Genomic DNA, 57,671 nt, shown 5'->3' on the forward strand with positions numbered 1-57,671 from the left:
CTTTAGGAGCTGTAGTAAGGAAGGTTGCTGCTGATTTAGGAATTCCTGTAGGCTCTATAGTGGATTCTGGAATAGGTATAACTTTAGAGGCTGAGATAAGCATTAACTGTTATCAAATGCTCTTAAGTGCTTGTAAAGAAGCGAAAAAATCAACTAAACGGATATACCTCCCGGTTATTCAGTCAGGGAAGTTGTCTATTATTGCAGCTGGTCAAGAAGTATCTAATTTCCGATTGGCAAACAAAGAAAATATTACAGATTCTACTTACTCTGAAACGATTGAAAATGTCATTAATAAAGTCCTTATTGTGGATGATAAAGGGAATCGGATTGGTCAAGTTACAGGTGAAGGACTTAATACCTGGGGGATCTTTCAGGATGTGTATGAGAAGCAAGAAGACAAAAATGCAACAACTGAAGCTAAGAAGCTCTTACACGGAATGGACCGTGAAGCTTCTCTTGAATGTCTAGGTGATGTTCGTTGTATATCAGGAAGAGCGGTACGGATTAGAGACCCATACACAGGACTGTCAGGACTCTTTTACATTGATGAAGATACACATACCTGGTCCAATGGAAACCACACCATGAGTTTAACCTTGAACTTTAAAAATGAAATGGAGGAATAAGAAATGAGTGTTCCTCGTTTAATTACCATTATGAGGGAACAAGGATCAGCTTCTATTCTAAAGAACGATTTCTTTGGTGAAGTGTTATCTACCTCTCCATTAACCATTCATACAACCGGAATTACATTGGGTTCAAACCAATTGAAGATATTGAACGATGCTACATTAACCACAGGTGACACGGTGCTGCTGTTTCGAACAGGAGCTTTTTTTATTGTGTTAGGGAAGGTGAGTAACCCTTGATATTCCCATACGTTGAGCCGATAACAGAAGAGATAACAGAGGATGTACCTCTTGCAAAAGAATGGGCATGGGACTTTGAGAAAAATGACTTTTTATTAAAAAATAACAAAATGTATCTTGTAGAAGGTCTTGAAGCTGTGAAGATATGGACTTATAAAGCCTTGTTAACTGAACGCTTTAAACATGATGTGTATAGCTGGGATTATGGCTCAGAGTTAGTAAGTTTAATTGGTTCTGGTTATTCTTCAGCAGCAGTGGAAACAGAGGCTAGGAGAATGATTGAAGAGGCACTTTCGGGAAGTCCTTACATTAACGGATTAACAGGACTTGAAGTAACTTTTGACCAAGAAACACTAACCATTGAATTCGTTCTTGATACGATCTACGGGGAAACGGAGGTGAACCTAAATGCCAACTAAGGATGAAATTATCGAACGAATGCTCAGTTCAATTTCAGATGACTACGATAAGTCAGAGGGGAGCTTTATCTATGATGCAGTAGTTGGTGTAGCTACAGCCTTAGAAGATGGATACATCGAAATGGATACCATTATTGATAAAGCTTTTGCAGAAACGGCTACGGATGAATATTTAGATAAAATCACAGCTGAATTAGGGATTACTCGAAAGCCTGCAACTTACGCTACTACAACCGTTCGAGTTTCTGGTACAAATGGAACCATTATCCCGGTAGGTACTCGTTTTTTTGTAGATACTGTGTATTTTACTTCTACAGAAGAAAAGACTATTTCCTCTGGAATTGCAAATGTTCCTGTCACTTGTGAATCTGCAGGATCTATCGGGAATGTACCAGCAAATAGTATTGTAAACTTAGAAGCCATCGAAGGAGTTACTAGTGTAACAAACCTTTCTGCTGTTATAAATGGGACCGATGAAGAAACAGATGATCAACTTAGAGAACGTTATTTTGATAAGGTTCAAACACCAGCTACCAGTGGGAATGCTCAACACTATATAAATTGGTGTAGAGAGGTTATCGGCATTGGCGATGCGAAGGTTATACCACTTTGGAATGGGAATGGAACGGTTAAATGTTTAGTCATCAACAGCAATGGTCTGGCAGCAGATTCTACACTGGTTTCAACAGTACAAAGTCATGTAGATGCCAACAAGCCAATAGGTGCTACCGTCACTGTTCAAAGTGCTACTGAACTTGTTATCAATGTTTCAGTAGACGTAGATATATTGAGTGGTTACAGTCTTGTTTCCGTCACAACAACAATTACAGAAAGCCTAAAGGAATATCTAAAGTCAATTGCTTTTAAATCGACTTTTGTGAGTTATGCCTTAGTTGGATCTAAGATATTAGAGGTTCCAGGTGTAAGTGATTATCGAAATCTTACTCTTAACAGCGGAACTGCAAATGTAACCATTGGTTCAAGTCAGGTAGCGGTGGTGGGGACAGTCAATGTTACGTGATCAAATGCCATCAATTTATTCAGATATTCAAACCATGTTAGCTGTTTTCGCTGTGGAAGATACGGAGATTCAGACTTTAAAAGATGCTGTTTCATCAGCATTGGATCAGTTCTTCGTATCAACGTCCACTGATACCATTGAGAGATGGGAGAAAGAAGCAGGTCTTTCAATGGTAGACATACCTATAGAACAGAGAAGATCCAATATCATTTCCAAGTTCAGGGGCTATGGAACAGTGACAGTAAGTCACATCAAAAACCTTTGTCAATCATTCACCAACGGGGATGTAGTTATTACTGAGAAACCTTCTACTTATGAGTTTGACATTAAGTTTGTAAGTGTTCGGGGAACTCCACCTAATTTGAATGATTTAAAGAATGTGATTGAACAAATAAAGCCAGCTCACTTGGGTGTAACTTATACCTATCTTTATACATCATGGGACCGTTTTGATTCGTTCAATTACACCTGGGATCAGATAGATGCACTTAATAAAACATGGGATCAAATCGAGGTGATATAGAATGGCCAATGAAACAACGAAATTAAAAATTCCTATGCCTATTGGGACTGATTTTTTCACTCGTGCTAATTTTATCGCGGCTCTTCAAGCAATTGAGGATAATGCTGTTCCATATACAGGAGCAACAAAGAACGTAAATTTAGGAGCATACGGTCTTTTTGCTAATACAGTAGCTCACAACGACAGTGACGGTGACGGCATCTATTTTCAATGGAATGAAGATAGCGATTCGGGAAAATTCGCTTTGAAGTCTAGAAGGGTAAGTGATAACTCTATACTTAACGGTGTTATTTATGCCACAAAAGATGGAATTGTAAACTTATCTAGACAGCCATACGTTTCAGTATCAAGAATAACAAATGCATCACTAGCAGCCGGAGTTGATACGCAAGTTGGATTTACAAATAAATATGCAGATATTCAAGGTGAATTTGCTAGTAATACTTATGTACCAAAGGAAAGCGGAGTTTACCTAGTCAATGTACACGGGCATTTATCTGCATCAATGACAGGGTTATTCGATTTTGTGCTTTACGAAAATGGAGCCGTAATGACGCGCCTATATGCGGAATATAGCGCAAGAACATTTAGTGTTACAAGAGTTCTACAATTGACCGCGGGTAATTCCTATACGTTTTATGTTCAATCAGATTCAGGCGCAACAATGGAAAATTACCATTTACAAATTAGCAAACTATCATAAAGGGGCGATACAATGAAACCTTCAATCTTAAAACGTTATCCTGAGTTATCTAAGGACGATGTTTTATTAAGGGACGATAACAATGGAAAAGGTCCATATATCGCAGTATGGAAAAGCACCAAACCAAAGCCTACAATGGATCAGGTTAAACAATGGGTGTTAGAAGATGAAGCTATTCCTAAACCATTAACTCCAGAAGAGGAACTAGAACAAGTAAAAAAACAACAAGAACTCATGCAAACTGCATTGGATGAACTCATTTTCTCTGGAGGTGCATTCTAATGGCTGCATACATGGGGCAACGAATTATCGATGGAGTTTACACCTACGATTACGTTATTTCAAAACGTCCAGACTTACAACAAGGAATTGATAATTATTTAATTTCTGAAGGAAGACAAGATTTAATAACTACTACAGAGGGCTAATCAGTCCTCTTTTTATTATGTAAAAAAGGACGGTGTGTGATGAAAAGCTATTTGGAAGTGCTTAATTTGAGCAACTTATTTACAGCTAGAACCGGAGTTATTGGAGCCATTAGCGGGACTGCTGGGTCTGTACTAAGCAAGGTTTATGGTGGCGAAATGTATATCTGGTTTGTATCAGCTCTGTTGCTAGGGATTGCCCTTGACTGGATCGGTGGTACTTCTGCTTCTAAAAAGGACGCTAGTTACGGTAGTGCTTATGGGATTCAAGGCATTATGAGAGTTGCGGTAATGTTGGCTCTTCCTGCCTTTGGTGCAGTATTAGATCACATATTAAAAACTCCAAATTTGGTTTTCTTTATGTTTTGGGGCGGTCTTATGTTCCATACCTTAGTTTCTATGTCAGCAAACTTTAAAAGAGCAGGTTGGAATGTATGGATTCCTACGTGGGCCATTGATTTTGTGGCGAGTGAAATTGAAGCAAAGATAAAACGTTCTGAAAGCCGTACACAAAATACAGTAACTAAAGGAGATGAACAGTAATGTCATTTATCAGTACCATTGCTCCTTTCGCTCAAAAGTTGTCTAAGGAATATGGTGTACTTGCTTCTCTGATAATCGCTCAAGCTTGTCATGAATCACGATACGGTGAAAGTGGACTAGCAAAAAAAGCTTTTAACCTATTCGGTATTAAAGGAACATATAACGGTCAAGCCGTACAAATGCCAACATGGGAGCACTATAACGGGAAAGATGTTACAGTCCTAGCTAACTTCCGGAAGTATCCTTCTTTCTTAGAATCAATGGAAGACCTTTGCAAATTATATGTTAAAGGTGTTTCTTGGGACCGTAACAAGTACCGGGCGGTGCTTGGACAAGAGGACTTTGAAAAGGCTGCAAGAGCTGTGGAAGCTGCAGGATATGCAACGGATCCATATGGTTATGCAAATAAACTTCTAGGAATCTACAAACAAGCGAATCTAGAACAATATGATAAAGAGGAGAATCCACCTTATTATGTTGTCATTCCTAACCTTGCGTTCTGGCAAGCAAAGGCTCTTGTTGCTGAGTATGAGAAAAAGGGGTATAAGTGCCAAGGTGTCGCTGATAAGATTTACGGTCCGAATGAAAAGCCACAGGAAAAAGATCCTTACCAGTTCTATATCCACACCGATCTAAATACAGCCAAAAAGTTTGTTATTGAGCTGAAGAAAAAAGGATATGGAAAGACTTTCGGCCGAAGCAGATAAAGCCCTCATCTGAGGGCTTTTTTATATATGGAGGTGTGTTATGAATATTGTTCAAGGTGATAACAAGTTAACGATCCCCATTAGCACAAATATGAATTTAGAAAATGCTACTGTTACAATTACAGTCAAGCGAGGGGGAGAAATCTTTACTAAAACAGCTACTATTCTTGATATAGTAACGGGAAGTTGTGAGTTTTCGTTGACTAACGAGGATTTAACTGTAGCCGGCATATATGAGTATCAATGGACAGCAGAGTTTACTGACGGGAGAGTAAAGTCTGGGAAAAAACTTGATACTTATGTTTCAGAAAAGCTAACTGGAACTATTGTGACTGTAACTATTGATGGCGGTGAATTCTAATGGCTGATTATATTATCGATAAAATCAAAATTAAACGAGGCTTAAAAGCCAATTTACCTATCCTTGAAATCGGTGAACCAGCCTATTGTACGGATACTAAAGAGTATTTTATTGGAACACAGGAAGGAAATATACTAATTAATGATCTAAGTGAAGTTACATCTTTAGTTGGTGAAAAAGCCGATAAAACGTTTGTTGATACAGAATTAGGGAAGAGGGCAACGAAGGAAGAATTGCAACAAACCAATACGCAATTAGCTGCCACAAATACGGAGCTAGGGAAGAAAGCGACGAAAGAAGAAGTAAATGCAGTTTCGTCACAGTTGGCAGATATAGTGATAAACGTTAAATCCTATGGTGCTAAAGGTGACGGTGTTACTGATGACACGACAGCGATTAAAAATGCTATCACAGCAACACCAGTTGGAGCGACATTGTATATTCCTTCATCTCTTAATTGGTATGTGATTTCTGATACTATAACAGTGAATAAAAACATTAATATTTTATTTAAAGGTAAACTCAAATTCACTGGAACAAGAGATAAAGTAGCTTTACAGTTTACTGGAATGACGATGTGTAATATTGAAATTGACCAAATCTTTGACCAAGTGGCAGTAACTAACTCGACTTTAGGTTGGCATGGTTTGGAAAACTTAGCTTATACAGGCATTGAGTTAGTTAACCTGAAACAATGTACCATTCAAGTTAATGACGTACGTGCTTTCACTACAGGAGTACGTGCAAAAGCTACTGGTGGTCAAGGTTTTTGGTTTAACCATATTTACATCAAACAGATTTCAAATGCAAGGTATTACTTGGATATAAATACAGATGGTTCAGGTAGTTGGCTAAACGGAAACTATTTCTACGACACAAGTTTCTATGCAGGAACAGGGACTGGATCAAGTTACGCAAGTTCTTCCTCAGAGAAGTATTCCATTATTCAAACCCTAACAAACGGAAACACTTATACCAGTAATGCAAACTACTTCTTTTATCAGAAATATGAAGTAAATAGCAATTATGTTGGAGGATTGTGGACTCAGGTTAAATTAGTTAAAGCCATAGGGTGGATTTTCAAAGATTACCGTGTTGAATTGAGTGGTGGAAACTATAAATTTGCTGATATTGACTTAACCTTGACAGGGTCAATGGATAACAAATTTATCCCTACAGATAGTGGCGGTTTGACGAAGTTTTCTTATGGGAGTAGCTTCAGTAATACACAGAATGTCTCATATGCCTATACGGAAATAGCCAATCTAGAAGGGGCGAAACAATATCTAATCCTTCACGAGACTAACCTACGTGGACGTTATAGAAAGTACCAAGATGCTTATAATACGATTGAAGGGTTAGTACGTAAACCACTAAGTTCAACGAGTCTTACAGAAGAGTTTGGTTATGAGTATAAAACCGATGATCTTATTGCTGAAAACGGAGTAACTATTAGTGGAAGTTCACCTGTTGTTATTTACCTAACCAATTTGACAAAAGGTGATACAATCACGATTGAAAAAATGCACCATTCAGGAACTATGTTTAGTAACTGGTATAAGCCTTTTGATTTGTCAGATGTCTTTTGTGCTGGAGGACAAATTGATGGAGGGAAGGCTTTAGGTCATAACGGTTATTTTGACGCAACTAATAACGCATTAAGACAAAATACACCGACACTAAATGATACGTTCACGGTCAACAGTTCGAACGTTAAAACAATTGCTGCCCTTATTGCAGGAACTTTAAACGGGTTCAAGATATATAGTACAAACCCTAATATAGTAGTGAAGAAAACAATGAACCCTTCTATCTTTAAACGTCAAGGGGTTTATGTCCGATCAATTCCAAGTAGAACCCTTAACGGATACTTTATGCCAGAAGAAATTGTTTATAATGAAAATACATCAACTGGTCAAGCAATTGGGTGGAAGCTAACCCTTTCAGGGGGAGTTTTAACTTGGCAGAGTATAGGAACATATTAAAAAAATATTTAACTTACTTGTAAAATAGTGTAAAATTATGGTGAATTTTATCAAAGGAGTTGGGTATTACGGATAAGAACACCATTTTTACAAGTAATAAAATATCGAAATATGTAAGCAAGAAGATTACTATACTCTCATTCTTGTACGCTTACCTAGTTGTAGTGATTCACTCTTCAAATTCAATCAACTATTTCGGAACAGATAAAAGTATAAATTTCGTTACCTATATTGAAAACATAATAGGTGAGGGAGTTGCAAGGATCGCAGTTCCAAGTTTTTTCGTAATATCAGGCATTTTGTTCTTTATAGGCTTTACTCCATCTATTAATGCTTTTCGATCCAAGTATAAATCAAGAGCAAAGTCTTTATTAGTTCCTTATCTATTGTGGAACGTTATCGGCTACGTTTACGCTTGTATCGTACCATTACTTGCTGCAAAAGTTATCAGTATTAATACTCTACCAGCAGAAATCGGACTAAAATCATTCTTAATTGCTGTAATTACTGCTCAATATACAACTTTTTGGTTTATTGGTAGTTTGATAATTTGTGTTGTCTTATCACCAGTAATTTACTTCCTAGTGAGCAAACCAATCTTTTCTGAAATTTCAATTGTTTTATTAGCAGTAATTTGGGGAGTGTTTGCTGGTAGAACAGGTATTTTGGTTGGATTGTTTTTCTTTAGTTTGGGTGCATATATAATACTAAGACTACCGAACTTGATAAACAAAAAAATGACCTTAAAACAAACTTGGGTTTTAATAGTTGCATTTATCGGTGTTCTTTTGTTAAATGCGTATTTTTACCCTACAGAGTTAGTTAAAATGGTAATTCTTTTAGGTATTCCAACAGTGTGGGTTCTTTATGATTTATTTGAAACTAAAATTAAAGTGACAGAGTTTATGAAGTATAGTTTTGTGATTTTTGCAGCACATAGTTTTGTTAATCAGATAATATTAAAAACCATATTAGTCGTATTAGGAAAAGGACAAATTCAAGCAATGTTTAATTATATAGTCACTCCGTTTTTATCTGTTGTGCTTGTAATAATTGCAGGGAGTTTGGTAAGAAAATATTTACCTAAGATTTGGTCGCTATTAAATGGTGGACGGAATGCGTAATAGACAATTGGATGAAATAGTGACACACGTCAACGAATGTAGGAGAAAAGTTTACAAGGAAATTTTTCTTTATCGAACCTTATGTGAAGACTAAGGAAACTAATCTCTTGTTATGATACTATCCTCCTATCTTAGTTACATTAGGAGGAGTCGAATTGCTAAAAGTAGATGATCTGGTTCTTTACAAAGGGAAGATGTACAAAGTATTTTTCGACTACAAGAATGGACAATATGAGATTAAGGATCCTGGTTTCATTAACTGCATCTTGGTTCGCGAAACGGATGTTTTAAAGGTGACTGAATGAAAAAGAGCCCCTTCTCAACCGAGAGGGGCTCTAATGTGGAGATCGTTTGGAATCTTATTATTTATCTCTTACTTCTGTTTTATTCAAAAAGGTAAACCTAATTGATACCATCTTTCTTTTCTCACTTCTAATACTTTCTCCGTGATATCCTCACCATCAGCCAGGATCTTATCGAGTTTCTTATCAACTCCTCGACTGACGTCTTTATCCCACCAATCCCATGCAACATCCTCTGGACGTTGACCACGTAAAGGAAATGATCCTGCACGTTCTACTCTACCGGCTGGACCTGTGTAGTGGATGACTAGAAATACTTCTTTCACAATTGATCATTCCCATTCAAAAGGATAAACAGCAATGTTTGCTTCACTAAATGTATCATTAAGGGTAATTTCATATCCAATTCGATTTTGCTCTACCTGGCTATCCTCAAACTTCATTCCAAGAGCATCCTCTATTTCTTCAATAGCAGCTGAAGTTTCAAACTGAATGCTAGCTAGCTTTCCATCGCTATAGATTGCTGTTGCATAATCAAATAATTCATTTTCACCGTAACTAATAAAATCAGCATTAACTGTTGATCCGTCTGTTAATTCAAACTTCCCATTTGGATATTGTGTCTCTTCTGGATCCTGTTTATATTTTGCTTCAAACTCTTCTTGTGTAATCTCTGTTTTTGTCGTAGATATTGGTGTATTTGATTCAGTTGCTTCTGTTTTTCCTTCCTCTTCTTTTTCTTTATTTACAACAACTTTCTTCCCGTTAGTTACTTCTTTTGGACCTTCAGCAATTCCCTCAATAAATTTAAGACCAAAAGAAATAATCATAATAGCAATAAGACCAAAAAAGACAAGTCTAACTATTAGTTTACTACTCATCATCTTCTCTCCATTCATATAGATCTTCCACAGTTACACCTAATAAACGTGACAGTTTAAAAGCTTTCTCTAAAGTTGGTTTTGCCTTGCCAGTACACCAACTAGACAATGTATTTTCAGTCACCTCCATAGCATTACGCACTTCTTCTCTAGTTAGTGGAGATAGATCAATATAAGCTCTTATCTTACTTCTCAACATATTTATCACCCTATACTACTATTCCACATATGTACAATTCTTTCCTTTCACGTTATTAGTTAAAAAAATTTAAGTGTTTTTTGGATAGACAGGCAATATCAGTGATCTATGGTCATAGGCTATTAACACGAAAGCAACATTCTAGCTAAAGAGTAGGTGAAATGAACTGTAAGTGTTCTACTTCTCTTATTGCACATTATCTACACTCTATCACTAGCACACATGTACAAGGAAAAAGACTATCTACATCAACAAACAAAAAATTTGTTAAGAGTGAGCGAAGCGGGAAGAAGGGGAGGGGGACCGGGGGAACCAAGTGTTTATTCAGAAAATTAAACAATTCGAAATTATCAAGGAGGTAGATGCAAATGATGTACACAGAACAAGAATTCAAGGAAATGGCAGAATGGCGCTTTCGTGAGTGTGACACAGTTGAAGAAGCAAAGATACTGCTTTATAAAACTTGGATTACAGGCCCATCTATTCGCTATTACAAGATCAACGAACCTAAGTTAAAAGAAATCAAAATCAACACAGCTAAAGCCATTGATGAAGTATTTACTCAGTATAATCACGTTTTACCAACACATTTGAAGGAGGCATAAACATGTTATTTACACCAACACTGTTACTAGCCGGGGGAGCCACAATCATCCTGGCTGCTATTGATAAGACTTGTGAAAGCTATGGGTTCTTTTGGATAGGAACGTTTTTAAAGATAGCATTACCTCTTATTGGTTTTGCAGCTGGCATCTACTTTATTGAAACTAACCCATTACTGGAATGGTTGAAATGAGTAAATGGAAAAAGACATTACAGGAACTTTCAGTAAGAAGAAAGATGATCAAAGCATTCAAAGCAGGTCACTTCTATTTAGGTGATATTGAAAGACCTATCTTTCCTAAAATTCATGCTGTTTCTGTTGGAGAAAACACGACAATCACCTTCACCATACCTAATGGGTTAGACCCTAAAACAATCACCAAAAACGACTATATCTTTAAACAAATATTCGGGAAGAAGATTGAGTTAGAAGGTGAAGTGAAAAAGTTTGTTCTAAGCATTTATTCAAAGGGAATACCTAAGAATTTGACATACCAAGCAAAAACCATAACACCGTTATTAGCTCCGCATCGATTAGGTATTATTTGCGGAAAAGATAAAAATGGGGAATGGATCACTTATGACTTAGCAACCAAACCACACATTCTAATTGCAGGGGAAACGGGTTCAGGAAAGTCAACTCAGCTAAGATCCATTCTTACCAGTTTGATATTAACTAAGAAACCTAGTGAGTTAGAAATATATCTAGGTGATTGTAAAAAATCAGAGTTTCACATCTTCCGAAAAGTGGAGCATGTAAAGTGTGTGTACAGTAGTGCTAGAGACATTGGGAAGATGCTTTCAAATATCAAAAAGGAGCTTGATGAACGTAGTAACTTAACAGAACTTTTTGAAGTCAGTCATGTGGATGATCTCCCTCCAGAACACAGGAGACCTTACATTTTGGTTTGTATTGATGAGTTTGTCATGCTTCGGAAAGATGAAACCATTATGGACATTTTAACCGAGATTGTAGCCATCGGAAGAACGCTTGGAGTGTTCGCTATACTCTCCATGCAACGTCCGAATGCAAAAGTATTAGACACTACTATTAGGGCGAATTTAACCACTTCTATGGGCTTTCAATTAAGGGATGCAATGGAATCAAAAATAGTAAACACTCCTGATGCTCACAAGATTGACATAGCTGGAAGATTCATTATGAATAGTGACAAACTTTATGAAATTCAAGCTCCTTATTTGGAAATGGAAGATGCTAAAAAGCTTCTAAATCCCTTCATTGTTATGAAATCACCTGTGAAAGATATAACCGAAGCACCAAAGAAACTAACCGAAGAGGATGTTTTCAATGATATTAAGAGAACGTGATCGAGCGATTATTAAAGACCTAAATAAGTTTCGTGTTATGGATAGAGATAGTATTGCTGAGATACATTTTAGTGAGAAAAAGAACCCTCAACACTCTGCAAACAATGTGTTATTAAGGTTATTACGTGATGGATTAATTCAACGATCTACAGCATTTGTACCATATGTATACTTCGGCCCAGAAACGCAAATTAAAAAGAATTCTCAGAAGATAGGTCACTTCTTGGCAATAGTCGAGACTTACAAAGAGATTAGAAAACATGGCGCTATTGAAACCTTCCTTGTAGAGCCTAAGTATGGCAACAAAGGCACGGCTGAACCAGATATCTATTTGAAGTTTAGAAATACAGGATTCTTTATTGAAGTTCAAAAGAGCATATACTCTGAAAAGCAAATGACTGAAAAGATGGAGAGATATGTGGATTTTCATAGTTCTGGTATTATGTCTGACCCATTCCCACACTTACTGATCCTTGGAGAACAAAGATATGCACTTGATGGAGATTACCCTTTTAAAATCTTTCAAGCAGAAAACTTCAATCAGTTTTTAGATAGTCTAAAACCAAAGCATCAACCAATTGTAAGAGAGACAAATGTTAAAGAAGTGAAAATAAAAATAGGTTAAGAACTAGTTAGTAACCATACTTTTTTAGTTCCTGACTAGTTAGTAACCAAAGAGGTGTACAAAATGATAGTAGGCATTGATGCAGGAAACTACCGGGTAAAGGTTTGTGGTCCACAAGGATTAGATATATTTAGTTCAACATTAGGTGAATTTCGAGAAAGGAGAATCAAGAATACTCCAGGTAAAGATGATATGATATTTGAATTTGAAGGAAGAAAAGGATTTGCTGGTAGCCTAGCTGATGCTGAATCAGAGTTTGGTGGTTCGATTATGGGAGATAGTAAAGCTCATGAGGATGCAAAGCTTAGGATCTTTCTTGCCCTCCACAGATATAGTCAGACCACTAACCAATTTCAGATTATAGTTGGCCAGCCGATCAGCAAGCATACTGAAGAGGAAAAGAAACGAATTAAGGATATGTTGAAAGGGTCTCATGAAATTACTGTAAATGATAAGACAAAGGTAATTCGTATTACTCATGTGGAAGTAGCAGCTGAGGGTGGAGCTTCCTTCTGGAGCAAACCGAAAGACGGATTAGTACGAATTATTGATGTCGGTAGTGCCACGGTTAACTGCGCATCCTTGCTAAACAAAAGGTATATAGATAAAGACTCGTTCACTTTGCCTTTTGGATTAAATACAGTCGTTTCTAGTGACTTATCAGCATTAGCTAGGGGAATAGTCACCCACACAACGAAGAAGTGGAATAACACTGATAAAGGCTATTTAGTTGGAGGCGCTGCAGAAAAGTTACTTCCTTATATACAACAGTATTATCCGAATATAGAAGTAATGAAGCCGATGTTGGAATGTGGGGATGATCCTATTTATGCAAATGCAATCGGCTTCTATAAGATAGGATGTTCCGTTTATGGCAAAGTTAATCAAAAATAAATCAGTATCGTTTAATGTGTTGGATCCTCAGCAGAAAAAGTTGTTTAATCATTGTGAGCTGTACGAAAATTTTTCTTCCTATATTAAGGGGTTAATTTTGAGGGATATGGAAAGAGAGAGTAAAACTACCTTGAAGGTAATTGAAGAATCAAAACCCTTAGAAAATGAGGATTTTATGAGTGATTTAATTTGATTGAAAACCTATCTTTTATGATGGGTTTTTTATTTGTATTTACGTTATATATACATGTCTATATCTTAATACAAAAAATCAAGTTCTCCATAAAAAAACAGTCTTTATTGGAAGCTTAAATGCTTCCATCGTTCATCCTCGCGAGGTGTACAAGGAAGCGTTAAAACGTTCTGCAGCTTCTGTCATATGTGCACACAATCACCCATCAGGAGTGCGCCTGTACAGTGCCTCATAATAGCATTCTTAAGAATTAGAACTCCTTACATGGTTCTATGGTCAGCATCTTACCTGAAAGGGAAACCTATAAAGGGAAAAAAGCATGATGTGAAAAGGGAAAGAGACGATTTGCTATCATATCGAGTCAGTTTCTCAGACCAAGTGATGTATGGTAAAGGCTAGACTGCTTGAATCCTAGACGGAGGAGCGAAGGGTACGCTGTTACTTATGATAGCTAACAGGTAACAAGGACAATATCGTAGAAGTTCTCCTGACTTTTTACGATTGTAAGGATTGTCCTTCTATACTCATTAATGAGTAAAACGTCAAAAGGGGTACCTAACCATCACGTTCTATTATGTTGCATAATTCAGGGATTGCCTAAGTGCAACTAAGGTTGTATATGGTAACGGAGTCACCGTAGTACTCAACGTTTGCCTGTAATGGGTTTAGCAAGGGGAAGGATGACAGGCTACTATTCGTCCATTTGAAAGGTGTCATGAACATGGCAATTAATCCATTTCAACAATTAGACGTTTTGAAAAAGGCTTCACAAAAAGGGAAACAAATTACTGATTGCTATCGTCTTATGTATAAGAAGGATTTATGGATAAGGACACATAAAAAATTATATGGTCTGAAAACATCAAGTGAATTTTATTTGCTAGAAATCGATGAAATCATTTTGAAACTAAAAGAGGGAAGATTTCGATTCGAAAATCATAGAGATAGGTTGCAGCCTCCATCTTATAGAGACTTATTGGTTCTAGAGGTAATCAAGGTAATTCTAACAACCATTTTTAAAAAAACTTACCATAATAGGGATGTTCTAAATCAATTTCTCAAAGAGGGTAAAAGAAATGGGAGTGAACATACCTGGTTGGTTTTTGGCGAGATAAATCAAAAGGAGTCTACTGTTTGGTATCATCTACTACTGAAATATATTGAAAATAAGGTAAGGGACCGACGTTTCTTACTCATCCTCCATAATGCAATATTCTCAGGGATCATCGATAAAAATGCTCCAAACAAAGGTGGAACTCTTAAATCCATACTTTACTCTATTTATTTTCAAGAAGTGGATTTATTTTTAAAGATGAAATTGAAGATAGGAAAAAAGGCAAATACTAGCATAGGAACGTTCAAGTATGTTCAAGAGTTTGACCATTTCTTAATGACATTTAAAGGTTCAAGAGACGAAGCAGTTCAGGTTTTTAATGAGGTTCAACTATTTTTTAGCTCAAAACTTCTATATACAAACAAAGAATATTCCTTGACTCTTTCTAATTTTAAAAAACCAGTCTTAGTATGTGGATATGAGATAAAAAGGTGTAGACAGACTAACACTCTTCTTTTCAAAATACCTGACGTTACACTAAAGAGGCTGTCCAAAAACTACGGAAACATAGAAAGGTTTCTTCCTATGCCTCGTCCTGGATTAATCAACCTCTCTGAACGAAAAATCATGCGGGTGTACCATGCTGAATTAAGAAAGATTGTTTTGGATTACAGAGGAGCAGATAATTGGCATGACTTTTCTAAACTATTCTCCTTAGCTAGAGGCAGTTTTATCAGAACGATAGCAATGAAAAGAAAGAGCTCAGTCAACAAAGTTAGTCTTGAAATGAAATCTTATCAACAAGGTGATCTTTGTATAAAAGTAAAAGCAGAAGGAAAAGTTGACCGTTTATATTCCTTTATAAAATTATCTGAGTTTTCCTTTTTGAGAATAAGGCCTTAAAGCTGGCGAGCCGTATACGCTGAAAGGTGTACGTACGGTTCTGTGGGAGGAGAGAAGAAACCAGTATCTAAGGATGGCGCTTTTCTCCTACCCAACGATCCTACTCCTAGTAAGGAGGATATTGAGGTTACGAAAAGACTAGCGGAATGTGGAAAAATATTAGGTATAGAAATTCTTGACCATTTGATTATTGGGGAAAATAAATTTGTCAGTTTAAAGGAAAAAGGCTATTTATGACACTATGAATTTATTTGACGATGCGATATAATAAGCTTTATGATTTTTTTGCAATAAAACACTAAGATGAATTCATAATAAATAGCTTTGACTAGAAAAAGTGAAATTCCATATTGGACAAACCATTAGACGGATGACTTTATTCGTACGATTTGGATGAGAAAGGGAGATACTTCATGTTTGGAATAGGGACAAGAGATCTTGGAATTGATTTAGGAACAGCAAATACACTTGTGTATGTGAAAGGAAAAGGAATTGTTGTAAGAGAGCCTTCGGTTGTTGCGCTGCAAACAGATACAAAACATATTGTAGCAGTAGGGAATGACGCGAAAAATATGATTGGCCGTACACCTGGTAATGTGGTAGCTCTTAGACCAATGAAAGATGGTGTTATTGCTGATTATGAAACAACTGCAACGATGATGAAATATTACATAAATCAAGCAAACAAAAGCAAGGGTCTTTTTTCAGGTAAACCTTATGTAATGGTATGTGTACCATCAGGTATAACAGCTGTAGAACAAAGAGCAGTGATTGATGCAACTCGTCAAGCTGGTGCTAGGGATGCCTATCCGATAGAAGAACCGTTTGCTGCTGCAATTGGGGCAAATCTTCCTGTATGGGAGCCTACTGGAAGTATGGTTGTCGATATCGGAGGCGGGACAACTGAGGTTGCTATTATCTCATTGGGCGGTATCGTGACAAGTCAGTCCATTCGTATTGCTGGAGATGAAATGGATGAAGCAATTATTAATTATATTCGAAAAACGTACAACCTTCTAATCGGTGATCGTACAGCAGAAACGATTAAAGTGGAAATTGGAAGTGCTGGTGACCCAGAAGGTATTGAGAATATGGAAATACGTGGCCGTGATTTGTTAACAGGATTGCCGAAAACAATTGAAATTAGAGCTGAGGAAATCTCGAAAGCTCTACATGATACGGTATATGCAATCGTAGATGCGGTTAAGGTTACACTGGAAAAAACACCACCAGAGCTTGCTGCAGATATTATGGATCGTGGAATTGTCCTTACAGGCGGTGGTGCACTTCTTCGTAATTTAGACCGAGTAATTAGCGAAGAAACAAATATGCCAGTACTTATTGCTGAAAATCCACTTGATTGTGTAGCAATAGGTACAGGAAAAGCTCTTGATCATATTCATCTTTTTAAAAATAAAGCTTCAGAAACAAGATAAACAAACGAATCCTTCCCTCATTCCTTAAGGAGTGAGGGAATACCCCTGTGTGGGAATATATTTTCACTTGAGGTGTAAGAAATGCCACAATTTTTATCAAATAAACGCCTTATCATTCTACTAGTTAGCATCATTATTCTCGTGGCATTAATCGGTTTTTCAATTAGAGAGCGAGAGAAGTTAACATGGCCAGAACAATTTATTAAAGATACGACAGGTTGGGTGCAATCGGCGTTTTCGCGTCCGGCCAATTATGTAGCAGGCTTCTTTGAGAATGTAAGAGACTTGCAAAATACATATGAAGAGAACAAAGAATTAAAAGCTCGATTAGATGAATTAGCTCAACTTGAGGTGAATGTTCAAACACTAGCAAAAGAGAATAAAGAGCTACGAGAGATTCTAGATAATAAGGAAGATTTAAGCGAATTTGATCCTGTCCAGGCAATCGTTATTGGTAGAAACCCTGAACGATGGCATGAACTACTTGTTATTAATAAGGGGAAACAAGATGGTATCAAACAAAATATGGCGGTTATCACTGCAAATGGGCTGATTGGAAAGGTAAAAAGCACAAGTCAGTTCACCTCGACCATTCAGCTGTTAAGTGCAAATGACCCAACAAATCGAATTTCGGCAAAAATTATTGGTGAAAAGGAAACTTACGGGACCATTGAAGGATATGATGAAGAAAGGAAACTCCTTAAACTAAAGAGGCTTCCATATGATGCGAAAATAGAGAAAGACCAGATTGTTACTACTTCCGGACTAGGTGGAGTTTTTCCGCAAAACTTGCCAATCGGTAAAGTGGTTGAAGTCGTTCCAGATGAGTTTGGTTTAAATCAAACCGCTTACGTTGAACCAGGTGCTGACTTTTATGATATCCGTCATGTTATGGTTGTCACAGTTAAAACCCAAGCACCTGACTTAAGTGATATAACTAGTGAAGAGGAGGAGGAATTGTGAAAAAACTCCTTCTTCCTATTTTTGTGTTGTTTATTTTCATACTAGAGAGTTTGTTTGTCGAGCTTTTTTCTCCACAGCTTTTTAATAGTGATCGCATCATCGTCCCTCATTTTCTTTTAGTAGTTCTATTGTTTCTAACCGTTTATGGAGGAAAGAAACAGGGGATCCTGTATGCAGCTATTTTTGGGCTGCTCTTTGATATTGTTTATACAGAAGTAATTGGGATATATTTCTTTTTGTATCCACTGATCGCTTATTTTGTTTCAAAGACGATGCAGCTTATACATAATCATCTTGTTGTAGTTTCATTAACCTCCATGGTGGGAATTATTCTACTGGAGCTTGGTGTGTATGAGTTAAACTTTTTATTAAAAGTAACTGAAATGGAATTTCAAACTTTCTTACAGGAGAGGCTTTATCCAACCTTGATATTAAATTTAGCATTTACGATTTTGGTTTCCTTTCCCCTAAAGCGTCAGTTTGATAAATATGCTGAGGAACTTAGAAATGAATAAAAAATCGATTCTATTTAAAAAGGATTTCTGGGGCTTAAGGTCGAAATAATATAAAGATATATGTAAGCTTATTCGTAATAAGCTTATTCTTAGTTTGCTTAACATCGAGGGATGCTTTTCTATATGAGGTGAACAACTTAACATGAAGAAGACACAAAATGTGCTAATTAAAGGAACAAAGGATGGTTTAACGTTACATTTAGATGATCTTTGCTCCTATGAAGAATTAAAGAGGGAATTAGATTCCAAATTAACCGAAAATTCGTTAGCCAATAAGGATCGACCTTTAATATCTGTTCGAGTTCAAGTAGGTAACCGATACTTGACAGAAGATCAGCAAGAAGAAATTAAAAATTTAATACGTCAAAAAAAGAATCTAGTCGTTGAATTAATTCAATCAAATGTAATGACGAGGGAAGAAGCCGAGCTAGCAATAGCAGCAAATGAGATCATCCCAGTAGCTAAAGTCATCCGTTCAGGTCAAGTGCTAGAAACAACAGGTGATCTACTTTTAGTAGGAGATGTGAATCCAGGTGGGACAGTTCGTGCAGGCGGAAATATCTTTATTATGGGAGCGCTAAAGGGAATTGCTCACGCAGGATGCTTTGGTAACTCAAATGCAGTCGTTGTTGCCTCAGTGATGAATCCTTCACAAATTAGAATTAGTCATTGCATTAACCGTGCTCCAGATTATGGAATAGATAAAGAGAAACGGGAAATGGAATGTGCCTATATTGATGAAAACGATCACATTATTATTGATAGATTACAAGTATTATCTCAGCTAAGACCAAACTTAACGAAGCTGGAAGGGGGACGCTAAAATGGGACAAGCCATTGTTGTAACTTCGGGAAAAGGTGGAGTAGGCAAAACGACTACTTCTGCAAATATTGGAACAGCACTAGCCTTACAAGGGAAGCGTGTCTGCCTTGTTGATACAGATATTGGATTGAGAAACTTAGACGTCGTGATGGGTCTTGAAAACCGAATTATTTATGATTTAGTTGACGTCGTGGAAGGCCGCTGTAAGATTCATCAAGCGTTAGTTAAAGATAAGAGATTTGATGACCTACTATACTTGCTTCCAGCAGCACAAACGAGTGATAAAACGGCAGTTCAACCTGAACAAATGAAAACATTAATTAATAATTTGAAACAGGACTACGATTATATCATTATTGATTGTCCAGCAGGAATTGAACAAGGCTATAAAAATGCGGTTGCAGGTGCGGATAAAGCGATTGTTGTAACCACACCAGAGGTTTCAGCAGTAAGGGATGCAGACAGAATTATTGGACTTCTAGAAAAGGAAGAAAATGTGGAAGCACCAAAGCTAGTGATTAATCGTATCCGCAGTCATATGATGAAAAATGGAGATATGCTTGATGTCGATGAAATCACAGCCCACTTATCCATTGATTTAATTGGAATTGTGGCAGATGATGATGAAGTTATTAAGGCATCTAATCATGGTGAACCAATCGCTCTTAATCCTAATTCAAAAGCATCTATCGCCTATCGAAATATTGCACGCCGAATTTTAGGAGAATCAATACCACTCCAACAACTTGATGATAGTGATAAAGGTGTATTTACAAAAATTAAAAAGTTTTTTGGTGTTAAGTAAAACCGAGATTTTTCTCGGTTTTTTTATTTGGTTTCTTTCTCCTAGTAATTAAATTGTATTGTCATAGGTTTGTCCTTTTGCACATAAACTTGTACAAAACGTAAAAGGAATGGTGGGGAAACCATGAGGTCAAGACCGGATGAAATTCGTAAACGCATTGCTAAGCGAAAGAGGGAAAGGGACAGGCTAACACAGACCGTTGCTCATTCAAGGCTGTTGCTGCCAGAAACGGAAGAAACGCACGGATATGACCGGATTCCCACTTATGAAAGTGGGAAAGAAGAAGAGATTCATCCTCTTTTTCGAAAGGAAGTTTTTATTTTTAAAATTCTAGCCTCTACTATTTTGGTGTTCTTAGTAGCAATTATTTTTAGAAATAATGACACTAGATTGGAGAGTGTTAGAGAGTTTGTGTCGATAAACATGGAAAAGGACTTTCAATTTACGACAGTAGCAAACTGGTATGAAGAACAGTTTGGAAAGCCTCTTGCACTATTGCCGTTTACCAATAATGAATCAGAAGAAATGAATGAGGAGTCGCAGCCATATGCCCTACCAGCATCAGGGAAGATTCTAGAGGAATTTGGTGAAGACGGACAAAAGGTAACAATTGAAACACCTAAAGGTGCGGCCGTTACCGCAATGAGTGGTGGTATGGTTGAATTCGCTGGTGTGAAAGAGGGATTTGGCAAGACGGTCATTGTCCAACACAGTGATAAGAGTGAGACTTGGTATGGAAATCTTGAGGGAATTTCAGTGAATCTTTATGAATACATCGAAAAAGGAAAAGAAATTGGAACAGCAATGGATAGTGATGATGGGGAAAAAGGTTCCTTTTACTTTGCCTTAAAAGAAGGAAATGAATTTATAGATCCTTTCCAGGTGATTCAGGTTGAATAAAATGCTTGAGCTTTTTTCAAAAATTCATATTCATCCACTTTTGTGGGTAGTTGTGGCGCTGTCTGTATTGACTGGTCACTTTTATGAACTTCTTCTCCTCTTAATCATTGTCTTTGTACATGAGCTAGGTCATGGGGTAGCTGCTTCCTATTTTTCGTGGAGAATTAAAAAAATCACGTTGCTACCTTTCGGTGGGGTGGCAGAGATGGACGAACACGGAAACAGGCCGTTAAGAGAAGAGGCGATTGTCGTATTGTCTGGACCTGTACAACATATATGGCTTGTGGCTGTTGCCTATCTGCTTCATCAGGTTGGACTTTTAGATGATCATTTGTTTTCCATGTTTCTTCAGTATAATGTGATGATATTTTTATTTAATTTGCTTCCTATTTGGCCATTAGACGGTGGGAAGTTGATTTTTTTATGGCTTTCTATTAAAAAGCCATTTCCAAAAGCATTTAGACAGACCCTTCTTCTCTCTTTTTATGTTTTATTATTATTTAGTGCTGTCATTATGGTGACAGAACCTTTAAATCTTAATGTTTGGATTATCATCTCGTTTCTTTTGTTTTCTCTGTATTATGAATGGAAGCAAAGAAGATATGTGTTTGTCCGGTTTTTGCTTGAACGCTATTACGGGAAAAAGGATACATTTGGAACACTTATTCCTTTAAAGGTGGAAGAGGATGAGTTGATTATTCATGTACTTGAAAAATTTCAAAGAGGCTGTAAGCATCCTATAATTATTGAGAATGATGGACAGGAGAAAAGCTTACTTGATGAAAACGAATTGTTACATGCTTACTTTGCAGATAAACTATTGATGGCAAGAATGAAGGATTTGCTTTATCAATATTGAACAATGATAATAAAGGTGACGTATTGATAAAGTGAGGAATAGATGTTGGATAAGATCATTGTGAATTATATAGGTAGAGAAAAACGCTATGCGATACTCAAGGATCAAAAAGTTGAGAAGCTATATATTGAACAGCCAAAGCAGCAGTCGCTCGTTGGTAATATATATTTAGGTACAGTAACGAAAGTCATGCCAGGGCTACATGCTGCTTTTGTTGATATTGGTGAAGAAAAACAAGGGTTCTTACATAGAGATAAGCTCGTTTCATTTTTATCAGCAAAAGATGAAAAAACTGCAAGAGAAACAAAAGGGATTGGGTCATTTGTCCATCAAGGCGAGAGGCTCCTTGTTCAGGTGGAAAAAGATGCTAGTGGTGACAAAGGACCACGTTTAACTGGAATTGTTGAGATTAACGGAAAGAATATGGTATATCTGCCAAATGGATATTATGTGGCTGTCTCAAGAAAAATAGAAGATACACAGCAAAGAGAAAGCTGGCGTCAGATAGGGCATGAACTGAAAGAAGAGCATGAAGGGCTCATTTTTCGTACATCATGTGCGGATGCAAAAAGAGATGAAATTGAAACAGAACTTCACCATTTACGAAGTCAGTATCATGAACTCACAAAATCTTTGAAAATGGTAAAGAAACCGATGATTGTTCATGAAAGTGAGCACTTTATTAAGGAACTTAGGGAAGAATGTAAGAAAATGAAGCCTGCCACTATTGTAATTGATGACATTAGCCTAAGGGATAAGCTTTTAGCAGGTGGTTCTGATGATCTAGAATGTGAAATTCTTCATTATCATGAGAAACAAAATATATTTTCCGCATACGGGGTTGAAGACTCAGTTGAAAAAGCATTAAGACGTGTCGTTTGGCTGTCAAACGGTGCGTATATAGTCATTGATGAAACAGAAGCTCTTACCATTATTGATGTGAATACGGGAAAGTATTCAGGGAAAAATCATCTGCAAGATACCGTTGTGAAGACAAATGAGCTTGCGGCAGAAGAGATTGCTCGACAATTAAGAATAAGAGACATTGGTGGGATTATTCTTATAGATTTTATTGATATGAAAGATAGTGCTGACCAGGAAACGGTACAAAAGAAACTGGGTAAAGCTCTGCAAAAGGATCATAGACGAACAAATATCGTAGGTTTTACTCAGCTAGGTATTATGCAGCTTACTAGAAAGAAAACAAAAGTAGCCCTTTCTGAAGGATTAACTGAAAAATGTAGAGTCTGCGATGGAACAGGAAGTGTGTTAAGTGCAGAAACGGTGGCCTTCAAGCTGGAGCGAGAGCTTTGGGAGCTAAGAGGGACCGATTACGAGTCAGTGACCATTGAAACGACGGAAGAAGTAAAAGATGTGTTTTCAGGTTTGGAAGGAAAACATCTGAAGAGAATGGAAGAAATTATTCATGTAACCCTTCGTTTTGTTGTCATATCAAACAATAAACCTTTCTATAAAATTACGAAGCTCATCTAACAGTGAGCTTTTTGGTATTGACAATAAGAGAAAAAATATGATAATATCGTTTATGTTATGTTTGTAGCACCCGTGCTACAACCGCGCAGATCAGGTTATAAGTCTTTCGTTAGAAAAGCGCCTGTGATGGCGAGTCTTAGTTTATAAGGAGGTGCAGTTCATGTACGCAATTATTGAAACAGGCGGAAAGCAAGTAAAGGTAGAAGCAGGACAAACTATCTACATTGAAAAGCTAAACGCTGAAGCAGGCGAAACTGTTACATTTGACAAGGTTTTATTCGTTGGTGGAGAAAGCGTAAAGGTAGGAAGCCCAGTTGTTGAGGGTGCTACTGTTACAGCTAAAGTTGAAAAGCAAGGTCGCGCTAAGAAGATCATTGTTTTCAAGTACAAGGCGAAGAAAAACCAACGCAAAAAGCAAGGTCATCGTCAACCATACACAAAAGTTGTCATTGAAAAAATCAACGCGTAAGGCGGTCTAAGATGATTCAAACGACGATTTATCGTACTGAATCTGGACACATAAAGTCGTTTACATTGAGCGGTCATGCTCTCTTTGCTAACCGTGGGGACGATATCGTCTGTGCCGGTGTCTCTGCCGTTTCATTCGGTGCTATTAACTCAGTTATTGCGTTAACAGGTGTTGAACCCATAATTGAGCAAGGAGATGGTGGCTTTCTCCGCTGTGTGATTCCGACCAATCTCTCTACGGACATACAGGAGAAGGTACAGCTATTGCTTGAAGGCATGGTCGTATCACTACAAACGATTGAGAGAGATTACGGGAAATATGTAAAAATTACCTTCAAAAAGTAGGAGGTGGAACAATAATGTTAAGATTAGATCTTCAGTTTTTCGCTTCTAAAAAGGGAGTAGGTTCTACAAAGAACGGTCGTGATTCACATGCTAAGCGCCTTGGTGCTAAGCGTGCAGATGGTCAATTCGTATCTGGTGGTTCAATCCTTTACCGTCAACGTGGCACTAAGATTTATCCAGGTGTTAACGTTGGTAAGGGTGGAGATGACACTCTATTCGCGAAAGTGGACGGAGTTGTTAAATTCGAACGCCTAGGTCGTGACCGTAAGCAAGTGAGCGTATACCCTGTAGCTCAAGAAGCTTAATTCTTTTAGAAAAAACTCTAACCTTTAGGTTAGAGTTTTTTTAATCATAAAGCTATTACCAAGGTTTTCTTTTTTGCTATACTAAAAACAAGCAGTTTTCTGACTGATAACGAATTGGTACAGGAGTGCATGAGATGAAGAAGGATTGGACGACGGTTGAGTTGCTGAGTCACTCGCGTCACGATTGGTTAAATAAAGTACAGCTCATAAAAGGTAACTTATCTTTACATAAATACGACAGGGTAAACGAAATCATTCAGGAAATTGTTATTGAGGCACAAAATGAGGCTCGTCTCTCTCAATTACATACACCACAGCTTGCTGCCCTCTTTCTTACCTGCAACTGGAACAACTTCTCTTTTCAGGTAGATTATGAAGTGCTCGAGGCATCTACCGACAACCAAAACATAATTAATGACAGTATTGCTTTGAACTGGATAACCTTATTTTTTGAGTGTTTACAGCAAAATGTTCAGGAGTTTGCTGAGAATCATTTATCAATTACGATTGATAGACAACAAAAGGCAGCCTGTTTCTTTTTTGATTTTAGAGGAATAATAAAAAATAGGACAGGTCTTGAAGAATTTTTCAAAAGAAAAGAAACATTAATAGAAGTAATCGTTCATGAATGTTCGGAACAGGAATTTTCGTTACAGGTATTCTTACCATATGAGGAATAATTGGATCATTCGATTCTCGTCATGTGATGACAACTTCTATCAGGCTCATTTCTATAGAGCAACAACATAGGACAGACGGGAGGATTTACGATGTTTGTAGATCAGGTAAAGATTTACGTAAAAGGTGGAGACGGTGGAAATGGGATGGTAGCATTCCGTCGTGAAAAATATGTACCAAAGGGTGGACCTGCTGGAGGTGACGGCGGGAAAGGTGCAGATGTAGTTTTTCAGGTAGAAGAAGGATTACGAACGTTAATGGATTTTAGATACCAAAGGCATTTTAAAGCTCCCCGTGGTGAACATGGGATGTCCAAAAATCAGCATGGTAAAAACTCGAAAGATATGATTGTTAAAGTTCCACCAGGGACTGTAGTAACAGACGCAGAAACAAATGAAATAATTGCAGATTTAGTTGAACATGGACAACGTGCAATTATTGCTCGAGGCGGTCGAGGTGGTCGAGGAAATTCTCGATTCGCTACACCAGCTAATCCAGCACCTGAATTATCTGAGCATGGCGAGCCAGGACAGGAAAGAGATGTCATTCTTGAGCTCAAGCTTTTAGCTGATGTTGGATTGGTGGGCTTCCCTAGCGTTGGAAAGTCAACATTACTGTCTGTCGTTTCTTCTGCAAAACCGAAAATTGCAGAGTATCATTTTACGACGATTGTTCCGAACCTTGGAATGGTCGAGACAGAAGATGGAAGAAGCTTTGTAATGGCTGATCTGCCAGGGCTAATTGAAGGCGCTCATTCCGGTGTAGGACTTGGTCATCAGTTCTTGCGACATATTGAAAGAACAAGGGTCATCGTTCATGTAATTGATATGGCAGCAACAGAAGGAAGAGATCCTTATGAGGATTACGTAACGATCAATAAAGAGTTACAGGAATACAATTTACGATTAACTGAAAGACCACAAATTATCGTAGCCAATAAGATGGATATGCCAGAAGCAGAAGAAAATCTAAAAGCCTTTAAAGAAAAATTAACAGATGAATATCCCATCTTCCCTATCTCAGCGATTACGCGTCAGGGACTTAGAGATTTACTTTTTGCGGTTGCTGATAAGATTGAACAAACACCTGAATTTCCACTTCATGAGGAAGAGCTTGAGAGTACGGGAATCCATCGCGTGCTTTACAAACATGAAGCAGAGCAGACAGAGTTTGTTATTACGAGAGATCCGGATGGAAGCTTTGTGGTGTCAGGACACGCTGTGGAAAGATTATTTAAGATGACTGATTTCTCTAGAGACGAGTCGATCAAACGATTTGCTCGCCAGCTTCGCGGTATGGGAGTCGATGAAGCCTTAAGAGAAAGAGGCGCCAAAAATGGTGATACAGTAAGACTAATGGATTATGAATTTGAGTTTTTAGATTAGTATTTCGTAGCGCTTTACCTGGGGGTGGGGAAAATGAAAGAAGAAGATATATTAGACAAGAAGTTTTACTTAGTTCGTGAAGATGTGCTGCCTGAAGCGATGAAAAAAACTCTCGATGCAAAGGAAATGCTTGAACGTGGGAAGGTTGAGTCTGTGTGGGATGCGGTTCAAAAGGTTGACTTAAGCCGCAGTGCCTTTTACAAATATAGAGACACAGTCTTTCCTTTCCACACGATTGTTAAAGAACGGCTAATTACCTTGTTTTTTCATCTCGAAGATCGTTCAGGTACGCTTTCACAACTGCTTGGTGTGGTAGCATCATCTGGTTGTAACGTATTGACTATTCATCAGACAATCCCACTTCAAGGTAGGGCCAACGTAACGCTATCTTTAAATACGACGGATATGGCTATTGAGATTGAAGAACTGCTTGCACGATTACGGAGGATGGAATTTGTAGAGAAGGTTGAAGTACTAGGGTCAGGAGCATAATTGCTTCCGCCCTGTTTTTCATTTGTATACATATTTTGTTTAAAGTGATAAAGTGATAAAAAGAGAGAAATGGATTGTGGTAACAAAGGAGAGAGAATATTGAAAGTAGCATTTTTAGGACCAAGAGCCACGTTTACTGATTTAGTGACAAGAGAAATGTTTCCTCACGAGGAGCGAATTCCTTATGCCACAATTCCGGATTGCTTAGATGCAGTAATGGAGGAAGAGGTTGACGTTACGGTTGTTCCGCTTGAAAATACGTTAGAAGGTTCGGTAAATATTACTCTGGATTATTTAATTCATGAAATTAACTTACCGATTATTGCTGAGGTTACAACTCCTGTAAAGCAGCATTTACTTGTACATCCATCTGTGAAAGAGAGATGGCAGGAGGTAACAAAAGTATTAAGCCATCCGCATGCCATTGCGCAATGTCATAAGTTCCTTCACGGATCACTAAAAGGTGTACCTTGCGAGAATGCAACGAGCACAGCTGCTGCAGCGAAATATATTATCGAACATCCGGATGAAACCGTAGCCGCTATTGCGAATCAGTTAGCTGCTAAAGAATATGGACTAGCTATTGCAAAAGATAATATTCATGACTACGACTTTAACCATACAAGATTTATCGTGTTATCAAAGAAAAACATCCCTCTCCAACCAAAAACCATTGATATCAAAGGTTATAAAACGACCGTAATGGTCACGTTGCCTACGGATCGATCAGGTGCTTTACATCAAGTGCTATCTGCATTTGCATGGAGAAAATTAAATTTGTCAAAAATCGAGTCACGTCCAATGAAGACGGGACTTGGAAATTACTTTTTTATCATTGATATTGAGGAGAAGATGGACGAGGTTCTGATACCAGGTGCCATTGCCGAACTAGAAGCGCTCGGTTGTAGTGTATCGGTACTTGGCAGCTATCCGTATTATCATGAAATTGGGTAATCAGAAAAGCGGAAGCGCAAAAACCTAGTTGCTTTAACGAGCAACTAGGTTTTTTTATTTTCGATCAATGAGAAATCCGGCTTTGTCTAGTGCTTCTTCGACTTGATCAAGGATTTGTTCAGATGGTGCAGAGATGGTGTGAATATGAATTCCACCTGTCAACTCTGAGAGGTAGGAAGATTTGGTTGATTGCATTTTTTCTAAAAATTGTTTTACTTCTCTACGATTAGACACCATGATGGATGCAGTCAAATCGCCGTATATGGGATGTTCAATTCTTACATCCTTGACAGTAACTCCATGATCAACGAGCAAATTTAATTCTTCTTCTGTCTGGTCAGGGGGATGTGAACAGGCAATGGTTCGGTAAATAGGAGCATCGTTCGCTTGGTTGGAAAGATACAAATATCCCTGGCTCGTTGCCATTATTGGCTCACCCTTTGCCTTTAAAAGCGTAATGTCCCCGACAATGACTTGTCTGCTCACATTCGTTCTTGTTGAGAGTTCTCCTCCAGTAATCGGTGCACCACTTGATCTTAGCCATTCAAGAATGAGCTCACGACGGTTTTCTCCTAGTATCTTTTTCTCATTCATTTAAAACGTCTCCCTTATTGTCAACACTACGATTATTTTACCATACTTGTTATTTGTTTATCACGCTGTGGTGCTTCTTGGATGATAGCAATAATAGTTTGAGCCAATCCTTGTACCTCCGCTTCAGTTGTATGAACCCCGAATGATATACGGATGAACTCTTTTGCTGACTTATCATCTATCCCTAGTGCAAGCATTGTTTTTGAGGGGCTTGTCTGTCCCACTTGGCAGGCACTTCCAGTAGAGATGGCGTATCCTTTACGGTTTGCCTCTAGCATCACCCATTGGCCTTCAAGTCCTTTTATTCGGAGACCTAGGATGGATGGTAGCTGTTTATCTACATTTTCATGAATAATGATTTCATTTCTTACGTCCTTTAGAAGAAAGAGAAACTGGTCACGTAAAGATTTCATGTGTTCAAAATTATGGGTCAAGTTTCTTACTTGTTTACTGGCAGCGGTAACCATGCTAACAATGGCAGGAGTATTCACTGTTCCTGGTCTCATTCCACGCTCATGTGACGTGTTTGGATAATACGAATCAAATGGAATGGAAGGTGAAACATATAGCGCGCCAATTCCTTTAGGTCCATAGATTTTATGACCTGAGATGGTAAGACTATCTACGAATGGAGTAATCATTTTTATATCTAACTTCCCAAAGGATTGTACACAGTCACTGTGTAGGAGGATTCCATTTTTCTTACAAATCGCTCCGATTTCATTTAATGGCTGTATCGTTCCAATCTCAGAATTCACATGTTGTATACAAGCAAGTACGGTATCACCGCGAATAGCGGATTGAAACTGCTGTACATTAATCATTCCATTTTCCATTAAGGGCAATTCAGTAATCTCATAGCCTCTTAACATTTTTAACGACGAATGGATAGAGGAATGTTCAGCGATATTCGTGATAATATGCTTTCCTTTTTTGGATGATTGAGATAAGAGAGATTGAATCGCTAGAAAATTCCCTTCAGAACCACCGCTGGTAAAATAAACTCCTTCTTTCTTTACACCTAGTAATCTTGCAATTTCCTCTCTGCAGCCTTCAAGTAAGGTGGATGCACGACTCCCTATATCATGTAGGCTTTGAGAATTTCCATAATACTCAGTTGAAGCCTTAATAAACGCTGAGGCAGCTTCAGGGTCCAGTGGACAGGTGGCAGCATAATCAAAATATTTCATTGTCGTCCTCCAAATACTCGATTTCCTTCACAAAACACTTGTCATTATTGTAATTGTATGTAAATATAAGTGTCAAGACACCTGTAAAATACGGATGGTGATAAAATGATACACTCCGATGTGTTAATTATAGGAAGTGGAGTGGCTGCTTTGCAATTAGCAAAGAAGCTTAGCTGTGATATAAATGTGATTGTTCTCACAAAATCAAAAGCGGCTGATGGAAATTCTAATCTTGCTCAGGGCGGCATAGCGGCCGCAATAGCTATGGAAGACCATCCTGACAAACATTATCTTGATACGTTGGAGGCTGGAAGGTACACAAATGATCGTGAGTTAGTGAAAGAAATGACAGCAATGGCTCCAGATCTAATTAAAGAAATGGTATGTGAAGGATGTGCGTTTGACCGAGCGAAAGACGGCGGCTTACTGCTTGGATTAGAAGGAGCACATAGTCATAATCGAATCGTTCATAGCGGTGGGGATGCAACAGGAAAAAATATAATGAGTTTTTTATTAAAGGAAACTATGCACCTTAAAATAATCGAAGAAATGGTTGTTTACGAGTTGTTGGTTATAGATGGAAAGTGTATTGGTGTAAAAGCCAAGAATAAACATGGAGAGACAAACGTTTTCCTTGCAAACCACGTTGTTCTAGCAACAGGAGGACTAGGTCAACTATATAGTTTTACTTCAAATGCAGAAACAGTGGTCGGAGATGGAATTGCACTAGCATACCTTGCAGGTGCTGAAGTTGCAGATTTAGAATTTATTCAATTTCATCCAACTCTTTTGTTTGTTGAAGGGAAGTGTCAAGGTCTAGTTTCGGAAGCTGTTCGCGGCGAAGGGGCATTTCTAACTTTAAAGGATGGAACAAGAATTATGAAAAATGTACATCCCATGGAAGACCTAGCACCAAGACATATTGTGTCTCAAACAATATTTAATTATTGGCAAGCAGGTGAGCAAGTATTTTTAGATATTCGTAATATAAAAGAGTTTACTATAAAGTTTCCAACGATAACCAAAATGTGTGAGGAGAATCAAGTTAATCTTTCAAAAGGTCTTATTCCGGTTGTCCCTGGCTGCCATTTTTTAATGGGCGGAGTAAAAACGGATCATTATGGACGTACAAGTGTCCAGAACCTTTATGCAATTGGCGAGGTAGCTTACACAGGAATACACGGTGCCAACCGATTAGCTAGTAACTCCTTATTAGAAGGCCTTTTTTTCGGAAAGAGGCTTGCCGGTTTAATCAATCAAACAGTCAAGCTGGATTCATCTTTATCCTCTTTTAGCGAAAGAAGTTCACGGATGATGGACGCAGTGTCGCTCCCGGATAAGACAGTTATACAGGCAAATATGATGAAACATGCAGGGATTGTTAGAAACAAAGAAGATTTACAAGAGCATTTAGCTTGGCTAGAGAGCTTCCAAATACAGGAGCTACTAAGTTATTCAATTGATGAGAGGTCAAAGGAAGATATCCAAGTGATTTTTATGTTAATTACTGCTTGGTTAGTTACGAAATCAGCACTTCTTCGAGAAGAGAGCCGTGGAGGGCATTTTCGAGAGGACTTTCCATTTGAAGAAAAAGGTTGGTTAGAAAAAAAAATCATTTTAAAACATAGACAGGAGCAGGGAGATTCCTATGAACAAATTAAAGCTGCGTTTGCAACTTGAGCAATTTTTTCTAGAGGATATTGGGGAGCGAGATACAACGAGTGAGCTGATTTTTGGTGATGATGAGCAAGGGGAACTTGTCTTTATTGCTAAGGAGAATGGCATATTCTGTGGGGAAGAGATTATCCGGACAGGATTCACTCTTCTAGACAATGATGTAGTTATTGATCTGGAAATAAGGGATGGAGAGCGGTTTGAATTAGGTCAGAAGTTAGTAACGATAACTGGTCAAGTAACTACGTTATTGAAAGGAGAAAGAGTGGTGCTTAACCTCGTTCAGCGAATGAGTGGAATTGCTACTCGAACGAAAGAAGCTGTAAATATAGTGAATTCTACTTCTACAAGAATTGTAGATACTCGAAAAACAACACCAGGTCTCAGAATGCTTGAAAAATATGCCGTTCGATGTGGTGGAGGTTTTAACCATCGCTTTGGATTATATGATGGAGTAATGATTAAGGATAATCATATTGCTTTTGCAGGCTCCATTTCAAAAGCAGTGGAAAAAGTAAAATCTAATTTGGGCCATATGGTTAAAATCGAAGTGGAAATTGAATCGAAGGAGCAGCTGATAGAGGCGATTGAAGCTGGTGCTGATGTGATTATGTTTGATAATCGTACACCTGATGAAATTCAAGAGTGGCTCACTTTAGTTCCAAATGGAATCGTAACGGAAGCTTCTGGTGGCATAACATTAGAGAACCTCTATAAGTACAAGCATACGGGAGTCGATGTTATTTCATTAGGATTTTTAACACATACGATCCAATCAATAGATATTAGTGCGAAAGTATATATGAAGTAAGAGAGGATGAATGGGATGAATTTATTTGAAGTGGTTGAAAAAAATAAGCTTCTGCCTGATCAATACAAAGAGCTAACACAGGATGAAATGGAAAACAGAGTTAGAGCCATTAAAGAAAGATTAGGAAACAAACTATATATCCCCGGGCACCATTATCAAAAAGATGAAGTAATCCAATTTGCAGATGATACGGGAGATTCATTAAAGCTTGCCCAGCTTTCTGCAGAGAATCACGAAGCGGAATATATTGTGTTTTGCGGTGTGCACTTTATGGCAGAAACGGCGGATATTCTAACCAATGATTCACAAAAAGTGATACTTCCTGATATGCGAGCAGGCTGTTCGATGGCAGATATGGCTGATATTTACCAAACGGAAAGAGCATGGACAGAGCTGCAGGATGTATTTGGTGAGAGCATTCTTCCTTTAACTTATGTGAATTCCACTGCGGCCATTAAGTCTTTTGTTGGGAAACATGGTGGAGCAACAGTTACTTCGTCCAATGCTGAACATATGGTCAAATGGGCATTTACTCAAAAGGAACGAATCTTATTTCTTCCTGACCAGCATTTAGGGAGAAATACCGCTTTTAATTTAGGAGTACCATTAGATAAAATGGCGGTTTGGGATCCTATCTCCAATACTTTACAATACAAAGGAGCTCCTGAAGAAGTAAAGGTGATTTTATGGAAGGGGCATTGCTCCGTTCATGAGAACTTTACCGTTCAAAACATTGAGGATATTCGTGCCAATAACCCTGATATGAAAATTATTGTTCATCCAGAGTGTAAACGAGAGGTAGTGGAGCTATCTGATTTAGCTGGTTCGACGAATTACATTATTCAGCAAATTGAGGCATCATCCACCGGTTCCGCTTGGGCCATTGGAACAGAGATGAATTTAGTGAATCGAATTATTCAGGACCACCCAGATAAACAAATCGTATCTTTAAATCCGCATATGTGTCCGTGTCTTACTATGAATCGTATTGATCTACCTCATTTATTATGGGCGTTGGAAAGTATAGAACATGGCGAACTTCATAATGTCATTAAGGTTGAGGGTGAAATTGCTGATTATGCAAAGCTTGCTCTAACAAGAATGCTCGACCAATCTTAAAAAGCTTCAATCCTCCAATCATTTGGAGGTTTTTTTTTTGAGAAAAAAGGGGACAATTCATAATCTTTTTGAAAAAATCATAAGTTTTTATGTAGATTGTTAGCAATTTGCCCACTCCGACATACAATATATGGACTTACGCATAGGAGGGAAATCAGAGTGAAAATCCATATCGTACAGAAAGGGGATACTCTTTGGAAGATCGCCAAGAAGTACGGCGTGAATTTTGAAGAGCTGAAAAAAATGAATACGCAGCTCAGTAACCCTGATATGATCATGCCCGGTATGAAAATTAAAGTACCAACCGGTGGTGGAATGATAAAGAAAGAAGCACCTATCACTGGAAAGCCGGAAGCGAAAATAAATATGGGTACAAAAAAAGAGATGCCTAAAGAACAGCCAATTGCTCTTGCACCAAAAGAAGCGCCTAAAAAAGAAATGCCGATTGAACAACCGCCAAAGATGGAGGAGCAAATCGAACCAATTGCTGAGGCTCCAAAGAAACCATTCAAGCCTAAGATGCCACAGCCAATGATTCCTGAAATTGATATTAACAACTATTATATGATGAATATGGCGAATTTATCTGTACAACCGCAACAACCTGCAAAACCAGTACCGAAACCGCCGAAACCAGTTAAAGAAGAGGTAAAGCCAAAACAAATGGCACCTGCCGAATTACAATCTCAACCAGCACCACAATTTCCAATGCAACCCAAACAGCTTCCTGCGGAAATGACATTACCAGAAGTTAAACCATTGCCTGAAGTGAAACCAATTAAAGGTGTGAAACCACTGCCAGAGGCCAATATTGACGTTCCAAACTATACTCAAGGAGGGGGTTATGTACCCATGAATCCAATGTACCCACAAAATTTCTATCCGTATCCACAAGCTACTCCAGGATTTGGTCAGCCAACAGGTTTTGCTCCTCAAGCACCATATCCACAAGTTCAAGGTGCAATGACAGGTGCTCCTGCAATGCCAACTATGCCGTATGGAATGATGCCAGGGGTCCCGGGAATGGGCATGCAACCGTTTGATGATGAATCATCATCGTTTATGCCACAAATGCCGATGATGCCAGGTCAAGTAATGGGAGCACAAGATACACAAATGCCGATGATGCCAGGTCAAGTAATGGGAGCACAAGATACACAAATGCCAATGATGCCAGGTCAAGTGATGGGAGCACAAGATGCGCAAATGCCGATGATGCCAAGTCAAGTGATGGGAGCACAGGATGCACAAATGCCATTAATGCCAACAGAAGTGGCTGGAGTTCAAGATACTCCAATGTACCAAGCTCCAATGTATCCTTATCCTCCATATCCAGCACCATTATATCCTTGTGGACCCGTGATGCCTGGACCAGGATACTACCCACCAGGTTATCCATCTATGGGTATGCCGCAACAAATGCCATATAGCCCAATGCCACAGGTGCAAGGAGTAATGGATCAAATGGAATCACCGAGTATGGGCAATCACCAAATGCCTTTAACACCAAATTATCCAGCCGTACAAGGCGTACAGGATGATTGTGGATGTGGAGGTCCTGCGATGACTCCATATGGAATGGGATCGGGCTTTGCTCCAGGAATGCCGCCAGTGTATGCACCATCTTACGGGCAACCAATGGGACAGCCGCCTTATATGAATCCTTATGGATACGGACCATCAGCATATGGAATGCCAAGAGGTCAAAATACAAACGATGGAAATGAAGAATAATATTAGTGGAGACGATTTAGCTCTAAATCGTCTCTTCTCCTATTTACAGGAAGAGCTCGTCACTCCAATTGAATCCATTCAACCAATTAGGAAGAATGTATATCTGCTGCAAACGAATAATCAACTTGTTGTATTAAAGGGGTTTAGTCATTTAAGAAAGTTACAGATCCAAAAGGCTTTCACTTCGTCTTTAAGACAAGAAGGATTTCAGTACTCATACATTTTTCAAAACCTCGAAAAGGAATCACCACTTTACTTAGACGGTACGTATTACGGGTGTCTTGAGCATATACCAATTTCCTCCAGCAGTCCTTTTTCTTATGAGTCGGAAAAAGAAAGAAAAGATGGGCTTCGTCTCCTTGAAGAATTTCACCAAACTACTGGTAAGCTTTCAAGAAGGTATCAAACGGTACTAAAAGAATACAATCTTATGTTGAAATGGAGAGAACGTGCAGCTCGTTTTATTAATAATTTATCCATTATTAAATTTTTTGTGCAGCAAGAAATACTTAATGAAGTGATGGAATGGGCTGATTTTTCCTTAAAAGGGCTTGAGTTAGAAATTGCATTTTTGAACAATGATGATCAAGCGATTCTTCATGGCGATTTAGCACATCATAATTTTATTCGTGGTATAGACTCCGAACTATATATGATTGATTTCGACTTAATTTCAATTGGTAGTCCAGCTTGTGATTTCTTACAATATTGCAATCGTATTCTGCCAAGTCTCGAATGGTCTTTACAGGAACTTACTGAATACAAGCAAATACAACCCTTTTTAAATAATCGTGGATTTTTGTATGCGTTAATATTTCCAACAGATATCTTTAGGGAATGGAATCGCCTCATTAAAGCTCGGCAATATTCAAGCACATTTCAAGTAAGACAGGTACTTGATTTAACTGTACGACAATTTTTTAATCGGCAAGGCTTTGTGGAGCAAGTAAAGCTTTTACTTGATGATTAATTGGTCGTAACTGTCAGGATTAAAAAGCCAGAACCCTCACACCCTATAAATGAGCATAATTATGCTCTCAAATAAGCGGAGGGGGTTATTCGCTTGAGTAAAAAACTTGTTTTACTACCAATTACTGCTGCCTTAGCCTTTAGTTTAGCTGGTTGTAGCCAGGATGAAGCAACCAATGGTGATCAAGAAATAAGCCAACCATTTGGCTACTACTCGAATGAAAATCATAACGGTGGTGGAAATGCAAGAATTTACAACGAAAATGATGGTCCATTGGTAGAAATAATGGATCACTCTCTTGGTGAGGAAGGACAGAGAAGCAGAAATAATCGAAGACAGCATTTAATGCAAAAAGATGAGGCGGGAAATCCTGCTAATCCTACCGTCCCTCGAGCTAAACAGGATAAAAACTTTTTTGAAAGAGATAACCGTTATAGTCATGCGGATGCCAATTATCATGGGCATTTAGATGACCAAACCCGTAAAGCAAGAAGCTCCTACTACACAGCGTATGAAGGTGATTTAGCCGAAAAAATAGGGGATGTTACGGCGAAGGTTCCCAATGTGGAGGATGTTCGTTCCGTTGTATATGGAAGCAATGTATTAATTGCAGTTGATTTAACGAACTACGATCGCGATGTGGAAACAAAGGCAGATATCACAAGAGCGGTTCAACCCTACCTTCGAGGAAGATCGGTACAGGTAGTGACGGATGAAGGAACATTTAGCCGAATCAGGAATATTGATAATGACTTACGTGATGGTGGTCCACGTGAGACCATTGATGCAGATATTAAAGGGATGTTTCGAACATTAAAGTCCCGAATTCAAGGAAAAGAATAGGATTCGAAAGAGTTGATCGAAATGATCAACTCTTTCGTGCGTTAATGGGCATAAATTTGAAAAAAATGGTCATTATATAAATGAAATCATGAAATTAGCTCTTTATTGTAACTTTCAAACGAGGTGATCATTTTGAGAACCAAATGGCTCGGTTGTTTAGGGATATTTCTTCTCGTATTCGTTTTTCATACAAACTATGTACTAGCTGAAGATTCAAAAACCACACCAAGATTAGAACCCTTTGAAGTCAAGGTGATTCTTGAACGAGTTTATCTAGATGGAGAAGTTAGTGAGGAACAAATGGATGAGAAGATTTGGTCAATGGAACAGTTTTGGTCAAAATATGATCAATGGCAGGTCGTGGATATGGATGATCAATCTGTCGTGTTCCGTAAGCATGTAGACGATATTTCTCCACTGTTAAAAGCTAATGGTTACTTCGGAATTACAGACGATGGTGTGCTAACGATCTATTATGGAAAACCACAAAAATATAATATTATTCAATCCTTCTTTCAATTGGATATTGGAAAATTAGAAAGTACGAGACATGAAGAACTTAAGGAAGGAATACCGATTAGGAATAAAGATCGGTATGTTGAAGTTCTTGAAACGTTTAAAAATTATACTGTTCAGGATAAACAAGCAAACTAAAGGAGCCGGAATCGGTTCCTTTTTGTATTTTCATCCTACATTTAGGGGCATGTACTAACATATTGTGATACAATGAGGTACAGCAAAATTAGAGGAGTTTTAGCTACATGTATGATTATATTAAAGGAACGGTCGAATTTATTGGACCCGAATATATTGTTGTAGAGGCAGGAGGCATTGGCTACCAAATATCAACGCCAAATCCTTTTAGTTTTTCAAAGCATATTCACCAAGCGATGCAAATTTTTACTTATCATTATGTAAGAGAAGATTTGATTGCTTTATACGGTTTTTCTTCAAGGGAAGAAAAAATTCTCTTTACAAAGCTTTTGAATGTATCGGGAATTGGGCCAAAAGGAGCGTTAGCAATATTAGCATCTGGCGTACCAGAACAAGTTGTTCAAGCAATTGAAGAAGAGGATGAAGCTTTTTTAGTGAAATTCCCAGGGGTAGGAAAGAAAACAGCTAGACAAATGATCTTAGACTTGAAGGGGAAACTTCAACAAGCACTTCCAGATTATTTTCCTAATTTATTCAATGAAGAAGTTCGTGTGGAACAACCGAAGAATTCAAATTTTGCGCTAGAAGAAGCGATGTTAGCCTTACTATCGCTTGGTTATTCTGAAAAAGAAATTAAGAAAATTACTCCGAAGCTTGAAGTGGAAACACTAGAAACAGAGCAATATATTAAAAAAGCTCTTCAGCTTCTTTTAAAATAGAGTTGGAAAAAGGGTGAGTGAGGATTGGACGATCGGATTATTTCTGGTGAGGCAGATGTTCAAGATTTATCATTCGAACAAAGCTTACGCCCGTTAACATTAAAACAATATATCGGGCAAACTAAAGTAAAAGAGAATCTAGAAATATTTATTGAGGCTGCCAAAATACGTCAAGAAACACTTGATCATGTTCTATTATATGGACCTCCTGGATTGGGAAAAACGACATTAGCAACCATTATTGCTAATGAAATGGGAGTTAATATCCGTACAACAGCAGGCCCAGCAATTGAAAGGCCAGGAGATTTAGCGGCTATTTTAACAGCACTTGAACCTGGTGATATCTTATTTATTGATGAAATTCACCGACTTCCAAGAGCAATTGAAGAAGTTTTATATCCAGCTATGGAGGATTTTTGCCTTGATATTGTGATTGGAAAAGGGGCAACTGCTAGGTCTGTGAGACTTGATTTACCACCATTTACACTAGTTGGTGCCACAACTAGAGCAGGTTCTCTTTCAGCTCCACTTCGCGATCGATTTGGAGTTTTAAGCAGATTAGAATATTATAAAGAAGATCAGCTAATGGATATCGTATTACGAACAGCCGAAGTGTTCCAGGTAGAAATTACAAAAGATGCGGCTTTAGAAATTGCCAAGCGTTCAAGAGGGACACCGCGTATTGCGAATCGCCTGCTCAGACGAGTTAGAGATTTTGCTCAAGTAAAAGGCAATGGAATCATTGACTATTCATTAGCCGTTCACTCCTTACAACTTCTTCAGGTAGACCCGTTAGGATTGGATCATATTGATCATAAACTATTAAAGGGTATTATCGAGAAGTTTAGAGGAGGACCTGTTGGATTAGATACAATTGCAGCAACTATTGGAGAAGAATCACATACGATCGAGGATGTTTATGAACCGTATTTACTTCAAATAGGATTCCTCCAAAGAACTCCAAGAGGTAGAATTGTTACGAATCTGGTTTATAAGCATTTTCAAATGGAGGTACCAACAGAATGACTGGTATTCCAAAGGTTCTTATGACATTAGGAGCAATCATTTTTGTTGTTGGATTTCTCATGCAGTTTATACATATCGGTAGGCTTCCAGGTGATATTATTGTTAAAAAGGGAAACACGACAGTGTATTTTCCCATTGTTACCTCTATTCTTGTTAGTATTATTTTATCTGCAATTTTTTACTTTTTAGGGAAATTTCGTTAATATATGTAGTGTTTAAGAAGGGTGAAACAGCATGAAAGTAGACTTATTTGATTTTCATTTACCAGAGGAACTTATTGCGCAAACTCCATTAGAGGAGCGAACAAGTAGTAGACTAATGGTATTAGACAAGGAAAATGGAAAGTTAGAGCATACTATATTTAAAAATATAGTAGAGTATATTAGGCCAGGAGATTGCCTAGTTTTAAATGACACGAGAGTCTTGCCAGCAAGATTATTCGGTGAAAAAAAAGAAACCGGTGCCAAGATTGAAGTATTGCTTTTAAAGCAGTTGGATGGAGATCGTTGGGAAACATTGGTTAAGCCAGCAAAAAGGGTCAAAGAAGGAACGGTCATTTCTTTTGGGAATGGACTTTTGACAGCCGTCTGTGTCGGGGAAGCCGACCATGGTGGTAGAACGCTTGAATTTAACTATGAAGGGATTTTTTATGAGGTATTAGAGCAGTTAGGAGAAATGCCACTCCCCCCTTATATAAAAGAACAATTAGAGGATCGAGAACGATATCAAACGGTATTCGCTAAAGAACGCGGTTCCGCGGCGGCTCCCACTGCCGGTCTTCATTTCACAGAAGAGCTTTTAGAAGAAATACGCTCCCGTGGGGTTCATATTGCCTTTATTACCCTTCATGTGGGACTAGGAACATTTCGACCTGTCAGTGTAGATGACATTTTAGAACATGATATGCATGCAGAGTTCTATCAGATGTCAGAAGGAACCGCTCGATTACTAAATGATATAAAAAAACAAGGTGGACGAATCATTTCTGTTGGAACGACATCCACGAGAACATTAGAAACGATTGCGTCAAAACATAACGGGGAGTTCGTCGCAGAAAGTGGCTGGACCGATATTTTTATTTTTCCAGGATATACATTCCAAGGAATTGACGGAATGATTACCAATTTCCATCTTCCCAAATCCACATTAATCATGCTTGTTAGTGCACTTGCAGGGCGAGAAAATGTGATTCACGCATATGAAACAGCAGTAACTGAGAAGTATCGTTTCTTTAGTTTTGGCGATGCGATGCTTATTGTTTAATTACATACTAGGAGTTGACTTTTTTGACGGCTATTCGTTACGAATTAATAAAGACATGTAAACAGACAGGGGCAAGGCTAGGCAGAGTACATACACCACATGGCTCATTTGACACACCTGTCTTTATGCCGGTAGGAACACTTGCAACGGTAAAAACGATGTCACCAGAAGAACTTGTTCAGATGGGGGCAGGCATTATTTTAAGTAATACCTATCATCTATGGCTTCGACCTGGACACGAGATTATTAAAGAGGCTGGTGGGCTACATAAGTTTATGAACTGGGATCGGGCCATTTTAACTGACTCTGGTGGATTCCAAGTTTTTTCTCTAAGTAAGTTTCGCCAGATTGAAGAAGAAGGAGTTCATTTCAGAAATCATTTAAACGGTGACAAGCTCTTCTTATCACCAGAAAAAGCAATGGAAATTCAAAATGCATTAGGCTCGGATATTATGATGGCCTTTGATGAATGTCCACCATTCCCTGCTACGTATGAGTATATGCAGAAATCGGTCGAACGTACATCGCGTTGGGCAGAAAGATGCTTAAGTGCGCATCAACGTCCGGGGGATCAAGGATTATTTGGAATTGTTCAAGGTGGAGAATATGAAGAACTTCGGAAACAAAGTGCCCGTGACCTTGTTTCACTCGATTTCCCAGGATATGCAGTTGGAGGCCTATCTGTTGGTGAACCGAAGGATATTATGAATCGAGTTCTCGAGTTCACAACCCCTCTATTACCATCGAATAAGCCAAGATACTTAATGGGCGTAGGTTCGCCAGATTCTCTAATCGACGGAGCTATTCGAGGGATTGATATGTTTGATTGTGTTCTACCAACTAGAATAGCTAGAAACGGAACATTGATGACGAGTGAAGGTAGATTGGTTGTAAAGAATGCGAAGTATGCAAGAGATTTTGGACCTCTAGATCCAAATTGTGATTGCTACACATGCAAAAACTATTCTCGTGCGTATATTCGTCACTTGATTCGTTGTGATGAGACGTTCGGAATAAGACTTACAACTTACCATAACTTATATTTTCTGTTAAAATTAATGGAGAATGTCAGACAAGCGATCAGAGAAGATCGCTTAGGGGACTTCAGAGAAGAATTTTTTGAGCAATATGGCTTTAATCAGCCGAATGCAAAAAACTTCTAAATTGATTAGATATTGAAAGGAGGTTAGACAATGGAAGGACTATTAGGTACATTGGGTCCATTAATCCTAATGTTTGCATTATTTTACTTCCTGTTAATTCGTCCACAGCAAAAGCGTCAAAAGGCGGTTTCGCAAATGCAAAGCGACCTGAAAAAAGGGGATAAAATCGTGACGATTGGTGGCCTACACGGAACAGTCGATGCATTAGACGAAGGCAAGGTAGTTATTAAATGTGGTGATGGAAGTCGTCTTACATACGACCGCGCTGCTATTAGAGAAGTAACTGAATCTAGCTCTGTAGCAAATGCATAACACATAAAAAGAGGCAGACCTTAACGGGTTTGCCTCTTTTATTCTTATTCTATTAGGCAGTTCTTTTAGAAGTGGTACTTATATTTACACCTAATATTCCGCCCATCATGGCTGTTAAAATATAGCAAACATGATAAACGATTTCTTCAAAAGAAAATAAACTATCCATCCCTAAAAATTGAAATAAAAAAATGATTGTGGTGTATACAATGCCAGTGAGGCCTCCAACTAACCAGCCTTTTTGCTTCCCTTTTCCTCCTGACACGAACCCGCCTAAAAACAATGTGATAAATGAAACACCAGTAATAACAAATTGTAATGAAGATTCGCTAGTTGGTGTAAATCGGAGAATTAAGGAAAATATAACCGAACTTACAATTGCAAACAAAAAGACAGTTATGACCCCGTATAGTACGGCGTTGCCAAAATTTTTCGATTCTTCGATTGGACCCCTCTCCCTTCTAACTTTTCTCAGTAATTGCTTAGTACAAGCATATTCATGAGCTTTTCTAAATAGAATCACATTTTGTTCATGTTTTCTGCAGATTTGCAAACAATAAAATGAATGAACATAAAGGGAGCGTTTCTTTTGGATCAATATGTTTTAATTGTTGTTCGTACTATTCTTTTATACGGTGTTATTTCTATTATTTTTCGACTGATGGGGAAGAGAGAGCTTGGAGAATTAAATGTATTAGATTTGGTTGTCTATATTATGATTGCAGAGATAGCGGTCGTCGGCATTGAAAAGCCAGAAGAAACAATCGTGAATAATATTTTACCGATGGCTGTGCTCATGATTATTCAAATCACCTTGGCCTTTTTTTCATTAAAAAGTAAAAAGGTTAGGGATATGCTAGATGGGAAGCCTTCCATCATTATTAACAATGGAAAAATTGATGAACATGAAATGAGAAAACAACGCTACAATTTCGATGATCTCCTTTTGCAGTTAAGAGACAAGGATATTCGTAATATTGCTGATGTTGAATTTGCAATACTTGAAACATCAGGAAAGCTATCTGTTTACGAAAAAAGCCAGAATCAAGGGGGAATTACCATCCCGTTAATATTGGATGGGGAGGTTCAAGAAAGTAATTTACAACGTATAGAGAAAAATAAATTCTGGCTTCTTCAGGAATTAAAGAAACTGGGATATACTCAAGTAAAAGAAGTTTCCTTTTGCAGCTATCAAGATGGAAAGTTTTTTGTAGATATAATAGATACAAAAAAGAGGTGATCAGGCGTTCACCTCTTTTTAACGCATAATTAGTTTTGATAATGCATTTCCAATAAAAGGAACTCGGGTCATTTCTTCTTTTTTAATTTGTCCAGCAATGATAATAAGTAGTGTATAGCAGATAGTAATGGCCGTACAGCTTACAATCACATTAAGTGATAATGGCAAGTCCGCTTTGAAGTAATTATAAGAGGATAAACCAGCCCATCCGGAAACACCCATACTAGCAAAGGTTAGTAAATAATCCCAAATATAAAAGGTGAATGAAATCTTCTTCAGAACGGTTGCAAAATGGAGAAGAGTCACTACTAAAAAGCCGAATACAATTCCTAATGCTGCCCCTTTAATCCCAAAGCTTGGCTGACTTGCTAATAAAAATATAACAGCTGTTTTTACAACAGAACCAAAGAGCGAGTTAATCATAGCAGCCCTTGCTAGATCAAGTGCTTGTAGAGTAGCTTGTAATGGCCCTTGATAGTAATAGAAAAGGAAGAATGGTGCCATGATTTGAATAAAGTACGCTCCGCTTGAAGATCCATACATAACTTCCATAAGCGGTTCAGCTAATACATAGAGTATCACAACCGATAATCCACCCGTCAAAAAAGCAAAGCGTAGAGCTTGTTGTAATCGATATTCAATCAGCTTTTTATTGTTCTGCGAATTTGCCTCACTGATTGCCGGAACGAGCGACGTCGACAACGATAAAGTAATAAACGATGGCAATAGTAAAAGCGGCATCGCAAAGCCAGTTAATGCTCCATATTGCTTTGTTGCAGTGATGGCCGCAACACCAGCTATGCTTAAGCTATGTGTGACGACAATCGGTTCAAAAAACCACGCAATGGAACCAATCATACGACTTCCTAGCGTTGGTAACGCCACACCCATCAGTTCTTGAAACGTAGATTTTCCTTCTTGTACATGTTTGAAAAATTTATTTCTAATCCGAAATTGTTTTTTGAGCTTAAATGAAGTAATTAAATAAATCAATGAGATGAGCTCTCCAATTACAGATGCAACCATCGCCCCTGCTGCCGCGTACTCTACCCCATATGGCATAAACATACTTGTTAATACAGCTATCAATGTGATTCTTGCCGCTTGTTCAATCACTTGTGAAATGGCAGAAGGTTTCATATTTTGTCTTCCTTGGAAATATCCTCTTAACACGGAAGAAAGTGCAACGATTGGAATGATTGGAGCAATCGCGAGCAATGGTAAATGTGTGCGTGGATCTGTAAAAAGAGTTTCTGATAAGTACGGTGCAAGCATAAATAGAGCAGGAGTAAAGATAAGGGATAAAGTAAATGTTGTTGCTAAGGAAACAACAAGTATTTGTTTTATTTTTTTTGTATCACCTTTTGCCTCTGCTTCTGCAATATTTTTTGAAATAGCCACCGGTAAGCCAAGTTGTGTGAGGGTGACAACAAGAATAAGAGTCGGAAAGGCCATCATATATAGTCCTACGCCTTCTTCGCCTATAAACCTTGCAATCACAATCCTATTAATAAAACCAAGAACTCTTGTTACAAAGCCGGCAACTAACAAAATTATTGTTCCTTTTAAAAACTTCGACATCTCGCTACCTGCCTTCTCAAAATAGGTATAATCATATACAATTAACTATATGCACCCAGGTGGACAAAGCATGACAAGGTATTATAAATTTCTCTATATTTTATACTCTAGTATTTGGAGGCGGCTCGATATGGAAATGGACAAAAGCTACGATCGTTTTCGTAAAGAAGTACACCCAGCATTAATTAGTAAGATGGAAGAGTTCTCCCTTCTTGGGTATGGGACGATCAGTCAAGATAGTCTTTGGGAGTTCTTAAGTAAGAAGAAGTGGAGAAAGCCGAAGGAGGACGTCAAGGTCTATGAGATAGTCGCAGATATTCTCTCTGTAAATGTTGGAGAATATATGAATTATGCGACTGTTGAAGCATTTAAGTCAGATGAATTTTCACTTGCGAATGATGAAGAGAGAAGGGAATTATTGAAATAACTACATACATGTCCATAAATTGACACTATTTCCTATCTGTTTCATAATATTAGAATAGAAAATACAAGCAGGTAGCATGTTGTTACCTTGCCTGGGTTACATTTTAAGGAGGATTTATACATAATGGTCAAACGCAGTAGAATTGTGGCCTTTTTGTTATTGCTGCTTCTTTTTGCAAGTACAATTGGGACAACTACGAATAGTATTTTAAAAAATATAAAACTAGGTTTAGACCTTCAAGGAGGATTTGAAGTCCTTTACGAAGTGGAACCTGCTAAAAAAGGCCAAGAAATTGACCAAGAAGTTTTAAATAGTACGGTAGAGGCGTTAGATAATCGAATTAACGTGCTAGGGGTAAGTGAGCCGGTCATTCAAATTGAGGGTGATAATCGGATTCGTGTTCAGCTTGCCGGAGTATCAGACCAAACGAAAGCACGTGAAATTCTCTCCACAGAAGCGAATTTAACCTTCCGAAATGCTAATGATGAAATCATGATGGATGGTACAGATTTAGTAGAGGGTGGTGCGAAGCAAACCTTTGATGAAAACAACAAGCCTAGCATCTCTCTGCAGTTAAAGAGTGCCGATAAATTCCGAGAAGTGACACAAGAAATCGTTGGAATGGCTCCTCAGAATCAATTAATTATTTGGCTAGACTTTGAAGAAGGGAAAGATTCCTATCAAGCAGAAGTAGCCAAGGAAGAACCAAAGTTTCTGTCCAATCCAAATGTAAATCAAGTGTTTAATCAAGATACGGTTTCCATTGTAGGAAATTTTGAATTAGAAGAAGCAAAGACGTTAGCTTCCTTATTAAATGCCGGAGCGCTGCCAGTTAAACTTACAGAAGTCTATTCAACCTCTGTTGGTGCTCAGTTCGGGGAAGAAGCACTAAATGAAACGGTGTTTGCTGGAATTGTAGGAATTAGTATCATTTTCTTGTTCATGCTTTTCTTTTATCGTTTACCAGGATTTATTGCTGTTATTACACTATCTCTTTATATTTACCTAATTCTCCTGATCTTCGATTGGATGAATGGAGTGTTAACTTTACCAGGTATAGCAGCTCTAATCCTAGGGGTGGGTATGGCTGTAGATGCCAACATTATTACGTATGAGAGAATTAAGGAAGAACTAAAGGTTGGAAGAACGGTTAAGTCGGCGTATGAAGTGGGAAGTAAAGGTGCGTTTTGGACTATTTTTGACTCTAACATCACGACCATTATTGCCGCTGGAGTATTATTTTTCTATGGGACAAGCTCTGTTAAAGGGTTTGCAACGATGTTAATTATCTCGATTTTAGGAAGCTTCCTTACGGCTGTTTTTGCGTCACGTCTATTGCTTGGTTTGTGGGTGAAAAGTGGTTTCTTAGACCAACGTCCTACCTGGTTTGGCGTAAGAAAGAAAGATATGAAAGATATTTCTGAAGGGTACGATGCCATCGATTTACCTACAAGATTCGATCGCTGGGATTTTGTGAAAAATCATAAAATCATCTTTATCATTTCAGGTGTTTTATTCTCAGTCGGACTGGTCGTTCTGATCTTGTTTAAGTTAAATCTAGGAATTGACTTTGCAAGTGGAACGAGGGTGGAAGTACCTTCCGATAAACCAATTGAAACCGAACAGTTAAAACAAGAATTTGCGAAATTTGATCTTGAAGCTGAAAATATTGTCATGTCTGGTGACAATAATGACGTTGCTGTGGTTCGCTTTTTAGGCGTACTCCCAAAAGAAGAAATTGCTGATCTTAAAGCACACTTTAAAGAATTGTACGGTTCAGAACCGAATATCAGCACGGTTTCTCCAGTGGTTGGAAAAGAGTTAGCTAAAAATGCAATGATTGCAGTAGCTATTGCATCCATTGGAATTATTCTCTATGTATCGATTCGATTTGAATGGAGAATGGCCCTTGCTGCAATTGTCGCCCTCTTACATGATGTTTTCTTCATTATTGTTTTGTTTAGTTTTACAAGACTTGAGGTAGATTTGACGTTTATTGCAGCCGTCTTAACCATTGTCGGTTATTCGATTAATGACACAATTGTGACATTTGACCGGATGAGAGAAAACTTGGCGAAGAAAAAGAGAATTAAAGCTTATGAAGAACTTGCTGATGTTGTAAATAGTAGTTTACGTCAAACATTAGGAAGATCAGTAAATACGGTTTTAACCGTAGTTATTGCCGTTGTTGCTTTATTGCTATTCGGAAGTTCCTCCATTCTTAATTTCTCATTAGCGTTGCTAATTGGTTTAGTTGTTGGTGTATATTCCTCTATTTTTATTGCAGCTCAACTATGGCTAGTGATGAAAGCCAAAGAACTTAAGCAAAAGGGAGTTCTAATTACTGAAAAAGTAAAAAGAGAAAGAACAGACGAGCCACAGGTTTAATTCTAGAACCACAGGGAATATTTCTCTGTGGTTTCTCTTTTTGAATAGGATTTTTTGGTTAAACTAATTGGTAGTGAATGGGTTGAAGGGGCGTTAGTATTGGAAAATCAAGAGCGATTTAAGAAAGCGGAATTTGTAGCAATCATAGGGATTATCGGGAATCTGATTTTAGCTGTCTTGAAATGGGTCATCGGTGTGTATGCAAACAGTAGGGCTTTAGTTGCTGACGCTGTTAATTCGGCTTCAGATGTAGCTGGCTCTTTAGCCGTTTTTATTGGACTGCGTGCTGCTAAACAACCACCAGATGAAGATCATCCATATGGACATGGTAAGGCGGAGTCAATCGCTGCTATTATTGTGGCTGTATTATTGGTTTTAGTTGGGTTTGAGATTGGGAAATCATCCTTTCAAGCGTTTTTCCAACCAATTGAAGCCCCTAAATTAATTGCTCTTGTGGCTGTGATTGTCTCAATTGTCATTAAAGAGACCATGTTCCGTTATACCTTCTCGATGGGGAAGAAGTTAAACAGTGATGCATTAATTGTAACTGCTTATGATCACCGGTCAGATGTGTATTCGTCTTTAGCCGCGTTAGTGGGGATTGGCTGTGCGATTTTAGGAGAAAAGCTTGCTATTGGCTGGCTCGTATATGCAGATCCTGTAGCTGGCTTATTCGTATCTATTCTTATTTTAAAATTAGCATGGAAACTGGGAAGTGAATCGATTCACAATGCTCTTGATCATGTTTTACATGAAGAAGATACAATAGAGCTTCGTAAGATTGTTGAAAGCATACCAGAGGTCAAAAAAATTGATGAGTTACACGCAAGGGAACATGGCCACTATGTGATTATCGATTTGAAAATATCTGTCGATCCTTTGATAACCGTCGAAGAAGGGCATCGGGTAGGGAAAAAGGTAAAGCAAAAGCTAATGGAAGAAAGGCATGTTGAAAATGTGTTTGTACATATCAATCCTTACAATCCGGATAATAGCGACTTTACTTATGATTAAATAAGAGTCTGCTTTAATGCAGGCTTTTTTATTTGCAACTGGAGAAACCATTCCATTGAAACAGTAGACAGCCTCAGTATATAATAGATAAGCTAAGGGGTGAAGGAATGTTAAAGCCAAAATCACGCTGGAGTGTTCAACAGCATAAAAGTGAAGACAATGTGAATGAGCTTTGTAGTGAATTGAAGATATCTCCTCTTGTAGCTTCATTGCTTGTACGAAGAGGATTAGATACAGCATCTCTAGCTAAAAAATTTTTGTATGAACATGAAGAACAATGTCATGATCCATATTTATTAACAGGGATGGACATAGCGGTTAATAGAATTCATCAAGCAATTGAAAACCAAGAACCGATTTTAATTTTTGGTGATTATGATGCCGATGGTGCAACAAGTACTTCTGTCATGATGCTTACTTTGAAGGAACTAGGTGCAATTGTCGATTTTTATATTCCTAATCGTTTTACAGAAGGGTACGGTCCAAACGAACCCGCTTTTCGTCATGCTCACGAAAGTGGAGTGAAACTAATAATCACTGTGGATACCGGTATTTCAGCTGTACATGAGGCAAGTGTCTTAAAGAGTCTTGGTGTGGATTTGATTATTACCGATCATCATGAACCAGGTCCCATTCTACCTGAAGCATTAGCAATTATTCATCCAAAGCTACCAGGAAGTACATACCCTTTTAAAGAGTTAGCTGGGGTAGGAGTAGCTTTTAAGCTTTCACATGCGTTATTAGGACAACTTCCTGAGCATCTACTTGAGTTTGTAGCGATTGGAACGATTGCTGACCTTGTCCCTTTGGTTGATGAAAATCGCTATCTAGTTAAAAGAGGGTTAAAAAAGCTAAGAAGCAGTAGTAGACCAGGGATCATGGCCCTTTGTAAACAAGCTGGTATTGAACAACAAACCATAGATGAGGAAACGATTGGTTTTACGATAGGACCTCGTATCAATGCAGTAGGTCGGTTAGACTCTGCGGATCCAGCCGTTCACTTACTTTTATCCAAAGACTTAGATGAAGCGGAAATGCTTGCAGAGGAAATCGATTCGTACAATAAGGAACGTCAACGAATTGTTTCTAGTATTGCTGATGAAGCGATTCAACAAGTAAATGATTTCTATCCAATCGAAGAAAATTCTGTTATTGTTGTTGGACAAGAGGGCTGGAATGCAGGAGTAGTGGGGATTGTTGCATCTAGATTAGTAGAAGCCTTTTACCGTCCAACGATTGTGTTAAGCTTTGATCGGGAGAAAGGTATTGCTAAAGGCTCGGCTAGAAGCATTGAAGGATTTGATTTATTTAAGAATCTTTCCACATGCAGAGAGATTCTACCTCATTTTGGTGGGCATCCAATGGCGGCAGGTATGACGCTCAAACTTGAGGACGTGGATGAATTAAGATCAAGATTAAATGAACTCGCAGTAAATCAATTGTCTGAGGAAGATTTCATTCCAATCACGGTAATTGATTTAGAAATGTCGATTAAAGATGTACAGCTAAATGCGTTAGAAGAGCTACAACTTCTTGCGCCATTTGGGACAAGTAATAAAAAACCAAAAATTTTGCTAAGAGATGCGAAAATATCGCAAATGAAGAAAATCGGTGCCAATCAAAGCCATTTAAAACTAACACTAGAACATGAAGGCGCCATCCTAGACGGAATCGGTTTTCATTTAGGTGAAAAGGTAGATCATATTTCGCCACAATCGAAGCTCTCAGTCGTAGGTGAATTGTCTATAAATGAATGGAATAATATAAGGAAGCCCCAAATTTTTTTACATGACCTCGCCATAGATGAATGGCAATTATTTGATTATAGAGGAATAAAGCAGGTCGGTAAGCTGAAGGAAATGGTTCCTACTAGCAAGTGGATTAGCTTTAATAACCAGATTTCAGAGAATATAAAACAGGCACTTTCAGATCGGTTGCATCTTATTGAGACGGTTGAGCAAGCTAGAAATATGGATATTGATGATCAGTATATCGTTTTATATGACCTGCCAACATCGAAGGAATTGTTGACAGCATTACTGAATGGAAAAAAACCTGCTAGAATTTATGCCCATTTTTACAAAGAGGCAAGTGACTATTTTAGTACGATTCCAACACGGGATCATTTTAAATGGTATTATGCATTTTTATCAAAAAAAGCACCTTTTGATTTGAAAAAATACGGTGATGAGTTAGCCAAATACCGTGGCTGGTCAAGAGAAACAATTGATTTTATGTCACAGGTGTTTTTTGAACTAGATTTTGTTAAAATAAACAATGGATTTATTACACTTAACACTAGCAGTCATAAACGAGATCTAACGAGCTCTAAAACATATCAGAAAAAACAAGAAGATTTAGCGCTTGAACAAGAATTATTATATTCCTCCTATCAGGTACTTCACTCCTGGTTGGATGAATGTATTCGAGGCTCGGTGGAAATTGAGGAGGAAGTAAAGTAATGGATTTAAAGAAGTATGTAACAATTGTAGAAGATTGGCCAAAGCCAGGGATTAAGTTTAAAGATATTACAACATTAATGGATAACGGTGAAGCGTATCGTTACGCAACTGATCGAATTGTAGATTACGCAAAAGAAAGAAATATTGATATCGTTGTAGGTCCAGAAGCACGTGGTTTTATTATCGGATGCCCAGTGGCATATTCTTTAGGGGTAGGATTTGCTCCAGTTAGAAAAGAAGGAAAACTACCAAGAGAAACAGTAAAAGTAAACTACGGTCTTGAGTATGGTAGTGATGTGTTAACGATCCATAAGGATGCCATTAAACCAGGACAACGTGTATTAATTACGGATGATTTGCTGGCAACAGGTGGAACGATTGATGCAACGATTAAACTTGTAGAGCAATTAGGTGGAGTTGTTGCAGGAATTGCCTTCTTAATTGAGTTAACATATTTAGATGGAAGAAACAAATTAGATGGATATGATATTCTAACTTTAATGGAATACTAAAATAGACAAAAAAGCGCAGCAATCGTTGCGCTTTTTTTCATATATTTGGATCGGAAATGACATGGTTCGACATTATTTTTAATTTTCCCAGAAAAATAACAGGCTTTCCCTTTACATATCGAGTTTTTTTTTCGATAATAGTAACAATATTAGTTTTATTTTTAATAAAAAAATAATCCTCACATTTCTGGGGTATCATAGAAAGTTAAAGGTGATTATATGGCGAATGATCAAGTGTTGACCGCCGAACAAGTCATCGATCGAACGAAGAAATATTTAAATGATGAAAATGCTGCATATGTGCAAAAGGCATATGAATTCGCAAAGCATGCTCATCGTGAACAATATCGTAAATCCGGTGAACCGTACATTATTCATCCCATACAAGTTGCAGGAATATTGGCTGACTTGGAAATGGACCCAGCTACGGTTGCTTCGGGTTTTCTTCATGACGTCGTTGAAGATACAGATGTAACCATTGAAGACCTAGCAAAAGAATTTGGTGAAGAAGTTGCCATGCTTGTCGACGGTGTTACAAAACTCGGGAAGATTAAGTATAAATCTCATGAAGAGCAGCAGGCAGAAAATCATCGGAAAATGTTCGTAGCTATGGCTCAAGATATTCGGGTTATCTTAATTAAATTGGCTGACCGTCTCCATAATATGCGTACGTTAAAGCATTTGCCAGTCGAAAAGCAAAGACGTATATCAAATGAAACTTTAGAAATTTTCGCACCATTAGCACATCGTCTAGGGATTTCTAAAATTAAATGGGAGCTTGAGGATACTGCACTTCGTTACTTAAACCCTCAGCAGTATTACCGTATTGTCAATTTGATGAAGAAAAAGCGTGCAGAACGTGAGCAATACTTAGACGATGTAATAAAGGAAATGCGAGTTAGCCTGGATGAAGTTTTGATTAAAGCAGAAATCTCAGGGCGCCCTAAACATATATATAGCATTTATCGAAAAATGGCCATTCAAAACAAGCAGTTTAACGAAATATATGATTTGCTTGCAATAAGAATCGTTGTAAATTCGATAAAAGATTGTTATGCGGTGCTAGGAATCATTCATACTTGCTGGAAGCCAATGCCTGGACGATTCAAAGATTATATTGCCATGCCGAAACCAAATATGTATCAATCCCTTCATACAACTGTTATTGGACCTAAAGGTGACCCATTAGAAGTTCAGATACGAACTTTTGATATGCATGAAATCGCTGAATTTGGTATTGCTGCACACTGGGCGTATAAAGAAGGAAAATCAGTTAACGAAGGCTCCTCTCTTGAAGAAAAATTAACATGGTTTAGAGAGATATTAGAATTCCAAGATGATACAGCAAATGCTGAAGAGTTTATGGAATCTTTAAAAATTGATTTATTTTCTGATATGGTGTTCGTATTCACGCCAAAAGGTGATGTATTTGAGCTACCGTCTGGTTCTGTACCAATTGATTTTGCTTATCGTGTCCACTCTGAAATTGGGAATAAAACAATTGGGGCAAAGGTGAACGGTAAGATGGTGACCCTTGATTACAAGTTGAAAACAGGGGATATTATCGAAATTTTAACTTCAAAACATTCGTATGGTCCTAGTCAAGATTGGTTAAAGTTAGCTCAAACTTCACAAGCCAAAAATAAAATTCGTCAATTCTTTAAGAAGCAACGTAAGGATGAAAACGTTGAAAAGGGCCGAGAGCAGGTTGAAAAAGAAATTAAAAGCATGGATTTTGATATCAAGGAAATCTTAACACCTGAAAATGTGAAAAGAGTAAGTGAGAAGTTTAACTTTTTCCATGAAGATGACTTGTATGCGGCCGTTGGATATAACGGGATCACTGCTCTTCAAGTAGCTAATCGCTTGACGGAGAAATGGAGAAAGAAGCGAGATCTTGAGCAAGTCAGCACGATTTCTAATGCAGTGTCAGAATTAAAGTCATTCCCTTCGACGAAAAAGAGAGAATCAGGAGTGAGGGTAACGGGAATAGATAATCTTCTTATCCGACTCTCTAGATGCTGCAGTCCTGTTCCAGGAGACGAGATTGTTGGCTTCATAACGAAAGGCCGTGGTGTCTCTGTCCATCGTGCGGATTGTTCAAACATCGATACTGAGGATGCCAAGGCTAGACTGATTCCGGTTGAATGGGAAACAGGCTTAAATAATAAAAAGGAATATAATGTGGACATTGAAATCAGTGGGTATGATCGTCGCGGATTATTAAATGAAGTCCTACAGGCAGTGAATGAAACAAAAACGAACATATCAGCGGTTGCTGGAAAGTCAGACCGAAACAAGATGGCAACCATCAATATGTCTATTGCTATAAATAATGTTAGTCATTTACAAAAGGTCGTGGAACGTATTAAGCAAATTCCTGATATATATTCTGTTCGCAGAGTAATGAATTAGAAGGTTAAGGAGTTTACTCTTATGAGAGTGGTTGTTCAAAGAAGCAAAAAAGCTAGCGTGACAGTAGATGGTCAAACGATAGGGGAAATTACAAAAGGATTCGTTCTTTTGGTCGGTATTACTCACAGTGACACAACGGAGGATGCAAAGTATGTTGCAGAAAAAATCGTCAATCTTCGTGTGTTTGAAGATCAGGAAGGGAAAATGAATTTATCCTTGTCTCAAGTCGAAGGAGAAATTTTATCCATCTCTCAGTTCACCTTATACGGTGATTGTCGCAAAGGGAGAAGACCTAATTTCATGGAGGCTGCCCATCCAGATCATGCTAGTGTGATATACGATCAATTTAATCAATTGTTACGGGATCAAGGAGTCAAGGTTGAAACAGGTCAATTTGGAGCAATGATGGACGTAGATCTTATTAACGACGGCCCGGTCACATTGATCATTGAGAGCAAGTAAAAAGCGAGTTCAAGTGAACTCGCTTTTTTTTTTATTTAAAGTATTTTGCTAAACCTTGGTAAATTCCGGTGGCTGCGTTTGCTTGATAGCTCACTGAATTAACTAATGTTTCTTCCGCAGAATTACTTAAATAGCCTAATTCTAAAAGTACGGATGCACGTTTATTTTCTCTTAACACATGATAATCACCGTAGCGAACACCACGATCTTTTAGCTTTGTGAAACTTGCAACCTCTTTGCCTACAGCAGTAGCTAAATTTTGCTGATAGTTATGATAATAATAAGAAGTCATCCCACGAACCGAGGAGTCGAGAATGCTATCAAAGTGAATGGAAACGAACGCATCTGCTGCATGTGTATGTGACATACCAACCCGTGAGCTTAGCGATAAATACGAATCCGTATTTCGAGTCATTACTACATTTGCTCCTGCAGTTTTTAGTTTATCGTACAGTAGTTGAGCGGTTTTCAACGTCAAGTTCTTTTCATAACTGCCTTTAATCCCTGTAGCTCCTGTATCACGACCACCATGACCAGGGTCAATAACTATTACTTTATTTTTTAAGTATTGTTCTGCACCGGGTCTCTCAATTTGCTGAGAGGCTCCACTTACTGTTACAAGCCATCCCGCTATGAATCCCTTTGATCCATTTTTCAACTGAATTTCGTACCAGTCCTTTTGCACAGAAAGAACGGTAAAAGTTTCACCGGCATTTGCCCTACTAATAACTGAACTGTTTGTTGTGGCCGATTTTCTGATGTTTGTTCCGTTATAGAGGATCGTTACAGTACTATTTTCTTCAACATCCACCTTAGTAGTGGTTGAAGACTGTTCCTTGGAAAGATACCAACTAGCAACCCAACCTAATTGATCGTTTGTTAACTTAATTTTTGCCCAATTATTTTCTTCAGCTAAAATTTCAAATGCTTGTCCTTTTGAAACGGTTCCTACGATTTTACCACTTAAGGAACCTGTACTTCTAACATTCAGAGAAGTTGCCGTAATCGTCCCAATCACCCCACTAGAAGAGGTTGTGCTGGGTTGATTGGGAACGGAAGGTTGAGAAGAATTAGAGCTAATTTCTACAAACTCTTTACTGATCCAAGCAGCTTGTCCATTATATTGTATTTTTACCCAATTGCTTTCCACGCTTAGAATCGAAACCGTGCTACCCTTTTGAAGTTTTCCAAGGATATTACCTGATGTGGAGGAAGTAGAACGAACATTTAGATTGTTTGTAGTTACCTTCCCGGTCTGTTGACTACTGCTTGAGCCACCTGTATCGGTTTTTATATCCTGGATAAATTCCGATGCCACCCAACCTGTTACAGTAGAGGTTTTAATTTGATGCCAGTTTGATTCTGTTTTAATAATTGTGACAGTAGCGCCTTGAGATAAAGTGGATACTACCTTGTAAGAGGTGCTAGGGCCTGATCGAACACGGAGTTGATTCGCTGTAACGATTCCACTCTTTGACGATGAAACTTCACTTGCAGAATGCTTTTTAACAAGCCAAGCGGCAACCCACCCCTTTTTTCCTGAGGAATTTAAGGATACTTGAATCCAATCCGATTTTTCCTCTATTACAGAAAAACGGTCCCCTCGTTTCACCAATTCAAGGATTTTATAACTAAGTCCAGGGCCTTCTCTAACATTTAGCGTGTCAGTTGTAATTTCAACGGTTGGTCCTTCAGCAAATGCTAAGTCAGGTTTAATGGGTGCTAGACTGCATAAAAGAAGAAACGTTAGAAAAAACAATATGTATTTATTTTTGTACAAGTGTGAATCTCCCTCCCTGATAAATGGTAAGTAAGGGTATTGATGTATAAGTTTTAAGTACCAACCTCTATAATAAAGGAAGAATTTACATATGTTAATACGATGCGAGTATTTTTTCCCTAAAAAAAATGAACAATGTTAATTAGCTGAAACTTTTTCTTAAAAAAGGGACAAACTAAAGGGGATATAATAGACGGGGTGATAACATATGAGATATAGTGATAAGGCGTTTTCTACACATGATGGAGATAACCAAATTTTTGGTGTTGACTTTCATGATTTTATCCAAAAAGAAAAAAACTCAAATATGGTAGAGTTAGCAAGTGAGTTTGGTCTATCGATTCGAGATGTGAAAAAGCTGAAAAAAAGATTAGAGAGATCGTAAGTTTTGTAATATATCTTGACATTCTGAATACTCGAACGTAATATATAAACTAATATTAAAAGACGAATAACCGTTTGATGGAGCAAAGTAATTAAACTCCCACGTGAAAAGAGAGGAAATGTCAAAAGGCTGAAAGCATTTCCACATTGTGGCTTAATGAAAGAACACTCCGTAGGCTTCGCTTCGAACAATCATATGATTTAGTAGGAGAGGAACGTTGACAGGCGTTAACTGTAAAAGTGGAAGTGGCTTCTTTCTGAGTTGCTTCAATTAGGGTGGCACCACGGGATTTTAACTCTCGTCCCTTGTATGTAATAGTACAAGGGACGGGAGTTTTTTGCATTCTTACGATTATATTTACATAAAAAATAGCTAGGAGGGGTTCCAAATGGCGTTAAAGCTACCAAGAGGAACACAAGATATTCTCCCAGGAGAAGTTGAAAAATGGCAATTTATTGAAAATGTTGCTAGAGATTTATGCGAGAGATTTCAATATAAAGAGATTCGTACACCGATCTTTGAACATACAGAAGTTTTTACGAAGGGTGTAGGCGATACAACGGATATTGTCCAGAAGGAAATGTATACGTTTGAGGACCGTGGTGGAAGAAGCTTAACGCTACGTCCAGAGGGAACAGCAGCTGCGGTACGCTCTTTTGTCGAACATAAAATGTTTGGTTACGCTAATCAACCAGTGAAGCTTTTTTACATGGGGCCGATGTTCCGTTATGAAAGACCACAGGCAGGGAGATACCGTCAATTTGTCCAGTTTGGTGTGGAAGCGCTTGGTAGTGCAGATCCTGCTATTGATGCAGAGGTAATTGCTCTTGCTATGAGTATTTATC

67 protein-coding genes, 2 pseudogenes and 2 other annotated features (2 of these 71 cut by a window edge) are annotated in these 57,671 nt (G+C 38.1%); of the genes and pseudogenes, 61 read left to right on the forward strand and 8 right to left on the reverse strand.

What is annotated here, in order from left to right; genetic code table 11:
- The 14 genes from M3175_RS01535 to M3175_RS01600 form a co-directional block, all read left to right on the forward strand.
- Positions 1–629, forward strand: the 3' portion of a protein-coding gene (locus tag M3175_RS01535) for an XkdQ/YqbQ family protein (RefSeq protein WP_251513866.1). The gene continues 286 nt to the left of window position 1, outside the view; the window shows 629 of its 915 coding nt (coding positions 287–915); its start codon lies beyond the left edge, outside the window; it ends in the stop codon at positions 627–629.
- 3 nt (positions 630–632) lie between these two features.
- Positions 633–872: a DUF2577 family protein gene (locus M3175_RS01540; protein ID WP_251513868.1), complete on the forward strand. Its 240-nt coding sequence runs from the start codon at positions 633–635 to the stop codon at positions 870–872.
- The gene (locus M3175_RS01545) at positions 869–1,291 is read left to right on the forward strand and encodes a DUF2634 domain-containing protein (RefSeq protein WP_251513871.1); all 423 of its coding nucleotides are present in this window, start codon (positions 869–871) and stop codon (positions 1,289–1,291) included. The genes M3175_RS01540 and M3175_RS01545 overlap by 4 nt, the downstream gene beginning before the upstream one ends.
- Entirely contained in the window at positions 1,281–2,312 is a 1,032-nt protein-coding gene (locus tag M3175_RS01550; protein WP_251513874.1) for a baseplate J/gp47 family protein, read from the forward strand. The genes M3175_RS01545 and M3175_RS01550 overlap by 11 nt, the downstream gene beginning before the upstream one ends.
- Entirely contained in the window at positions 2,302–2,835 is a 534-nt protein-coding gene (locus tag M3175_RS01555; protein WP_251513876.1) for a putative phage tail protein, read from the forward strand. Before M3175_RS01550 ends, M3175_RS01555 begins: the two co-directional genes overlap by 11 nt.
- Position 2,836: 1 nt before the next feature.
- Positions 2,837–3,538 (forward strand): hypothetical protein, encoded by a 702-nt coding sequence (locus M3175_RS01560; RefSeq protein ID WP_251513879.1) that lies wholly within the window; start codon positions 2,837–2,839, stop codon positions 3,536–3,538.
- Positions 3,539–3,550: 12 nt separating this feature from the next.
- Positions 3,551–3,820, forward strand: coding sequence for an XkdW family protein (locus M3175_RS01565; RefSeq protein ID WP_251513882.1), 270 nt, complete (start codon positions 3,551–3,553; stop codon positions 3,818–3,820).
- A complete protein-coding gene (locus M3175_RS01570; protein ID WP_251513884.1) occupies positions 3,820–3,966 on the forward strand; it encodes a hypothetical protein in 147 nt (48 codons plus the stop codon). The genes M3175_RS01565 and M3175_RS01570 overlap by 1 nt, the downstream gene beginning before the upstream one ends.
- Before the next feature lie 39 nt (positions 3,967–4,005).
- Positions 4,006–4,506 carry a phage holin family protein gene (locus tag M3175_RS01575; RefSeq protein WP_251513887.1) on the forward strand — a complete coding sequence of 167 codons (501 nt, stop codon included), beginning with the start codon at positions 4,006–4,008 and terminating at the stop codon, positions 4,504–4,506.
- On the forward strand, positions 4,506–5,213 hold the full coding sequence (locus tag M3175_RS01580) for a glycoside hydrolase family 73 protein (protein WP_251513890.1): 708 nt from the start codon (positions 4,506–4,508) through the stop codon (positions 5,211–5,213). The genes M3175_RS01575 and M3175_RS01580 overlap by 1 nt, the downstream gene beginning before the upstream one ends.
- A 40-nt stretch (positions 5,214–5,253) precedes the next feature.
- Entirely contained in the window at positions 5,254–5,574 is a 321-nt protein-coding gene (locus tag M3175_RS01585) for a BppU family phage baseplate upper protein (protein WP_251513893.1), read from the forward strand.
- On the forward strand, positions 5,574–7,559 hold the full coding sequence (locus M3175_RS01590) for a glycosyl hydrolase family 28-related protein (protein WP_251513896.1): 1,986 nt from the start codon (positions 5,574–5,576) through the stop codon (positions 7,557–7,559). The genes M3175_RS01585 and M3175_RS01590 overlap by 1 nt, the downstream gene beginning before the upstream one ends.
- 59 nt (positions 7,560–7,618) lie before the next feature.
- A complete protein-coding gene (locus M3175_RS01595; protein ID WP_251513898.1) occupies positions 7,619–8,683 on the forward strand; it encodes an acyltransferase family protein in 1,065 nt (354 codons plus the stop codon).
- A 155-nt stretch (positions 8,684–8,838) separates the two neighbouring features.
- Entirely contained in the window at positions 8,839–8,988 is a 150-nt protein-coding gene (locus M3175_RS01600) for a hypothetical protein (RefSeq protein WP_251513929.1), read from the forward strand.
- A gap of 83 nt (positions 8,989–9,071) precedes the next feature.
- Here the strand turns inward: M3175_RS01600 and M3175_RS01605 are convergent, their stop codons facing one another.
- The 3 genes from M3175_RS01605 to M3175_RS01615 are packed head-to-tail and all read right to left on the reverse strand — an operon-like array spanning position 9,072 to position 10,065.
- On the reverse strand, positions 9,072–9,311 hold the full coding sequence (locus tag M3175_RS01605; RefSeq protein ID WP_251513940.1) for a hypothetical protein: 240 nt from the start codon (positions 9,309–9,311) through the stop codon (positions 9,072–9,074).
- 6 nt (positions 9,312–9,317) lie between these two features.
- Complete coding sequence (locus tag M3175_RS01610) at positions 9,318–9,866, reverse strand: hypothetical protein (RefSeq protein ID WP_251513942.1); 549 nt, start codon at positions 9,864–9,866, stop codon at positions 9,318–9,320.
- Complete coding sequence (locus M3175_RS01615; protein ID WP_251513944.1) at positions 9,859–10,065, reverse strand: helix-turn-helix transcriptional regulator; 207 nt, start codon at positions 10,063–10,065, stop codon at positions 9,859–9,861. The genes M3175_RS01610 and M3175_RS01615 overlap by 8 nt, the downstream gene beginning before the upstream one ends.
- A 368-nt stretch (positions 10,066–10,433) precedes the next feature.
- On the opposite strand from M3175_RS01615, the gene M3175_RS01620 reads away from it, so the two are divergent.
- From M3175_RS01620 to pheA, 24 genes and pseudogenes are all read left to right on the forward strand, one after another.
- Complete coding sequence (locus tag M3175_RS01620) at positions 10,434–10,670, forward strand: hypothetical protein (protein WP_251513945.1); 237 nt, start codon at positions 10,434–10,436, stop codon at positions 10,668–10,670.
- Positions 10,671–10,672: 2 nt separating this feature from the next.
- Complete coding sequence (locus M3175_RS01625) at positions 10,673–10,861, forward strand: hypothetical protein (RefSeq protein ID WP_251513947.1); 189 nt, start codon at positions 10,673–10,675, stop codon at positions 10,859–10,861.
- On the forward strand, positions 10,858–11,997 hold the full coding sequence (locus tag M3175_RS01630) for an FtsK/SpoIIIE domain-containing protein (protein ID WP_251513949.1): 1,140 nt from the start codon (positions 10,858–10,860) through the stop codon (positions 11,995–11,997). Before M3175_RS01625 ends, M3175_RS01630 begins: the two co-directional genes overlap by 4 nt.
- On the forward strand, positions 11,978–12,622 hold the full coding sequence (locus M3175_RS01635) for a replication-relaxation family protein (protein ID WP_251513951.1): 645 nt from the start codon (positions 11,978–11,980) through the stop codon (positions 12,620–12,622). The genes M3175_RS01630 and M3175_RS01635 overlap by 20 nt, the downstream gene beginning before the upstream one ends.
- Before the next feature lie 63 nt (positions 12,623–12,685).
- The gene (locus M3175_RS01640; RefSeq protein WP_251513952.1) at positions 12,686–13,516 is read left to right on the forward strand and encodes a ParM/StbA family protein; all 831 of its coding nucleotides are present in this window, start codon (positions 12,686–12,688) and stop codon (positions 13,514–13,516) included.
- On the forward strand, positions 13,494–13,709 hold the full coding sequence (locus tag M3175_RS01645) for a hypothetical protein (protein ID WP_251513954.1): 216 nt from the start codon (positions 13,494–13,496) through the stop codon (positions 13,707–13,709). Before M3175_RS01640 ends, M3175_RS01645 begins: the two co-directional genes overlap by 23 nt.
- Before the next feature lie 49 nt (positions 13,710–13,758).
- A pseudogene (locus tag M3175_RS01650) lies at positions 13,759–13,944 on the forward strand (JAB domain-containing protein); the annotation flags it as partial.
- A gap of 486 nt (positions 13,945–14,430) precedes the next feature.
- Positions 14,431–15,666 (forward strand): group II intron reverse transcriptase/maturase, encoded by a 1,236-nt coding sequence (locus M3175_RS01655; protein WP_251513956.1) that lies wholly within the window; start codon positions 14,431–14,433, stop codon positions 15,664–15,666.
- 96 nt (positions 15,667–15,762) lie between these two features.
- A pseudogene (locus M3175_RS01660) lies at positions 15,763–15,903 on the forward strand (JAB domain-containing protein); the annotation flags it as partial.
- Positions 15,904–16,079: 176 nt separating this feature from the next.
- Positions 16,080–17,102, forward strand: a complete 1,023-nt coding sequence (locus M3175_RS01665) for a rod shape-determining protein (protein ID WP_119709274.1) — start codon at positions 16,080–16,082, stop codon at positions 17,100–17,102.
- Positions 17,103–17,183: 81 nt separating this feature from the next.
- Positions 17,184–18,065 (forward strand): rod shape-determining protein MreC, encoded by an 882-nt coding sequence (mreC, locus tag M3175_RS01670; RefSeq protein ID WP_251513957.1) that lies wholly within the window; start codon positions 17,184–17,186, stop codon positions 18,063–18,065.
- Positions 18,062–18,580, forward strand: coding sequence for a rod shape-determining protein MreD (gene mreD, locus M3175_RS01675; RefSeq protein WP_251513959.1), 519 nt, complete (start codon positions 18,062–18,064; stop codon positions 18,578–18,580). The genes mreC and mreD overlap by 4 nt, the downstream gene beginning before the upstream one ends.
- 142 nt (positions 18,581–18,722) lie before the next feature.
- Entirely contained in the window at positions 18,723–19,403 is a 681-nt protein-coding gene (gene minC, locus M3175_RS01680) for a septum site-determining protein MinC (protein ID WP_251513961.1), read from the forward strand.
- A 1-nt stretch (position 19,404) separates the two neighbouring features.
- Positions 19,405–20,208 carry a septum site-determining protein MinD gene (gene minD, locus M3175_RS01685; protein WP_119709270.1) on the forward strand — a complete coding sequence of 268 codons (804 nt, stop codon included), beginning with the start codon at positions 19,405–19,407 and terminating at the stop codon, positions 20,206–20,208.
- A 123-nt stretch (positions 20,209–20,331) separates the two neighbouring features.
- Complete coding sequence (locus tag M3175_RS01690; protein WP_251513962.1) at positions 20,332–21,108, forward strand: M23 family metallopeptidase; 777 nt, start codon at positions 20,332–20,334, stop codon at positions 21,106–21,108.
- A complete protein-coding gene (locus M3175_RS01695; RefSeq protein WP_251513964.1) occupies positions 21,101–21,967 on the forward strand; it encodes a M50 family metallopeptidase in 867 nt (288 codons plus the stop codon). The genes M3175_RS01690 and M3175_RS01695 overlap by 8 nt, the downstream gene beginning before the upstream one ends.
- A gap of 45 nt (positions 21,968–22,012) precedes the next feature.
- A complete protein-coding gene (locus M3175_RS01700) occupies positions 22,013–23,461 on the forward strand; it encodes an Rne/Rng family ribonuclease (RefSeq protein ID WP_251513966.1) in 1,449 nt (482 codons plus the stop codon).
- Between the two features lie 69 nt (positions 23,462–23,530).
- Positions 23,531–23,608: a sequence feature (ribosomal protein L21 leader region), on the forward strand.
- 13 nt (positions 23,609–23,621) lie between these two features.
- Positions 23,622–23,930: a 50S ribosomal protein L21 gene (gene rplU, locus M3175_RS01705; RefSeq protein WP_251513968.1), complete on the forward strand. Its 309-nt coding sequence runs from the start codon at positions 23,622–23,624 to the stop codon at positions 23,928–23,930.
- 11 nt (positions 23,931–23,941) lie between these two features.
- Entirely contained in the window at positions 23,942–24,274 is a 333-nt protein-coding gene (locus M3175_RS01710) for a ribosomal-processing cysteine protease Prp (protein WP_251513970.1), read from the forward strand.
- A gap of 14 nt (positions 24,275–24,288) precedes the next feature.
- Complete coding sequence (gene rpmA / locus M3175_RS01715) at positions 24,289–24,579, forward strand: 50S ribosomal protein L27 (protein WP_160547636.1); 291 nt, start codon at positions 24,289–24,291, stop codon at positions 24,577–24,579.
- Positions 24,580–24,713: 134 nt separating this feature from the next.
- The gene (locus M3175_RS24835; RefSeq protein WP_285852099.1) at positions 24,714–25,259 is read left to right on the forward strand and encodes a Spo0B C-terminal domain-containing protein; all 546 of its coding nucleotides are present in this window, start codon (positions 24,714–24,716) and stop codon (positions 25,257–25,259) included.
- Between the two features lie 90 nt (positions 25,260–25,349).
- Positions 25,350–26,642 (forward strand): GTPase ObgE, encoded by a 1,293-nt coding sequence (gene obgE / locus M3175_RS01730; RefSeq protein WP_251513971.1) that lies wholly within the window; start codon positions 25,350–25,352, stop codon positions 26,640–26,642.
- Positions 26,643–26,675: 33 nt separating this feature from the next.
- The gene (gene thrR / locus M3175_RS01735) at positions 26,676–27,134 is read left to right on the forward strand and encodes a transcriptional regulator ThrR (protein ID WP_119709261.1); all 459 of its coding nucleotides are present in this window, start codon (positions 26,676–26,678) and stop codon (positions 27,132–27,134) included.
- A 99-nt stretch (positions 27,135–27,233) separates the two neighbouring features.
- A complete protein-coding gene (gene pheA / locus M3175_RS01740) occupies positions 27,234–28,088 on the forward strand; it encodes a prephenate dehydratase (protein ID WP_251513973.1) in 855 nt (284 codons plus the stop codon).
- Positions 28,089–28,142: 54 nt separating this feature from the next.
- Here the strand turns inward: pheA and M3175_RS01745 are convergent, their stop codons facing one another.
- Both M3175_RS01745 and M3175_RS01750 read right to left on the reverse strand, forming a co-directional pair.
- On the reverse strand, positions 28,143–28,682 hold the full coding sequence (locus M3175_RS01745) for a transcription repressor NadR (RefSeq protein WP_251513975.1): 540 nt from the start codon (positions 28,680–28,682) through the stop codon (positions 28,143–28,145).
- A gap of 32 nt (positions 28,683–28,714) precedes the next feature.
- Positions 28,715–29,872, reverse strand: a complete 1,158-nt coding sequence (locus M3175_RS01750) for an IscS subfamily cysteine desulfurase (protein WP_251513978.1) — start codon at positions 29,870–29,872, stop codon at positions 28,715–28,717.
- A gap of 105 nt (positions 29,873–29,977) precedes the next feature.
- Here M3175_RS01750 and nadB point away from each other — a divergent pair, with 105 nt between their 5' ends.
- The 13 genes from nadB (at position 29,978) to yajC (ending at position 42,160) form a co-directional block, all read left to right on the forward strand.
- On the forward strand, positions 29,978–31,552 hold the full coding sequence (gene nadB, locus M3175_RS01755) for an L-aspartate oxidase (protein WP_251513980.1): 1,575 nt from the start codon (positions 29,978–29,980) through the stop codon (positions 31,550–31,552).
- On the forward strand, positions 31,521–32,357 hold the full coding sequence (gene nadC / locus M3175_RS01760) for a carboxylating nicotinate-nucleotide diphosphorylase (protein WP_251514004.1): 837 nt from the start codon (positions 31,521–31,523) through the stop codon (positions 32,355–32,357). The genes nadB and nadC overlap by 32 nt, the downstream gene beginning before the upstream one ends.
- A 15-nt stretch (positions 32,358–32,372) precedes the next feature.
- A complete protein-coding gene (nadA, locus tag M3175_RS01765) occupies positions 32,373–33,476 on the forward strand; it encodes a quinolinate synthase NadA (RefSeq protein ID WP_251514018.1) in 1,104 nt (367 codons plus the stop codon).
- 159 nt (positions 33,477–33,635) lie between these two features.
- Positions 33,636–35,210: a SafA/ExsA family spore coat assembly protein gene (gene safA, locus M3175_RS01770; RefSeq protein WP_251514019.1), complete on the forward strand. Its 1,575-nt coding sequence runs from the start codon at positions 33,636–33,638 to the stop codon at positions 35,208–35,210.
- On the forward strand, positions 35,200–36,180 hold the full coding sequence (locus M3175_RS01775) for a phosphotransferase (RefSeq protein WP_251514020.1): 981 nt from the start codon (positions 35,200–35,202) through the stop codon (positions 36,178–36,180). Before safA ends, M3175_RS01775 begins: the two co-directional genes overlap by 11 nt.
- A 93-nt stretch (positions 36,181–36,273) precedes the next feature.
- Positions 36,274–37,023 (forward strand): YhcN/YlaJ family sporulation lipoprotein, encoded by a 750-nt coding sequence (locus M3175_RS01780; RefSeq protein WP_251514021.1) that lies wholly within the window; start codon positions 36,274–36,276, stop codon positions 37,021–37,023.
- A gap of 132 nt (positions 37,024–37,155) precedes the next feature.
- Positions 37,156–37,677 carry an intercompartmental signaling factor BofC gene (locus M3175_RS01785; protein WP_251514026.1) on the forward strand — a complete coding sequence of 174 codons (522 nt, stop codon included), beginning with the start codon at positions 37,156–37,158 and terminating at the stop codon, positions 37,675–37,677.
- A 107-nt stretch (positions 37,678–37,784) separates the two neighbouring features.
- Positions 37,785–38,396 (forward strand): Holliday junction branch migration protein RuvA, encoded by a 612-nt coding sequence (gene ruvA, locus M3175_RS01790; protein ID WP_251514039.1) that lies wholly within the window; start codon positions 37,785–37,787, stop codon positions 38,394–38,396.
- Positions 38,397–38,420: 24 nt separating this feature from the next.
- Positions 38,421–39,422 (forward strand): Holliday junction branch migration DNA helicase RuvB, encoded by a 1,002-nt coding sequence (ruvB, locus tag M3175_RS01795; protein WP_251514048.1) that lies wholly within the window; start codon positions 38,421–38,423, stop codon positions 39,420–39,422.
- Positions 39,419–39,625, forward strand: a complete 207-nt coding sequence (locus M3175_RS01800; protein ID WP_251514051.1) for a DUF2905 domain-containing protein — start codon at positions 39,419–39,421, stop codon at positions 39,623–39,625. Before ruvB ends, M3175_RS01800 begins: the two co-directional genes overlap by 4 nt.
- Positions 39,626–39,656: 31 nt before the next feature.
- A complete protein-coding gene (gene queA / locus M3175_RS01805; RefSeq protein ID WP_251514055.1) occupies positions 39,657–40,685 on the forward strand; it encodes a tRNA preQ1(34) S-adenosylmethionine ribosyltransferase-isomerase QueA in 1,029 nt (342 codons plus the stop codon).
- A 23-nt stretch (positions 40,686–40,708) separates the two neighbouring features.
- Positions 40,709–41,848, forward strand: coding sequence for a tRNA guanosine(34) transglycosylase Tgt (gene tgt, locus M3175_RS01810; RefSeq protein WP_251514062.1), 1,140 nt, complete (start codon positions 40,709–40,711; stop codon positions 41,846–41,848).
- A 30-nt stretch (positions 41,849–41,878) separates the two neighbouring features.
- Positions 41,879–42,160, forward strand: a complete 282-nt coding sequence (gene yajC / locus M3175_RS01815; protein ID WP_251514071.1) for a preprotein translocase subunit YajC — start codon at positions 41,879–41,881, stop codon at positions 42,158–42,160.
- Between the two features lie 52 nt (positions 42,161–42,212).
- Here yajC and M3175_RS01820 read toward each other — a convergent pair whose 3' ends face one another.
- Entirely contained in the window at positions 42,213–42,758 is a 546-nt protein-coding gene (locus tag M3175_RS01820) for a TIGR04086 family membrane protein (protein WP_306663933.1), read from the reverse strand.
- Here M3175_RS01820 and M3175_RS01825 point away from each other — a divergent pair.
- Complete coding sequence (locus M3175_RS01825; RefSeq protein WP_251514073.1) at positions 42,750–43,400, forward strand: DUF421 domain-containing protein; 651 nt, start codon at positions 42,750–42,752, stop codon at positions 43,398–43,400. The two genes, M3175_RS01820 and M3175_RS01825, sit on opposite strands and share 9 nt — an antisense overlap.
- A gap of 18 nt (positions 43,401–43,418) precedes the next feature.
- On the opposite strand, the gene spoVB is transcribed toward M3175_RS01825, so the two are convergent.
- On the reverse strand, positions 43,419–44,981 hold the full coding sequence (gene spoVB, locus M3175_RS01830) for a stage V sporulation protein B (RefSeq protein ID WP_251514074.1): 1,563 nt from the start codon (positions 44,979–44,981) through the stop codon (positions 43,419–43,421).
- A 130-nt stretch (positions 44,982–45,111) separates the two neighbouring features.
- On the opposite strand from spoVB, the gene M3175_RS01835 reads away from it, so the two are divergent.
- The 7 genes from M3175_RS01835 (at position 45,112) to dtd (ending at position 54,661) form a co-directional block, all read left to right on the forward strand.
- Complete coding sequence (locus tag M3175_RS01835) at positions 45,112–45,408, forward strand: post-transcriptional regulator (protein WP_285852101.1); 297 nt, start codon at positions 45,112–45,114, stop codon at positions 45,406–45,408.
- A gap of 123 nt (positions 45,409–45,531) precedes the next feature.
- On the forward strand, positions 45,532–47,796 hold the full coding sequence (gene secDF, locus M3175_RS01840; RefSeq protein ID WP_251514078.1) for a protein translocase subunit SecDF: 2,265 nt from the start codon (positions 45,532–45,534) through the stop codon (positions 47,794–47,796).
- Between the two features lie 99 nt (positions 47,797–47,895).
- Entirely contained in the window at positions 47,896–48,810 is a 915-nt protein-coding gene (locus M3175_RS01845) for a cation diffusion facilitator family transporter (RefSeq protein ID WP_251515230.1), read from the forward strand.
- 107 nt (positions 48,811–48,917) lie between these two features.
- The gene (gene recJ, locus M3175_RS01850) at positions 48,918–51,272 is read left to right on the forward strand and encodes a single-stranded-DNA-specific exonuclease RecJ (protein ID WP_251514080.1); all 2,355 of its coding nucleotides are present in this window, start codon (positions 48,918–48,920) and stop codon (positions 51,270–51,272) included.
- Positions 51,272–51,784 (forward strand): adenine phosphoribosyltransferase, encoded by a 513-nt coding sequence (locus M3175_RS01855; protein ID WP_251514082.1) that lies wholly within the window; start codon positions 51,272–51,274, stop codon positions 51,782–51,784. The genes recJ and M3175_RS01855 overlap by 1 nt, the downstream gene beginning before the upstream one ends.
- 219 nt (positions 51,785–52,003) lie before the next feature.
- Positions 52,004–54,199, forward strand: coding sequence for a RelA/SpoT family protein (locus M3175_RS01860; RefSeq protein WP_251514084.1), 2,196 nt, complete (start codon positions 52,004–52,006; stop codon positions 54,197–54,199).
- Between the two features lie 21 nt (positions 54,200–54,220).
- Positions 54,221–54,661 carry a D-aminoacyl-tRNA deacylase gene (gene dtd / locus M3175_RS01865; protein WP_251514086.1) on the forward strand — a complete coding sequence of 147 codons (441 nt, stop codon included), beginning with the start codon at positions 54,221–54,223 and terminating at the stop codon, positions 54,659–54,661.
- A gap of 31 nt (positions 54,662–54,692) precedes the next feature.
- Here dtd and M3175_RS01870 read toward each other — a convergent pair whose 3' ends face one another.
- Positions 54,693–56,441 (reverse strand): N-acetylmuramoyl-L-alanine amidase family protein, encoded by a 1,749-nt coding sequence (locus tag M3175_RS01870; protein WP_251514088.1) that lies wholly within the window; start codon positions 56,439–56,441, stop codon positions 54,693–54,695.
- 208 nt (positions 56,442–56,649) lie between these two features.
- Here M3175_RS01870 and M3175_RS01875 point away from each other — a divergent pair, with 208 nt between their 5' ends.
- Both M3175_RS01875 and hisS read left to right on the forward strand, forming a co-directional pair.
- Positions 56,650–56,826 (forward strand): hypothetical protein, encoded by a 177-nt coding sequence (locus M3175_RS01875; RefSeq protein ID WP_162927792.1) that lies wholly within the window; start codon positions 56,650–56,652, stop codon positions 56,824–56,826.
- 64 nt (positions 56,827–56,890) lie between these two features.
- Positions 56,891–57,135: a binding site (T-box leader), on the forward strand.
- Between the two features lie 79 nt (positions 57,136–57,214).
- Positions 57,215–57,671 carry the 5' portion of a histidine--tRNA ligase gene (gene hisS, locus M3175_RS01880; protein ID WP_251514090.1) on the forward strand. Its footprint extends 824 nt past the window's final position, so only the first 457 of its 1,281 coding nucleotides appear in the window; the start codon lies at positions 57,215–57,217; the stop codon falls past the right edge of the window.

This window comes from Robertmurraya korlensis (assembly GCF_023715225.1).
Lineage (GTDB): Bacteria > Bacillota > Bacilli > Bacillales > Cytobacillaceae > Robertmurraya_A.

Bases quoted from the DNA above. Each gene is read 5' to 3' on its own strand.
- M3175_RS01540 (WP_251513868.1), top strand. From the start codon at position 633: ATGAGTGTTCCTCGTTTAATTACCATTATGAGGGAACAAGGATCAGCT.
- M3175_RS01550 (WP_251513874.1), top strand. From the start codon at position 1,281: ATGCCAACTAAGGATGAAATTATCGAACGAATGCTCAGTTCAATTTCA.
- M3175_RS01555 (WP_251513876.1), top strand. From the start codon at position 2,302: ATGTTACGTGATCAAATGCCATCAATTTATTCAGATATTCAAACCATG.
- M3175_RS01560 (WP_251513879.1), top strand. From the start codon at position 2,837: ATGGCCAATGAAACAACGAAATTAAAAATTCCTATGCCTATTGGGACT.
- M3175_RS01565 (WP_251513882.1), top strand. From the start codon at position 3,551: ATGAAACCTTCAATCTTAAAACGTTATCCTGAGTTATCTAAGGACGAT.
- M3175_RS01570 (WP_251513884.1), top strand. From the start codon at position 3,820: ATGGCTGCATACATGGGGCAACGAATTATCGATGGAGTTTACACCTAC.
- M3175_RS01575 (WP_251513887.1), top strand. From the start codon at position 4,006: ATGAAAAGCTATTTGGAAGTGCTTAATTTGAGCAACTTATTTACAGCT.
- M3175_RS01580 (WP_251513890.1), top strand. From the start codon at position 4,506: ATGTCATTTATCAGTACCATTGCTCCTTTCGCTCAAAAGTTGTCTAAG.
- M3175_RS01585 (WP_251513893.1), top strand. From the start codon at position 5,254: ATGAATATTGTTCAAGGTGATAACAAGTTAACGATCCCCATTAGCACA.
- M3175_RS01590 (WP_251513896.1), top strand. From the start codon at position 5,574: ATGGCTGATTATATTATCGATAAAATCAAAATTAAACGAGGCTTAAAA.
- M3175_RS01610 (WP_251513942.1), bottom strand. From the start codon at position 9,866: ATGAGTAGTAAACTAATAGTTAGACTTGTCTTTTTTGGTCTTATTGCT.
- M3175_RS01615 (WP_251513944.1), bottom strand. From the start codon at position 10,065: ATGTTGAGAAGTAAGATAAGAGCTTATATTGATCTATCTCCACTAACT.
- M3175_RS01620 (WP_251513945.1), top strand. From the start codon at position 10,434: ATGATGTACACAGAACAAGAATTCAAGGAAATGGCAGAATGGCGCTTT.
- M3175_RS01625 (WP_251513947.1), top strand. From the start codon at position 10,673: ATGTTATTTACACCAACACTGTTACTAGCCGGGGGAGCCACAATCATC.
- M3175_RS01630 (WP_251513949.1), top strand. From the start codon at position 10,858: ATGAGTAAATGGAAAAAGACATTACAGGAACTTTCAGTAAGAAGAAAG.
- M3175_RS01635 (WP_251513951.1), top strand. From the start codon at position 11,978: ATGATATTAAGAGAACGTGATCGAGCGATTATTAAAGACCTAAATAAG.
- M3175_RS01640 (WP_251513952.1), top strand. From the start codon at position 12,686: ATGATAGTAGGCATTGATGCAGGAAACTACCGGGTAAAGGTTTGTGGT.
- M3175_RS01645 (WP_251513954.1), top strand. From the start codon at position 13,494: ATGGCAAAGTTAATCAAAAATAAATCAGTATCGTTTAATGTGTTGGAT.
- M3175_RS01655 (WP_251513956.1), top strand. From the start codon at position 14,431: ATGGCAATTAATCCATTTCAACAATTAGACGTTTTGAAAAAGGCTTCA.
- M3175_RS01665 (WP_119709274.1), top strand. From the start codon at position 16,080: ATGTTTGGAATAGGGACAAGAGATCTTGGAATTGATTTAGGAACAGCA.
- mreC (WP_251513957.1), top strand. From the start codon at position 17,184: ATGCCACAATTTTTATCAAATAAACGCCTTATCATTCTACTAGTTAGC.
- minC (WP_251513961.1), top strand. From the start codon at position 18,723: ATGAAGAAGACACAAAATGTGCTAATTAAAGGAACAAAGGATGGTTTA.
- minD (WP_119709270.1), top strand. From the start codon at position 19,405: ATGGGACAAGCCATTGTTGTAACTTCGGGAAAAGGTGGAGTAGGCAAA.
- M3175_RS01690 (WP_251513962.1), top strand. From the start codon at position 20,332: ATGAGGTCAAGACCGGATGAAATTCGTAAACGCATTGCTAAGCGAAAG.
- rplU (WP_251513968.1), top strand. From the start codon at position 23,622: ATGTACGCAATTATTGAAACAGGCGGAAAGCAAGTAAAGGTAGAAGCA.
- M3175_RS01710 (WP_251513970.1), top strand. From the start codon at position 23,942: ATGATTCAAACGACGATTTATCGTACTGAATCTGGACACATAAAGTCG.
- rpmA (WP_160547636.1), top strand. From the start codon at position 24,289: ATGTTAAGATTAGATCTTCAGTTTTTCGCTTCTAAAAAGGGAGTAGGT.
- M3175_RS24835 (WP_285852099.1), top strand. From the start codon at position 24,714: ATGAAGAAGGATTGGACGACGGTTGAGTTGCTGAGTCACTCGCGTCAC.
- obgE (WP_251513971.1), top strand. From the start codon at position 25,350: ATGTTTGTAGATCAGGTAAAGATTTACGTAAAAGGTGGAGACGGTGGA.
- thrR (WP_119709261.1), top strand. From the start codon at position 26,676: ATGAAAGAAGAAGATATATTAGACAAGAAGTTTTACTTAGTTCGTGAA.
- M3175_RS01745 (WP_251513975.1), bottom strand. From the start codon at position 28,682: ATGAATGAGAAAAAGATACTAGGAGAAAACCGTCGTGAGCTCATTCTT.
- M3175_RS01750 (WP_251513978.1), bottom strand. From the start codon at position 29,872: ATGAAATATTTTGATTATGCTGCCACCTGTCCACTGGACCCTGAAGCT.
- nadB (WP_251513980.1), top strand. From the start codon at position 29,978: ATGATACACTCCGATGTGTTAATTATAGGAAGTGGAGTGGCTGCTTTG.
- nadC (WP_251514004.1), top strand. From the start codon at position 31,521: ATGAACAAATTAAAGCTGCGTTTGCAACTTGAGCAATTTTTTCTAGAG.
- nadA (WP_251514018.1), top strand. From the start codon at position 32,373: ATGAATTTATTTGAAGTGGTTGAAAAAAATAAGCTTCTGCCTGATCAA.
- M3175_RS01775 (WP_251514020.1), top strand. From the start codon at position 35,200: ATGAAGAATAATATTAGTGGAGACGATTTAGCTCTAAATCGTCTCTTC.
- ruvA (WP_251514039.1), top strand. From the start codon at position 37,785: ATGTATGATTATATTAAAGGAACGGTCGAATTTATTGGACCCGAATAT.
- M3175_RS01800 (WP_251514051.1), top strand. From the start codon at position 39,419: ATGACTGGTATTCCAAAGGTTCTTATGACATTAGGAGCAATCATTTTT.
- queA (WP_251514055.1), top strand. From the start codon at position 39,657: ATGAAAGTAGACTTATTTGATTTTCATTTACCAGAGGAACTTATTGCG.
- yajC (WP_251514071.1), top strand. From the start codon at position 41,879: ATGGAAGGACTATTAGGTACATTGGGTCCATTAATCCTAATGTTTGCA.
- spoVB (WP_251514074.1), bottom strand. From the start codon at position 44,981: ATGTCGAAGTTTTTAAAAGGAACAATAATTTTGTTAGTTGCCGGCTTT.
- M3175_RS01835 (WP_285852101.1), top strand. From the start codon at position 45,112: ATGGAAATGGACAAAAGCTACGATCGTTTTCGTAAAGAAGTACACCCA.
- secDF (WP_251514078.1), top strand. From the start codon at position 45,532: ATGGTCAAACGCAGTAGAATTGTGGCCTTTTTGTTATTGCTGCTTCTT.
- recJ (WP_251514080.1), top strand. From the start codon at position 48,918: ATGTTAAAGCCAAAATCACGCTGGAGTGTTCAACAGCATAAAAGTGAA.
- M3175_RS01855 (WP_251514082.1), top strand. From the start codon at position 51,272: ATGGATTTAAAGAAGTATGTAACAATTGTAGAAGATTGGCCAAAGCCA.
- M3175_RS01860 (WP_251514084.1), top strand. From the start codon at position 52,004: ATGGCGAATGATCAAGTGTTGACCGCCGAACAAGTCATCGATCGAACG.
- dtd (WP_251514086.1), top strand. From the start codon at position 54,221: ATGAGAGTGGTTGTTCAAAGAAGCAAAAAAGCTAGCGTGACAGTAGAT.
- M3175_RS01875 (WP_162927792.1), top strand. From the start codon at position 56,650: ATGAGATATAGTGATAAGGCGTTTTCTACACATGATGGAGATAACCAA.